The following is a 54,682-nucleotide window of genomic DNA, read 5'->3' on the forward strand; positions in this document are numbered from 1 at the left end:
TGCCCCAACCGCTGGAGGGGCGCTGCTGGAACAGGCCCAGCGAGTCGTGGTCATTGCGGTCGCCGAGGTGGCCCAGGTTCTCCAGCTTCGACTCCTGCAGGGCGGTGGCGATCGAGACGATCGCGGCGCGCTCGGGCAGGCCGGCCTTCTTCGTCGCGGCGATGATCGCCTTGACGTTGGCGGTCTGCTCGTCGTTGAGCGCGATGGTGGACTGCTCACCCTGCACGCTCGCCACCGCGACGGGCTTGGTGGCGGTGTGGGCGGGGGTGTCGGCGTGCGCGGCGATCGGACCGGCGAACACACCACCGGTGAAGGCCAGACCAGCAACACCGAGAATGCTCTTACGCAGGATCGCGTTCATGGTGAGGGCTCCATTCGGGGGTCGACGCACCCCCGTCGGGGGGACGGGGTGCGGGGGCACCGTCAGGCGCTCAGAAGACTGGGGATCCGGCTGCTCGCGTCGCGGCGCCGGGAGTGGGTGTAACGACCGGGCGGCCACCGTCATTCCCTCGGGGGCCGGGGACGCGGGGCTTGCCTTCCTCGGTCGTTCACCGGGTTACAACGCCCCGCCCCCGCCGACGATTCCGCCGTCAGCGTGCCGCCCACCACCGCCGAACCGGACACCGGGCCCAGTCGGCGCATCCCGTGCCCCGCCCAACCCCGTAACTTCGTCGATCTTGAAGTTGCGGTGCCAAGATATGTCAGATTTCGACCATTATCGGAAGTGCCACAAGTCCAAGATCGATGACGGCCCGGCCAGGAGGGGGCCCCTATGCAGAAAGCGTTAACAAGGGGCCCCTCCTGACGCGCGGGGCGGTCACGGCTCGAACTTGTAGCCCAGGCCTCGCACCGTGACGATGTAGCGCGGCGCGGACGGCTCCGGCTCGATCTTCGAGCGCAGCCGCTTCACGTGCACGTCCAGCGTCTTGGTGTCGCCCACGTAGTCGGCGCCCCAGACCCGGTCGATGAGCTGGCCCCGGGTGAGCACCCGGCCGGCGTTGCGCAGCAGCAGCTCCAGCAGCTCGAACTCCTTGAGCGGGAGCTGGACCCCGGCGCCGTCGACGGTCACCACGTGCCGTTCGATGTCCATCCGGACCGGGCCGGCGGCCAGGGTCGGCGCGCCCGTCTCGTTCGCCTCGCTGGTCTGCCGGCGCAGCACCGCCCGGATCCGGGCGACCAGCTCACGCGGGGAGTACGGCTTCGTCACGTAGTCGTCGGCCCCGATCTCCAGGCCGACCACCTTGTCGATCTCGCTGTCCCGGGCGGTGACCATGATGATCGGGACGTGCGACCGCTGGCGGAGCTGTCGGCACACCTCGGTGCCCGACATCTCCGGCAGCATCAGGTCGAGCAGCACGATGTCCGCGCCGGTCCGGTCGAACTCGGTGAGGGCGGAGGTGCCGGTCGCGGCGACGGAGACCTCGAACCCCTCCTTGCGGAGCATGTAGGACAGGGCGTCGGAGAACGACTCCTCGTCCTCGACCACCAGTACGCGGCTCAACGGGTGTTTCCTTTCCTGTGGTCAGACCTGCCGGAGCTCGGCCGGGCCGGCCTCGATCCCAGCGGAGGCGAGTGTCGCCTCCAGGTCGTCCGGGGGGCGGGCAGGCAGCCGGAGGGTGAACGTCGACCCACCACCAAGAGTGCTCGACACATCCACCCGGCCGCCATGGTTGCTGGCGATGTGTTTGACGATGGCCAGCCCCAGGCCGGTGCCGCCGGTCGAGCGCGAGCGGGCCTGGTCGGCGCGGTAGAAGCGCTCGAAGATCCGGTCGACCTCGTTCGGGGCGATGCCGATGCCCTGGTCGGCCACCGCGATCTCGACGTGCTCGTCGGCGCCCCGCACGGTCACCCGGACCGTGGTGTCCTCGGCCGAGTAGGTGACCGCGTTCTCCACCAGGTTCGCCACCGCGGTGGCGAGTTGACTGTCACTGCCGTACACGGTCAGGCCCCGCTGCCCGCCCACGACGATCTCCACCCGGCGGGCGGTGGCCGCGGTGCGGGTCCGGTCGACCACCTCGGCGAGCACCCAGTCCACGGAGACGGGTTCGGGTGCGGGCTGCGGCTCGGCGCCCTGGAGCCGGGTGAGTTCCAGCAGTTCCTGCACCAGCCGCCCGAGCCGGGTCGACTCGTGCTGGATCCGCTCGGCGAAGCGCCGTGCGGCGACCAGGTCCTCGGACAGGTCGGGCGCGCCGTCACCGGTCGGTTCGGTGGCGTCCACCAGCGCCTCGGCGAGCAGTTGCAGGGCGCCGATCGGGGTCTTCAGCTCGTGGCTGACGTTGGCCACGAAGTCCCGGCGCACCCGGGCCAGGCGGTGCGACTCGGTGACGTCGACCGCCTCGATCGAGACATAGCCGGCACCCAGCCCCATGGCCCGCAGGTGCACGCCGAGCGGGTTGTCACCGGCGCTGTCGCGACCCCGGGGCAGGTCGAGCTCGATCTCGCGACGCACGCCCGTGCGGCGGACCTGACCGGCGAGGGTACGGATCAGCGGGTGCGCCGCGATCGCGCCCGGCGCCGCCCCGGCCCGGAGCAGGCCCATCGCCCGGGCGGCCGGGTTCACCAGCACGGGCACGTCGTCGGAGTCGAGCACCACCACGCCGGCGCGCAACGAGTCGATCGTCTTGCGGCCGAGCCCGGATAGGCCCCCCTGCGCTTCGTCCGGAATCGTCGGCCTCCCTGCGTCACGACGGGAGGTCCCGCCGCCCCGCGACGCCCGGCGGCGCCGCCACTCCCCTACCGGCCCGGACAGCATCGACCCGGCGACCAGTCCGGTCACCAGCGCCACGGCCACCGCGATGGCCACCGCCCATTCCACCCGGCGATCGTAGGGTCATTGTTAACCCAGGGATCGGTCACAAAGGGACGAACCACTCTCGCTTCCGGGAATGTTCACCCACGGGTCCCGCGTCGTTCATCCGCGTTCACCCTGGTGCCGGCCGTCCGGCCTACCGTGGGGCGCGCACCTGCTCACGCCGTACCCCGTACCGGGCAACGGCCACCGACCCCAGGAAGTGACGATGCGCGACGAGTTCCGGGCCGACCTGCAGATTGTCAGCCAACTGCTGGTGGACATGGCCGAGGCGGTGCGCGCGGCCATGCGGCAGGCCACCAGAGGGCTGCTCACCGCCGACCGCGCGGCGGCCGAGACGGTGATCGCGCGGGACGCCGAGATCGACGAGCTGTACAAGCACGTGGAGGAGCGGGTCTGCGACCTGCTGGCCCGGCAGGCACCGGTCGCCTCCGACCTGCGCGCCATGATCACGGCCCTGCACGTCGCCGCCGACCTGGAGCGGATGGGCGACCTGGCCGACCACGTGGCGAAGACGGCGTTGCGCCGGCACCCCTCGCCGGCGGTGCCGGCCGAACTGCGGCCGGTCTTCACCGACATGGCCGGCATCGCCGACCGGATGGCGGAGAAGATCGGCGCGGTGCTGGCCAAGCCCGACGCCGACGTCGCCGCCGAGCTGGACCGGGACGACGACGCGATGGACGACCTGCACAAGAGCCTCTTCGGCGTGCTGCTCGGCGACGACTGGCCGTACGGGGTGGAGACCGCGATCGACGCCACCCTGCTGGGCCGCTTCTACGAGCGTTTCGCCGACCACGCGGTGAATGCCGGCGAGCACGTGGTCTACCTGATCACCGGCGCCCCGTCGGCCTGACCCACCGGGGGGAAGGAGGGGCCCCTTCTTAACAGGGGAGTGTTAAGAAGGGGCCCCTCCTCTACCGGAGGCGTTAAAAAGGGGCCCCGCCTTACATCAGCGGCCCTGGTTGGCGACGGCGGCGGCAGCCGCCTTGGCCGCCTCGGGGTCGAGGTAGGTGCCGCCCAGGACCTGGGGGCGCAGGTCGGCGTCCAGGTCGTAGCGCAGCGGGATGCCGGTCGGGATGTTCAGCTTGGCGATCGCCTCGTCGGAGATCTGGTCGAGGTGCTTGACCAGCGCGCGCAGCGAGTTGCCGTGCGCCGCCACCAGCACCGTCCGGCCGGCCAGGATGTCCGGCACGATCGAGTCGTACCAGTAGGGCAGCATCCGCTCGACGACGTCCTTGAGGCACTCGGTGCGCGGCATCAGCTCGGTCGGCAGCAGCGCGTACCGGGGGTCGCCGACCTGCGACCACTCGTCGTTGTCGTCGATCGGCGGCGGCGGCGTGTCGTACGACCGGCGCCAGAGCATGAACTGCTCCTCGCCGTACTCGTCGAGGGTCTGCTTCTTGTTCTTGCCCTGGAGGGCGCCGTAGTGGCGCTCGTTGAGCCGCCAGGACCGGCGCACCGCGATCCAGTGCCGGTCGGCGGCGTTCAGCGCCAGCTCGGCGGTGCGGATCGCCCGGCGCATCACGCTGGTGTGCACCACGTCCGGCAGCAGGCCGTGCTCGCGGAGCAGCCCGCCGCCGCGCCGCGCCTCGGTCTCGCCCTTGGCGGTCAGGTCGACGTCGACCCAGCCGGTGAAGAGGTTCTTGGCGTTCCAGTCGCTCTCGCCGTGCCGCAGCAGGACCAGCGTCCCGACGGTGGGTCCTTCGCTCGCAGTCATGCGGATCATCCTGCCGTACCGGCCGGGCGGACACGCGGGGACCTGTGGTGACGACCACCACGTGGAAATGCGGATGACCGGCACTCCGACCCGGCACTAGGTTGTAAGGCGTCCGAGATTGATCGGTCATTACCGAACGGGGGGCGTCGGGATGCGGACGGTGCGGGGTTGGCTCCGGGACACGGCGGGCGGGCTGCCGCGTTCCTTCTGGTACCTCTGGACCGGCACGCTGATCAACCGGCTCGGCTCGTTCGTCCTGATCTTCCTCGCCATCTATCTGACCCGGGAACGGGGCTTCTCGGCCGCGCAGGCCGGCCTGGTGATCGGGCTCTGGGGGGTCGGCGGCGCGGTCGGCACCACGGTCGGCGGCACCCTCACCGACCGCTGGGGCCGGCGACCCACGCTGCTCACCGCGCACCTCGGCGCGGCCACCATGATGGTCGCGCTCGGCCTGGCCCGGCCGCTCTGGGCGGTGGCGGCGGGCGCGCTGCTGCTCGGCATGTTCGCCGAGGCGGCCCGCCCGGCCTTCGGCGCGATGATGATCGACGTGGTGCCGGAGAAGGACCGGCTCCGCGCGTTCTCGCTCAACTACTGGGCGATCAACCTCGGCTTCGCCTGCGCCGCCGTGCTGGCCGGCCTCGCCGCCGAGGCCGGCTACCTGCTGCTGTTCCTGGTGGACGCGGCCACCACGCTGGTCACCGCGCTGATCATCTTCACCCGGGTCCGGGAGACCCTGAACCGGCCGGCCGCACCGGCCGACAAGGGCGCGGCGGCACCGGCCGGAGCGCTGCGCACCATCCTGCGCGACCGGGTGTTCCTCGGCTTCGTGGCGCTCAACCTGTTCGCCGCGCTGGTCTTCCTCCAGCACATCTCGATGCTGCCGATCGCCATGGTCGACTCCGGGCTCAGCCCGGCCACCTACGGCTCGGTGATCGCGCTCAACGGCGTGCTCATCGTGATCGGGCAGCTCTTCGTACCCCGGCTCATCCGTGGCCGGAGCCGGTCGCACGTGCTGGCGCTCGCCGCGCTGATCATGGGGGTCGGGTTCGGCCTCACCGCGTTCGCCGACACGATCTGGCTCTACGGCCTCACCGTGCTGATCTGGACGGTCGGCGAGATGCTCAACTCGCCCTCCAACGCCACCCTGATCGCCGAGTTGTCGCCGGCCGCACTGCGCGGCCGCTACCAGGGCGTGTTCTCGCTGTCCTGGCAGCTCGCCGGCGCCTCCGCGCCGATCCTCGGCGGCCTGCTCCGCGAGCACGGCGGCAACACCGAGCTGTGGCTGGCCTGCGCGGGGATCGGCGCCGTGACGGCGGTGGCGCACCTGGTCTCCGGCCCGGCCCGGGAGCGGCGCGCCACCCAGCTCCGCGCCGCCGGCGCCCCGATCGCGCCGGTCACCCTGGCCCGCACCCCGGCGCCCGAGGCGGCCGAGGCCGCGGCCGCGTCACCCGCCGAGCAGGTCCGGGTCGGTTCCTGAGTACGCCGACCGGCTGGGTACGGTACCGGGGGCCTATCGGTAAGGAAACCTTCCTGGAGGACGGGTGCGCGGCCTGCGGCGCTGGTGGGACGACACGGCCGGCGGACTGCCCGCCACCTTCTGGTACCTCTGGTCGGGGCTGCTGGTCAACCGGGCCGGCGCGTTCGCGCTGCTGTTCCTGTCGCTCTACCTGACCTCCGCGCGGGGCGCCTCGCCGTCGCTGGCCGGCCTGGTCGTCGGCGCGTACGGGATCGGCGGTGCCGGTGGCACGCTGCTCGGCGGCGTGCTCGCCGACCGGTGGGGCCGGCGGTCCACGTTGCTCGCCGCCCACCTCGCGGCGGCCGGGCTGATGGCGGCGCTGGCGTTCAGCCGACACCTCGCGGTGATCGCCGCGCTGGCGGCGCTGGTCGGGGTGGCGCACTCGATGCCCGGCCCGGCGTTCGTGGCGGCCATCGTGGACGTGGTGCCGGAGGCCCGCCGGTCCCGCGCGTTCAACCTCCAGTTCTGGGCGTTCAACCTGGGCATGGCCGTCGCCTCGCTACTGGCCGGGGTGCTCGCCGAGGCCAGCTTCCTGGCGCTGTTCCTGGTCGACGCCGGGGCCACCCTGACCGCGGCCGTGGTCATCGCGCTCAAGGTGCCGGAGACGCTCGACCGCCGGGCGGTGACCCCACGGGCGGTGCTGGGCCGGCGGCCCGGGCTGCACACGGCGCTGACCGATCGCACCTTCCTCGCCTTCGTCGGGCTGACCTTCCTGCTCGCCGTGCTGACCATGCAGACGTCGACGATCATGCCGCTGGCGATGCGCGCGGACGGCCTGCGCCCGACCGCGTACGGGCTGGTGGTGGCGCTCGGCGGGGCACTGATCGTGGCCGGGCAGCTCTTCGTGCCGAAGCTGATCGAGCCGTACCGGAAGTCGACGGTGCTGGCCGTCTCCACCGGGCTGATGGCGCTCGGGTTCGGCACGCTGACCGTCGCCGACGGGTTGCCGCTCTATCTCGGCGCGGCGGTGGTCTGGACGGTCGGGCAGATGCTCGCCGCCCCGCCGAACGCCCAGATCAACGCGGATCTGGCCCCGCCGGAACTGCGGGCCCGCTACCAGTCGGTGTTCTACCTGACGTTCCCGGCGGCGTCCTTCGTGGCGCCCGCGCTCGGCGGGCTCAGTCTGGAGCACCTCGGCGAGCGGCACTGGCTGGTGGTGGGTGGGCTGGGCCTGTGCGCCGCGGCCGGGCACCTGCTCGCCGGCGGGCCACGGGAACGCCGGGTCGCCGCGTTGCGGGCCGCGGCCCGGCGGCCGGAGGAGGTCCGCCGGTGAGAACGGCAGAGCGCCCACCTCGACCCCCGTCGAGATGGGCGCTCGTACCGTACGCCCGGCGGCGGCGGGCGACACTCACCCCCGTAAGCGTCGCCCGCTCGCGCCGCCGGTTACCACGGGCGGCACCGTCCCCCAACGGTGTGCTCCACCCGATCCTCGCGTCTCGCTTGCGCGGATCTGATCGATCCGCCGCTCCCCCGAACGTAAACAAGCGTGACGCGGTGCAATAAAGTTAGTTCGCCCGGATTCCGGATTCAACCCAGATCGCTGTCTTACCCGTCACAGCATCCGTGTCGGGAATCCGGCTGTCCCTGCTGCGGTCTCCGCGATGGCCAACGTCGGGTTCCCGGCGACCATTCCCGTAAACCTCAGCCGTCCTCGCGATTCGGGTTCTCGGTCCGGAAGAAGTTGCTCTGCCGGCCGTCGCGCAGCTGCTCCTGGTAGATCAGGTTCAGCCGACGCGAGTCGAACGTGCGGAACCAGTCGTCCCAGGTGACCTCGCGGATCCGGCTGCTCTCCCGGTAACCCGGCATGTTGAAGGTCAGCACCCCGGGCCGGTCGCCCCGCTCGGTGCCGGCGATGGTGGCCGGCTTCGCGCCCCGGGCCCGGGCCCAGCGCTGGATCACCTCGTGGTTGCGGGTCACCAGACTGCGACCCGGACGCTCCGGGCGATCCGCGAGTGACGTGATGAGCTGGGACGACCCGATGGACCGGCTGGACGCGGGCCCGCGCGTCGGCGCCGCCTGCGCGCGAGCGGACGCCCTGCTCGGTGCCGCCGTCGCCGTCGCCCGCACGGCCTTGGCGCGAGCCGGTGCCGCCTTCGCCCGAGCCGATGTGGCCTTCGCCCGCGCAGGCGCCGCCTTCGCCCGAGCCGGAGCGGCCTTCGCCCGCGCGGGTGCGCTCCTCGCGCGCGCGGGCGAAGCCTTGGCGCGAGTGGCCTTCGCCCGTGCGGGCGCCGCCTTGGCGCGAGCCGGGGCGGCCTTCGCCCGCGCCGGGATCGCCCTGGCCCGCGACGACGTGGCCTTCGCCCGCGCGGGGGCCGCCTTGCGCGTACCCGTCGCCTTGGCCCTGGCCCCGGTGGCCCGCGCGGCCGGCGCGGACTTGGCCGGCGGCGACGCGGCCCGCTTCGCCGCGGTGCTCTTCCGCGCCGCCGTGGTCTTCTTCGCGGCGGTGGACCGGCGGGTGGCGGACGGCCGGCCGGCCGGGCCGGTGCTCCGCCGCGCCGCGCCGCCGCGCCCCTCCGCGCGCATGGTGCGCGCGAGCGTCTTCACCAGCTCCGGCTTCCGCAGCGCGGAGGTCCCGGAGACCCCGCGCCGGCGGAGCTGGCCCCGGATGTCGTCGACCTTCATCCGGGAGATCTGGGACTCCGACACCGTCGGGGTGTTCGGGGTCTGGTTACCGGTTTGCCGCTTCGTCCGGGTCGCAGTCGTGCCGCGACCTGAGCTGTTGCGCTGAGCCATGGGACACGCTCCTCGACAGTCCGTCCTCGGCCCGCGGTGGGTCCCAGTGCTCCGCACCGCGCGGTGCGGCATACCCGTCAGGAGGGCTCCGAACCTCCGGCGGTCGAGCCGGCCGGCGCCGAGGGCTCGAAGAGGTGCGCGAACGCGGCCAGGTTGGCGGTCGACTCGCCCCGCTTCACCCGCCACTCCCACTCCCGCCGGATCGCGGTGCCGAAGCCGATCTCCAGCATGCTGTCGAACGACTCGTCGGCGTAGGTGAGCACGGAACCGAAGAGGCGGTCCAACTCGTCGGCGTCGAGCCCGGCCAGGTTGACCCGGCCGGTCAGGTAGACGTCGCCGGCCGCGTCGATGGAGAACGAGACGCCGTACATCCGCGCGTTGCGTTGGAGCAGCCAGGTCCACAGCTCCTCGCGACGCTCGTCAGGCTGGCGCATCACGAACGCCTCGATCCGCAACGCGTGCTCCCCGACGATCAGGTTGCAGATCGTCTTGAGCTTGTGCGTGCCCGGCAGGGTCACCGCGTACGACGCCTCGCCGGTGGACTCCCACTGAAGCTCGCGCTCCGCGCAGACGGCCTCGATCAGCGCGGCGACCTCACTCGTACGGCTCATCGCACCCACTCTACGGTCGCCCCACGCGGGCTGCCGGGCGGCGGTGTGTCACCAGGAACAGGCGAGCGCCGGGTCGCCGAGCCGGCCGGCCAGCCGGGCCCGATGCTCGGTGATCGCGTTGCCGTAGACCGCCAGCAGCCCGGACACGGTCCGGTGCCAGGAGAAGTCGCGGGCGTGCCGCTCGGCGCCGACGGCCAGGGCGGCCCGACGCCTCCGCTCGGGAAGCAGGCCGGCCAGTGCCCGGGCCCAGTCGACCGGGTCGTGCCCGTCGATGAGCATCCCGCTGACGCCGTCGCGGACGGCGGTGACCAGGCCGCCCACGGCGGCAGCCAGCACCGGCGTGCCGCAGGCCTGCGCCTCCAGCGCGACCAGCCCGAACGACTCGTTGTGCGAGGGCACGGCGACCAGGTCGGCGGCGCGGTAGAGGGCGGGCAGGTCCGCGCCGGTCTGCGGCGGGAGGAAGCGGATCCGGTCGGCCACGCCGAGCGAGTGGGCCAGTTCCATCAGCGCGGTGGGCCGGTCCAGCCCGCTGCCGCTCGGGCCGCCGCAGATCACCACGGTCAACTCGTCGGCGAGCGCGGGGTCCTGTTGCCGCAGCGCGGCGACGGCGCGGACCAGCACGTCCGGGGCCTTGAGCGGCTGGATCCGGCCGACGAACGCGACCACGTAGCCGCGCGCCGGCAGGCCGAGGCGGCGACGGGCGGCGCGCATCGCCGACTCCCGGTCACCGCGCGCGGGGCGGAACCGGTCCAGGTCCACGCCGGGCTCCACCACGGCGACCCGGCCGGGGTCGGCCGCGTACCGGTCGAGCAGGTCGCGGGCCTCCACCCGGGTGTTGGCGACCAGCCGGTCGGCCTCGGCGACCACCTGCTCCTCGCCGATCACCCGGGCCTTCGGCTCGGGCCGGTCGCCGGCGGCGAGCCGGGCGTTCTTGACCTTGGCCAGGGTGTGCGCGGTGTGCACCAGCGGCACGCCCCAGCGCTCCTTGGCCAGCCAGCCGACCTGGCCGGAGAGCCAGTAGTGCGAGTGGATCAGGTCGTAGTGGCCGGGCGGGCGGGCCGCCTCGGCGCGCAGCACGCCGGCGGTGAAGGCGCAGAGCTGACCGGGCAGCTCCTCCTTCGTCAGGCCCTCCAGCGGGCCGGCCGTGACGTGCCGGACGGTCACCCCGGGCGCCATCTCGACCACCGGGGGCAGGTCACCGGAGGTGGCCCGGGTGAAGATCTCCACCTCGACGTCGGCCTCGGCCAGTCGCCGGGCGACCTCCAGGATGTAGACGTTCATGCCACCCGCGTCGCCGGTGCCGGGCTGGTGCAGCGGCGAGGTGTGCACCGAGAGGGTGGCGATACGGCGCGGCCGGGGCCACGGCAGGGCACCTCGCTGACGACCGACACCGGTGTGCACATCCGCCACGTCCGCTCCCTCTGTCACGGTTGATGCCGTCCCGCACGACCGGCGCCTCTCGGGTCAACCCGCACGCCGGGTGTCATCTTCCCCATCGGGGTTCGGAAATGCCTGCGGCGGGTTCCCCGGCGTGACGGACCTCATCGCGGCGGGACGCGGGACGGCGGGGCAGAATGTCCGGATGACCTCAGTCGCCATCGTCACCGGAGCGTCCAGCGGGATCGGCGCGGCCACCGCCCGCCGGCTGGCCGCCGAGGGTTTCCACGTGCTCGCCGCGGCGCGGCGTACCGACCGGTTGGCCGCGCTGGTCGCCGAGATCGAGGCGGCCGGCGGCGCGGCCACCGCAGTGGCCTGCGACGTGACCTCGGAGGAGTCGGTCGCCGCCCTGGCCGCCGCGGCGGACGCCGCGCCCGGCCCGGTCACCCTGCTGGTGAACAACGCCGGCGGCGCGCGCGGCCTGGACCCCGTCGAGTCGGCCGACGTCGGCGACTGGCAGTGGATGTACGACGTCAACGTGCTCGGCACGCTGCGGGTCACCAAGGCGCTGCTGCCCGCGCTGGAGCGTTCCGGGGCCGGCACCGTGGTGATCGTCAGCTCGACCGCCGGGCACGTCGTCTACGAGGGCGGCGGTGGTTACACGGCGGCCAAGCACGCGCAGACCGCGATCGCCGGCACGCTCCGCCTGGAGCTGTCCGGCCGGCCGGTCCGGGTGGTCGAGATCGACCCGGGCATGGTGAAGACCGAGGAGTTCGGGCTGGTCCGCTTCGGCGGCGACGCGGACCGGGCCGAGGCGGTCTACGCCGGGGTGGCCGAACCGCTGGTCGCCGACGACGTGGCCGACTGCGTCGCCTGGTGCGCCACCCGCCCGCACCACGTCAACGTGGACCAGCTCGTGGTCCGGCCGCTGGCCCAGGCCGCCCAGCACAAGGTGCACCGGCAGAGCTGATGAAGCCCCAGGGCGTCGTCACCCGCGGCACGACGAACCCCAACCGGCTCCGGCGGGTGGACAACTGGATCGTCACGGCCTGCGGCGGCGCGCTGCGCGCCGCCGCCGACCCGCTCGTGGTGGACCTGGGTTACGGCGCCAGCCCGGTCACCCCGGTCGAGCTGCGGAGCCGGCTCGTGGCCGGGGTCCGCGCCGACGTGCGGGTGGTCGGGCTGGAGATCGATCCGGTACGCGTGGCCGCCGCCCAGCCGGCCGCCGACCCGCCCGGGTTGACGTTCGCCCGGGGCGGCTTCGAGCTGGCCGGGCTGCGTCCCGCCCTGGTCCGGGCGTGCAACGTGCTGCGCCAGTACGACGAGGGCGAGGTCGCCGACGCCTGGCGCACCATCACCGGCCGGCTGGCGCCCGGCGGACTGCTGGTCGAGGGCACCTGCGACGAGCTGGGTCGGCTCGGCGCCTGGGTGCTGGTGGACGCCGCCGGCCCGCGCACGCTCACCCTGGCCGCGAAGCTGACCACGCTGGAGAGCCCGGCCGCGCTCGCCGAGCGGCTGCCGAAGGCGCTGATCCACCGCAACGTCCCCGGTGAGCGCGTGCACGAGCTGCTCGACGCGCTGGCGCACGCCTGGCGCTCCGCCGCCGGCTACGCCCCGTTCGGCCCCCGCCAGCGCTGGCTGCACGCGGTGACGGCGCTCAAGGAGTCGGGCTGGCCGGTCCTCGACCGCCCGAGCGCCTGGCGCCACGGCTACCTGACCCTCCCCTGGCCCGCCGTAGCCCCCACCTGACCCCCGCCCTGCCCCGGCCCGGCCCACCCCGCCCAGCCCCGGCCCGGCCCACCCCGCCCAGCCCCGGCCCGGCCCGCCCCGGCCCGCCCCGGCCCGGCGATCTTGCAGTTGCGGCCCCTGACATGCGGCATTGGCGAGGATTGTCGGGGCCGAAAGTGCAAGATCGACGCGTTGCGGGGGCGGGGGCGGGGTGGGGTGGGGTGGGGGTCAGATGGTGCAGTTGACCAGGACGGGTTCGGGGTGGAGGGGAACGCCGAAGCGGGCGTGCACGCCGTCGCGGATCTCCCGGGCCAGGGTCACCAGGGCGGCGGTGCTGGCGGTGCCGGACCGGTTGGTGAGCGCGAGCGTGTGCTTGGTGGAGATGGCCACGCCCTCCGGGCCGGCGTAGCCCTTGCCGAAGCCGGCCTTGTCGATCAGCCAGGCCGCGCTGACCTTCACCACGTCGCCGGCGCCCGGCCAGTGCGGCGGCTCGCCGAGGTCGGCGGCGCGCTCCCGGAGCAGCTCGTACGCCTCGCGGTCGAGCACCGGGTTGGTGAAGAACGAGCCCACCGACCAGGTGTCCGGGTCGGCCGCGTCGAGCACCATGCCCTTGCCGGCGCGCAGCTTGCGCACGGTGGCCCGGGCGTCGGCGAGCGGCACCCGGTCACCGACCTCGACGCCGAGCGCGCGGGCCAGTTCGGCGTAGCGGACCGGGCCGGAGAGCGGCGAGCGGGTGAGCCGGAAGTCGACCGAGAGCACCACCCAGCGGTCGCTGTACTTGAAGACGCTGCCCCGGTAGGCGAACCCGCAGTCCGCGGCCGGGATCCGGACCACCTCGCGGTGCGTGCGGTCGTACGCCTCGACCGCGACGATCGTCTCGGCGACCTCCTGGCCGTACGCGCCGACGTTCTGGATCGGCGTCGCGCCGGCCGAGCCGGGGATGCCGGAGAGACATTCCAGCCCCGCCCAGCCGCGTTCGACGGTGGCGGCGACCAGCTCGTCCCACGGCTCGCCGGCGGCCACCCGTACCGTCAGGGTGTCGCCGTCGGTGGCGACGACCTCGAAGCCCCGCGAGCGGACGAGCACGACGGTGCCCGGGAAGCCCTGGTCACCGATCACCACGTTGCTGCCGCCGGCCAGCACCAGCACGGCCTGTTCGCGGGCCTCCGCCTCCTGCACCTTGCGGACGATCCCGGCGGCGTCGTCGGCGATCTCCAGCCGGCCGGCCGGGCCGCCGAGGCGTAGGGTGGTGTAGCGCGCCAGGGTGCCCGGGTCGGTCGGTCCGGTGGCGGTCGTCGGTTCGGCGTAGACGTCTGACACGCCTTTCACCCTAGGCTGAGGGCTAGCCGCGGCACCCACTGGTGGCCCGGTCACCCCCGGGAGGATGGCGATGAGCAGACTGCACCACACGAAGGACTTCTGGATCGGCGCGTTGCGGACGGAGGGTCCGGCGTTCGCCGCGGCCGTGACGGAGGCGCCTCCGGAGACACCGGTGCTGTCCTGTCCCGGCTGGACGGTCACCGACCTGGCCCATCACCTGACCCGGACCTACGTCTGGGTGGGCACCGTGCTGACCGCCGGCGCCACCACCCGCCCGGAGCGGCACGACCCGGAGCCGCCGGCCGGTCTCACCCCGGCCCAGTGGTACGCGCAGGAGTACGAGCGGCTCACCGCGCTCCTGGACGGCCTGGACCCGGAGACGCCGGCCTGGAACTTCGCCCCGCAGCCGAAGAAGGCCGGTTTCTGGCCGCGCCGGGTGGCGCACGAGACCGCGGTGCACCGCTGGGACGCTCAGCTCGCCATCGGCGCGGGCGACCCGATCGAGTCCAAGCTCGCGGCCGACGGGGTGAGCGAGGTGCTGGACACCTGGCTGCCCGCGGGCCGGCGGGTCAACTCCGGCCCGTGGCACGGGGTGGTCCAGTTGACCGCGACCGACGCCGCCCAGGAGTGGTATCTGCGGCTGCGGGGCGAGGGGGTGGCGTTGCTGGACACCGCGACGATCCTGGACCACGACGACCACCGGGCCCGGGCGCAGGTGACCGGTACGGCCAGCGACCTGCTGCTGTCGTTGATGGGCCGGATCAGCTTCGACGCGCTGGGTGTGGCCGGTGACCGGAGCCTGCTGAACGGGCTGCGGGTGGGCTGACACAGCACCCGATACCGGGCGGAGAGGGGCGTTGATCGCCCCTCTCCGCTTTTTTCGGACGCTCTGAGAGCGCTCTCTTGACACGGTCCCGGGCCACCCAGCAGGCTGTCGAGAGAGCGCTCTCTAAGTACCGGAACCGCCTTCCACCACCCGTTACGACCCCGAGAGGTCAGGACAGCATGCTCACCTTCACGCGCCGTCGACTCGCGGCGGTGGCCCTGGTCGCCGCCACCGCACTGCTCGGCACCACCGGCTGCGGCGGCGGCGACGACGAGGCCGCCGCCGACGGGCCGGTCACGCTCACCGTCGACGTCTTCGGTCAGTTCGGTTACGCGGATCTCTACCAGGAGTACATGGCCAGCCACCCCGGCGTGAAGATCGTCGAGCGGGGCACCGGCAGCAACCTCGACGAGTACTCGCCGAAGCTCACCCAGTGGCTCGCCGCCGGCAAGGGCGCCGGCGACGTGGTCGCCATCGAGGAGGGGCTGCTGGTCGAGTACAAGGCCAACCCGCAGAACTTCGTCAACCTGCTCGACCACGGCGCGGCCGACCTCAAGGGCAACTTCCTCGACTGGAAGTGGAACCAGGGCCTCACCGCCGACGGCAAGCAGCTCATCGGCCTCGGCACCGATGTCGGTGGCATGGCGATGTGCTACCGCAAGGACCTGTTCGCCAAGGCCGGCCTGCCCACCGACCGGGAGGCCGTGTCCAAGCTCTGGCCCACCTGGACCGACTACGTCAAGGTCGGCGAGCAGTTCACCGCGAAGAAGACCGGCGCCGCGTTCCTGGACGCCGCGACCAACACGTTCAACACCATCCTGCTCCAGACCGCCGGCAACACCAGCGGCTACAGCTACTACGACACCGACAACAACCTGGTCGTGGGCAGCAACCCGGCGGTACGGCAGGCGTACGACACCACCATGGACATCATCGACTCCGGCCTCTCCGGCAAGTACGGCTCCTGGTCCGAGGAGTGGGTCTCCGCGTTCAAGCAGTCGAAGTTCGCGACCATCGCCTGCCCGGCCTGGATGACCGGGGTGATCGAGGGCAACGCCGGCCCCGGCGCCAAGGGCAAGTGGGACATCGCCCAGATCCCCGGCGACGGCGGAAACTGGGGCGGCTCCTTCCTCGCCGTGCCGAAGCAGAGCAAGCACCAGGCCGAGGCGATCGAGCTGGCCAAGTTCCTGACCAGTGCCAAGGGCCAGATCGGCGCGTTCAAGCTCAAGGGCCCGCTGCCCTCGTCCCCGCAGGCGCTGGCCGACCCGGCGATCGTCGACTCGAAGAACGCCTACTTCTCCGAGGCCCCGGTCGGCAAGATCTTCGCCGAGGGCGCCAAGAACCTGAAGCCGGTCTACATGGGCCCGAAGAACCAGGCCGTCCGCACCGAGGTGGAGAACGCCGTACGCACCGTGGAGCTGGGCAAGCGCTCCCCGCAGCAGGGCTGGACCGACGCGGTGTCCAACGCCGAGAAGGCCGCCGCCAAGTAACCCGAGCAGCGCGTGCGGGCGGGCCCGGCGACGGGCGCCGCCCGCACGGCGGAAAGGAGTTCTCAGGTCATGGCCGTCCAGCTCGACGCCCGCCCGCCGGTCGCACCGGCCCCCCGGCACAGCCGCCCCGTCCCGGGCGCCCGGCTCAGCCGGTTCGACACGAAGTACTCGCCCTACCTCTACATCGCCCCGTTCTTCCTGCTGTTCGGCGTCTTCGGGGCCTACCCGCTGGCGTACACGTTCTGGGTGTCGCTGCACGACTGGGACCTGCTCGGCGCCGAGCACCCGTTCATCGGCCTCGACAACTACAGCCAACTGCTCGCCGACCCGGACTTCTGGCACTCCGTGGTCAACACCCTCGGCATCTTCGTCATCTCCACGATTCCGCAGCTCCTGGCCGCGCTCTGGCTGGCCAACCTGCTCAACCGCCAGCTGCGCGCCCGCACCACCTGGCGGATGGCCGTGCTGGTCCCGAACGTCACCTCCACCGCCGCCGTGGCGATCGTGTTCGCGGTGCTGTTCGGCCGCGACTTCGGCATGATCAACTGGCTGCTCGACCACGTCGGGGTGAGCGCGATCGACTGGAAGGCGAACAGGTTCGCCGCCTGGACGGCCATCTCCACCATGGTCGACTGGCGGTGGACCGGCTACAACGCGCTGATCTTCCTGGCCGCCATGCAGGCCATCCCCCGCGACCTGTACGAGTCGGCGTCGATCGACGGCGCCGGCCGGTCCCGGCAGTTCTGGTCCATCACCGTGCCGCTGCTCAAGCCGACGATCATCTTCGCGGTCATCATCTCCACCATCGGCGGCCTCCAGCTCTTCACCGAGCCACGGATGTTCAACTCCGGCACCAACGCGATCCGGGGCGGACCACTGCGCGAGTCGCAGACGGTGACCATGTACATGTTCGAGAACGCGTTCGCGCCGCACTACAACTTCGGCTACGGCTCGGCCATCGCCTGGCTGCTCTTCGCACTGATCGCGGTGGTCGCGGCGATAAACGTCCTGCTCCTGCGCCGGCTCGGCGGCGGCGCCCACAAGGAGGTCTCCCGATGACCCGCGTCTGGTCCGCCAGCCGGCTCACCTACCTGGCCCTGGCCATCTCCGCGCTGCTGTCGGTCTTCCCGATCTACTGGATGTTCGTGGTGGCCAGCCGCACCAGCGACGCCATGGGTCAGGTCCCGCCGCCGCTCACCCCCGGCGGCAACCTGGGCGCCAACATCGCCCGGCTGTTCGACAACACCGACGCCTACTTCCTCACCGGGCTGATCAACTCGGCGATCGTGGCCGTCACCGTGACGTTCTCGGTGGTCTTCTTCTCCACCCTCGCCGGGTTCGCGTTCGCCAAACTGCGCTTCCGCGGCCGCAACGGGCTGCTGCTGGCGATCGTCGCCACCATGATGGTCCCCACCCAGCTCGGCGTCATCCCGCTCTACCTGCTGATGACGAAGCTGAACTGGAACGACCGGCTGCCCGCCGTGATCGTGCCGGCGCTGGTCACCGGTTTCGGCGTGTTCATGATGCGCCAGTACGCCGGCCAGGCGGTCAGCACCGAACTGATCGAGGCGGCCCGGATGGACGGCTGCAACACCGCCCGGATCTACTGGAACGTGGTGCTGCCCGCGCTGCGCCCGGCCGCCGCCGTGCTCGGCCTGCTCACGTTCATGACCACCTGGAACGACTTCCTCTGGCCGTACGCGGTGCTCAACGATCCGGAGAACCCGACCGTGCAGCTCTCGCTGCGGGCCCTCTCCGACGGGTACTACCAGGACATGTCCCAGGTGTTCACCGGAACGGCCATCGCCACGCTGCCGCTGCTGCTGGTGTTCGTCCTGTTCGGCCGCCAGATCATCGGCGGGATCATGGAAGGTGCGGTGAAGGCATGACGGATCTCCGTTTCCCCGAGGGCTTCGTCTGGGGGGCGGCCACCGCCGCGTACCAGATCGAGGGCGCCGCCCGCGAGGACGGTCGCGGCCCGTCGGTCTGGGACACCTTCAGCCGTACGCCGGGTGCGGTGTTCCAGGGCCACAGCGGCGACGTCGCCTGCGACCACTACCACCGGTACGCCGAGGACGTCGCGCTGATGGCCGAACTGGGGTTGCGGGCCTACCGGTTCTCGGTGGCCTGGCCCCGGATCCGGCCGGACGGCACCGGCCCGGTCGAGCCGCGCGGGCTGGACTTCTACGACCGGCTGACCGACGCGCTGCTGGAGCACGGCATCGACCCGATCGTCACGCTCTACCACTGGGACCTGCCGCAGGCGCTGGAGGACCGGGGCGGCTGGACCGTCCGGGACACCGCCGAACACTTCGCCGACTACGCGGTGGCGGTGCACCGCTGCCTCGGCGACCGGGTCCGCACCTGGACCACGCTCAACGAGCCGTGGTGCTCGGCCTACCTCGGCTACGGCAACGGGGTGCACGCGCCCGGCCGGCGCGACGCCGGGGACGCGTTCCGGGCCGTACACCATCTGCTGCTCGGCCACGGCCTCGCGGCGCGGGCGCTGCGCGCGGCCGGCGCGGAGACGCTGGGGATCACGCTCAACCTGGCCGACGTGCAGCCGGCGGACGCCGGCAGCGCCGCGGACGCCGAGGCGGTGCGCCTGGTCGACGGCCTGCACAACCGGATCTTCCTGGACCCGCTGACCGGCGCCGGCTACCCGGCGGACGTGCTGGCGCACGTCGAGCGGATGGTGGCGACCGACTTCGTCCGGGACGGCGACGAGAAGGTCATCGCCGCGCCGCTGGACCTGCTCGGGCTGAACTACTACTCGCCCACCTACGTCGCCGGGCGGGCGGACGGCGCGGGCGGCAGCGCCTACCCGGGCACCGAGGGCGCGGTCGAGTTCCTGCCGGCGACCGAGCCGGTCACCGACATGGGCTGGACGATCGAGCCGGCCGGGCTGACCCGGCTGCTGGAGCGGGTGGCCGCCGACCACCCCGGCCTGCCGTTGTTCATCACCGAGAACGGCGGCGCCTTCCCGGACGCCGGCCGGGACTCCACGGGCCGGGTGGCCGACGCCGACCGGACCGCCTACCTCGACGGCCACCTGCGCGCCGCGCACGAGGCCATCGCCCGCGGGGTCGACCTACGTGGTTATCTCGTATGGTCGTTGCTGGACAACTTCGAATGGGCCGAGGGATACCGGAAGCGGTTCGGGATCGTCCACGTCGACTACCTGACCCAGCGGCGCACGCCCAAGCAGAGCGCCCGCTGGTACCAGGAGGTGATCGCCCGGAACGGGCTGTGACGAGGTGGTGGTTACGGGGATGACGACGGCACATCGACCGACCCTGGAGGCGGTGGCCCGGCGGGCCGGCGTCTCCCGGGCCACGGTCTCCCGGGTGGTCAACGGCTCGACCACGGTCGCCGAGTCGATCCAGCAGGCGGTCCGCCGGGCGGTCGAGGAACTCGGGTACGTCCCGAACCTCGCCGCCCGTAGCCTGGTCACCCAGCGCACCGACTCGGTCGCGCTGGTCCTGCCCGAGGCGGCCACCCGGGTCTTCTCCGACGACCAGGTGTTCCCCGGCATCATCCGCGGCGCCGCCCAGGAACTGGAGGCGGCCGACAAGCAGCTCGTGCTGATGCTGGCCGGCTCCCCGGCCGGGCACGAACGGGTCGAGCGGTACACCACCGGACGGCACGTCGACGGCGTGCTCTTCGCCTCGCTGCACGGCGAGGACCCGCTGCCCGGCCGGCTGGCCCGGCTCGGCATCCCGGTGGTGTGCAGCGGCCGGCCGCTGGACGGCGCCGAGGTGCCGTACGTCGACGTCGACCACACCGGCGGCGTGACCACGGCGGTGCAGCACCTGATCGCCGCCGGGCGGCGGCGCATCGCCACCATCGCCGGGCCGCAGGACATGGTGGCCGGCATCGAGCGGCTGATCGGCTACCGCACCGCGCTCACCGGCGCCGGGCTGCCGGAACTGGTCGCGTACGGCGACTTCACCCGGGAGTCCGGCACCGCCGCGATCCGCGAACTGCTCGCCGCCGACCCGGAGCTGGACGCGGTGTTCGCCGCCTCCGACCTGATGGCGCACGCCGCCCTGCGGGCGCTGCGCGAGGCCGGGCGGCGGGTGCCCGAGGACGTCGCGGTGATCGGGTTCGACGACATCGAGACCGCCGCCTACACCGAGCCGCCGCTGACCACCGTGCGGCAGCCGATAGTGGAACTGGGCCGGGCGATGACCCGCCAACTGCTGCGGATCACCGCCGGCGAGCACGTCGAGCAGGCCCTGATGCTCCCCACCGAGCTCGTCCTCCGCGATTCGGCGTAAGGCGGGGCCCCCGCTTAACGCATTCTGCATAGGCGGGGGCCCCGCTTAACCGCTCGCGCGGCCGGCACCGGAGTGGCTAGGGTCGCGCCGATGAGTGAAGCCGAGATCCGTCGCGCCCGCCCCGACGACGCGCCCGCCGTGGTGGCGCTGCGCGCGGTGGTCTTTCCCTACCTGGTCCGGGGCGTCGAGTCGACCCGCCGGATGATCGGCCAGCCGCCGCCCGGCGAGGACTGGGCGGCCTGGGTCGCCGAGGCGGACGGGCAGGTGGTCGGCTGGGTGTCGGCGTACCGCAACACGCAGACCTCGACGCCCGGGGTGGGCGAGCTCGCCACCCTGCACGTCCACCCCGACCATCGCGGTCGGGGCGTCGGCACCGCGCTGCTCGACACCGCGCTCGACCACCTGCGCACGCTCGGGTCGACGCGGGTCCTCACCCATGCCCGCACCGAGTCGCTGCCGTTCGCGCAGCGGCACGGCTTCACGCCCAGCCGCGAGCTGCGCTACTCCGCGCTCGACCTGGACCCGGCCCCGCCGATGCCGGAGCCGCCCCCGGGCGTACGGCTGCTGCCGATCGCCGGGCTCGACCCGCACCGGGTCTACCGGGTGGACTCCGAGTCGGCCCGGGACGAGCCGGGCGACGTGCCGGTCGACGCCCTCGGCTACGACCTCTGGCTGCACGAGTGCTGGGAGAACCTGGGGCTGGACCGGGACGCCAGCACCGTCGCCGAGATCGACGGCGAGCTGGTCTCGCTGAGCCTGGTGAAGCGGGACGGCGACCGGATGTGGTCGGACTTCACCGGCACGCTCGCCGCCCACCGGGGGCGGGGGTTGGGGCGGCTGACCAAGCAGGCCGCGCTGCACCTCGCGGCGGCGCGTGGGGTACGCACCGCGTACACCTCGAACGACGAGGCGAACGCGCCGATGCTGGCGATCAACGCGGCCCTCGGCTACCGGCCGGTGGACAGCCAGTGGTCGTGCCGGCGCACGCTCAGCTGAGCCGCCCGGCGGCGACCCGCACCGCCGTCGCGTAGGTGTCCGCGCCGAACAGCACCAGCCGCGCCTCGACCAGGTGCGTCGGGGTGGCGGCGTGCAGCACGGTCAACGCCTGCGCCACCGCGTCCTCGACCGGCCAGCCGTAGATCCCGGCCGAGATCAGCGGGAACGCGATCCGGGGCGCGCCCAGCTCGTCGGCGATCCGCAGGCTGGTGGCGTAGCAGTCGCGCAGCAGCGCGGACCGGTCCTCGCGGGGCGAGAAGACCGGCCCGACGGTGTGCACCACCCAGCGCGCCGGCAGGTCGCCGGCCGTGGTGGCGACCGCCTGCCCGGTCGGCAGCCCCCGCCCGTAGCGGGAGGCGCGCAGCGCCCGGCACTCCGCCAGGATCGCCGGGCCGCCCCGGCGGTGGATCGCGCCGTCCACTCCCCCGCCGCCGAGCAGCGACGAGTTCGCCGCGTTGACGATCGCGTCGACCTGCTGGGCGGTGATGTCGCCCTCGATCAGCACGGTGTCCATCTCATCGCTCCTCGACGTGCTGGCCCAGCGACCGGCGGGCCAGCAGGGCGGCCCCGGCGACGGCGGCCGGCATGACCAGCACCGCGCCGAGCGGGATCAGGAAGCACAGGAAGACCGCCACCCCGAACCCGAGGGCGGTCGGCCGGTCGGCCCGCAGCCGGGCCCGCCGGTCCGGCAGCCGCATCCCGCGCCGGTAGAACGGCGCGCCGACCAGTTCCAGGGCCAGGAACCAGCCACCCACTGCGGCACCGACCACCGGCACCACCGTCTGGCCCACCAGCGGGATGAAACCGGCCGCGAAGAGGGGTACGCCGATCAGCGCGGAGATGGCCACCAGGCGCAACGAGTCGACGATGCTGCGCCGCAGCGAGGCCCAGAACGGCACGTCCACCTTGCCCGGGGTGCCGCCGAGGCGGTCCTCGACCCGCTCGGAGATGGCCTCGTAGAACGGGTCGCCGACGGCGAGCGTCACGGCGGTGAAGGTGAGCACCCCGACCAGCGCGGCCACCCCGACGACGGCCAGCCCGGCGGCGACCCGCAGCAGGCCGCGCGGGGTCGTCGACCAGTCGTCGGCGAACGGGGTGAGCCAGGCGGCCAGGTCGTCCACGAAGTAGATCAGCGTGGCGAACAGCGCCAGGTAGAGCGCGCCGGAGATCAGCGCCGGCACCACGCCGAGCAGCATCAGTTTCGGGCTGCGGACGTACATGCCGAAGCCGCGCAGCAGCAGGCCGGCGCCGCCGAGGAAGCGGCCGACCGCGCCGGTGACGGGCGCGACGGTACGGGAGGCGTTCACGACGGCACAGCCTAGTGGGCCCACGCACGCACAATGGGGGGGTGCGTGCGTCGCGGCTGATCTCGTTGGTGCTTCTGCTCCAGTCCCGGGAGACGATGACCGCCGGCGAACTGGCCCGCGAGCTGGAGGTGTCCGAGCGCACCGTCTACCGGGACGTGCTGGCGCTCTCCGCCGCCGGGGTGCCGGTCTACGCCGACCGGGGCCGGGCCGGCGGCTACCGGCTGCTCGGCGGCTACCGGACCCGGCTGACCGGGTTGAGCCGCGACGAGGCGGAGGCGCTGTTCCTGGCCGGGTTGCCGGGACCGGCCGGCGACATGGGACTGGCCGACGCGGTGGCCGCCGCCGAGTTGAAGGTGCTGGCCGCGCTGCCGCCGAGCCTGCGGGACGCGCCGGCGCGTACCGGCCAGCGGTTCCACCTGGACGTGCCGGGCTGGTTCCGGGAGTCCGCGCCACCACCTCTGCTGGCCGAGCTGGCCCGGGCGGTGTGGCGGGACCGGATGGTGGAGCTGCGTTACCGGCGCGGCGATCGGGAGGTGGGTCGCACCGTCGCGCCGTACGGGTTGGTGCTGAAGAACGGGGTCTGGTATCTGGTCGGCCGGGTCGGTGAGGCGTGGCGGACGTACCGGGTGGACCGGGTGGTCGACGTCGAGGAGGGCGCGGACGGGTTCGACCGGGACGAGCGCTTCGACCTCGGGGCGTACTGGCGGGAGCAGGCCGGCGCGTTCCTGCGCGAGCTGTTGCGGGAGCGGGTCACCGTGCGGCTCGGCCCGGTCGGCCTGCGGCTGCTGCGGCACGCGGTGGACGCGGCGTTCGTCTACACCGAGGCGGTCGCCGCCGCCGGCCGACCCGACGGGCAGGGCCGGCTGGTGCTCCGGCTGCCCGTCGAGTCGGTCGACGTGGCGTACGCCCAGCTGCTGGCGCTCGGCCCCGAGGCGGAGGTGCTGGACCCGCCGGAGCTACGGGCGCGGTTCGCCGAGGCGGCCCGCCGCGCGGCGGCGCTCTACGCCGACGACACCGGTCGGCGTTGACCGATGTCCCGCCGCCCGACACCGGTCAGCGGTAACCGGAGTCGTCGGCCGGCTTGCCCGGCGCGACCACCTCGTCGTGGTAGCGGGCCCAGTGCGGGCGGGTGCCGTCGAGGTCGGTGAAGCCGTACTCCTGGGCCAGGCCGCCGCTGTCCAACGACTGGCCGTTCCAGCGGTGCCGGTCCGGGTCGGCGGCCAGCGCGACCACCGCTCGCCCGACGAACGCCGGCGTCTCGGACATGACGAAGTGCGGGTCGGTCCTCGCGCCGTCGCGCCAGTTCGCCTCGGTGACGCCGAAGTGCTCCAGCATCGCCTCGGAGCGCAGCCAGCCGGGGGTGAGCGCGACGGCGGTGCCGCCGTGCGGGGCCAGCTCGTGCGCCTGGGTGAAGCCGAGCCGGTTCACCGAGACCTTCGCCAGGTCGTAGAAGACGGACAGCCGGTAGGTCGCGTCGTTGTACGCCTTGGTGCCGTCGCCGATCTCGACGACCAGCCCGCCCGGCCTGCGGATCAGCAGCGGCAGCGCGAAGTGGCTGGTGATGATGTGGGTGTCGACGGCCAGCCGCAGCGTCCGGAAGCCGGCGTCGAGCGGCTGTTCCCAGACCGGCTTCTCCCAGGTGATCAGCGGGTCGGCGCCCCAGATGTCGTTGACCAGCACGTCGAGGCGGCCCTGCTCGGCGTCGATCCGCTCGACCAGCGCGCGTACCTGCTCGGGGTCGAGGTGGTCGACGGCGACCGCGATGCCGGTGCCGCCGGCGGCGGTGACCAGTTCGGCGGTCTCCTCGATGGTCTCCGGCCGGCCCATCTCGGAGCGGCGGTCCCGGGTGGTGCGGCCGGTGGCGTAGACGGTGGCGCCGGCGGCGCCGAGCTGGACGGCGATCTGCCGGCCGGCGCCGCGGGTCGCGCCCGCGACGAGGGCGACAGTTCCGGTCAGTGGTGGGTTCATGGGCTCCACCGTGTCACCGATACCTGACAACCGAAGTCTGGTTTCCCGAGGGAGTCGGATCCGCGATCATGGCGGCATGCACCTGCTGCTCTCCGGCATCGTCGGCTCGGTCGCTTACGGGCTGGCCGGGCCCGGCTCGGACACCGACCGGCTCGGCGTCTTCGCCGCGCCGACCGTCGCGTTCCACGGCCTGCGCCCGCCCCGGGAGTCGGTGGTCACCACCGACCCGGACGTCACGCGGCACGAGGCGCGGAAGTACGCGCTCCTGGCGCTGAGCGGCAACCCGACCGCCACCGAGCTGATGTGGCTGCCGGAGGACTGCTACGAGACACGCACCGCGTTCGGCGAGCGGCTGATCGACATCCGATCGGCGTTCCTCAGCGCGCCCCGGGTCCGCGACGCCTACCTCGGGTACGCGGCGCAGCAGTTCCGCAGGCTCGCCGCCGCGCCGGCGGACACCGGCGGCCGGCGGCGCTCGGCGAAGCACGCCCGACACCTGGCCCGGCTGCTGCACCAGGGCCGGGTGCTCCACGCGACCGGGGTGCTGGAGATCCGGCTGGCCGACCCGGAGTGGTTCCGCGCGTTCGGCGAGCGGGTGGCCGCCGGCGCGCTGGACGAGGCGCAGGCGCTGGTGGCGGACGCCGAGGCGGAGTTCGACCGGACCCGCTCGCCGCTGCCGGAGCGCCCGGACGAGGCGACAGTGGAACGGTGGCTGCTCGACGTCCGGGCGGCGTACCTGCCGCGCTGACTCAGTCCGCGAGCCGGACCCGTACCCGGCGGTTGGCCCGGCCCTTGCTCTCCACCTTGACCACCTGGACCTTGCCGATCTGGGCGGTGGACGCGACGTGGGTGCCGCCGTCGGCCTGCACGTCCAGCCCGACGATGTCGACGATCCGCACCTCCTGCTCGCTCGGCGGGATCAGGTTGGACTGGGTGCGGATGATGTCCGGCAGGGCCAGCGCCTCCGCGCGCGGCAGCACCCGGACGGCGACCGAGCGGTCGGCGGCCACCTCGGCGTTGACCAGTTCCTCGATGCGGGCCTTGAAGTCGGGCGGCACCTCGGGAAGGTTGAAGTCCATCCGCGCTTCCCCGACATCCATATTTCCACCCGTGACGAGCGCCCCGAAGTCCCGGAACACCACGCCGCAGAGCACGTGCAGCCCGGAGTGGGTGCGCATCAGCATGGTCCGGCGAGCGTCCTCGACCGCGCCGGTGACCTCGGTGCCGACCGGCGGCAGCGGGTCGCCGTCGACCGGGATCAACCAGAGGTCGTCGGCCTTGCGGGTGCCCGCGATCCGGGTCTGCACGCCCTGCCAGAGCAGCACGCCGTGGTCCGGCGGCTGCCCGCCGCCGCCCGGGTAGAACGCGGACCGGTCCAGCACGATGCCCTGCTCGGGGTCGGCCGCCAGCACCCGGCAGGTCCACTCACGCAGCGTGGGGTCGGCGAGGTCGAGGCGGTGCGTACGGCCGTGGTGTGTGACGCCCATGTCGGGCGACGTTACCCGTTCAGGAACGTCGAGATGCGCCCTCGCAGGTCGGCGCGTTCGGTCCAGAGGACGCCGGGCCTGTCGTACACGTGCAGGGTGGCCGCCGGCAGCGCGGCCGCAAGCTGCTCGGCGACGGCGACCGGGTGCAGGTCGTCGTCGGCGCAGGCGATCACCAGGGCCGGGGCGGTGACCGCGGCGAGCGCGGCGGCGTCGTCCAGGGCGGCCTGCTCGGGCAGGCCGGCCAGGCCGGGCGCGAGCCCGTCGCGCAGCAGCTGGTCGAGCCGCTGCCGCAGGTAGGCCCAGCCGGCCGGGGTGTTGCGGACCGACGGCGGCAGTTCCAGCGACACCGCCTCGGCGAGCGCGTGCGCGTCGCCGTCGGCCACCGCGTCGAGCAGGCCGGTGAGGCGGGCCCGGGCCACCTCGCCGCGCGGCGTGTCCAGCACGGCGGGCAGGAAGAAGACGAGCTTCTCGAAGCGTTCCGGGCTCTCGGCCAGCAGCCGGCACAGCGCGCCCGCGCCGAGGCTGGCGCCGAACGCCCGGGTGGCGCCGCCCAGGTCGGCGACCGCGCGCAGGTCACGGGCGAGGTCGAGGTAGGTCCACGGGCCGGGTGGGGAGTCGGACCGGCCGTGCCCGCGGAACTGGAAGAAGATGCGGCGGCCGGTGACGCCGCTGCCGAACGGCCGGGTGGTGGCGATGCCGTTGCCGAGCCCGTGCGCGAACACGGTGACCGGGTCACCGACCCCGGTGACCAGGCGTTCCAGGCTCACGCCGTGCGGGGTGGCGACCAGCTCCGTCTCCGGCTCGGGCAGCGCCGGCCGGCCGGTCCGCGGCCCGCCGGGACCGGGCCCCCAGGTGCGGGGACCGCCGTCCGGCGGCGGGGGCCAGCGGAAACCTCTCACCAGGACCCTCGACCGTCGTGCAGGTCCCGCAGGCCGGGCCGCACGTCGAGCAGGTAGATGAGACCGGCGGCGATGCCGACCAGTCCGAACAGGCTGATCGGGCCGAAGCCGAGCAGGGTCAGCAGCATGCAGACCGCCAGGATGGCGACCCAGCCCCCCTTGGGGAGGGTGCCGATCGCGGCGAACCCGTCGCCGCGCTGGGTGACCGCGTGCACCAGGGCCACGCCCTGGATGACCAGGGCGAAGACGAGCAGGATCAGCTGAATCACGGAGCGTACTTCGAACGCGAAGATCGGCGCGGCGTAGGCCATGTCGGCAAGCTTATGCCGAGACCCCGGAAACGTCCGACAGGACGCTGTCCGGGGTCTCGGTGGAGAGTCCTGTCACTCGGCGGCCGGGCGGGTCCGCTTCGTGGTCTTCGGCAGCTTGGCCGACGGCGTGGCGGCGGCCTTGGTGGCGGTCGCCTTGGTGGCCCGGGTCCGCTTCACGGCGGCCGGCTTGGCGGCCACCGCCTCGGCCACCTCGGCCGGGCTGGGCGCCTCGGTCTTCGGGGCCACGGTCGTCGGGGCGGTCTGCTCGGTGGCCTCGATGTCGGCGTTCACCGTGTCGGCGGCCTCCAGCACGCCGGCGCCGACGACCCGCTCACCGCGGGCGACCAGCTCGGCGTACGCGGCCAGGGCGCGCTCCTGCGCCGCGTAGGCGCCGGACACCACGGCGGCGGCGTTGCGGGTGGCGGTCTCGCGGAGCCGGTCCAGGTTGGCCGCCTGGCGGAGCTGGTCGAGGTCGGTCGTCCGCAGCGTGTCGGTGGCCTTCTGGCGCAGCTCGTAGCCGGTGCCGACGGCCTTGCCGCCGAGGTCGGTGACGACCCGGGTGCCGAGACCGCTGACCACGGTGGGCAGCTTGCGGAGCTGCTCCAGGGCCAGCTCACCGGCGCCGGCGGCGGCGTAGAGGGGGGCGGGGATGCGGTTGGTCTTCGGCTGGGTCATGACTGCTCCTCTTCGGCCGCTCCGGCGGCCTTCCGGGCCGCCCGGCGGGCGGTCGTGCGTTCACGGGCGGCGGTGGTCGGTGCGGGCGCGGCGCCCGCCTCGGTGACGGCGACCGACTCGAGGACCGCCTCGGTCGGGGTGCCGTCGGGCGTCACGGGGCCGGTCGCGGCCGGCGCGACGGTGGCCGGGGCCTCGGCCGCGGCGGCCGGCTCGGCCTGCTCGGCCGGAGTGGCGGTGGCGGTGCCGGTCGCCTCGGCGAGGCGCGCGTTCTCGCGGCGGAACGTCTCGTAGATCTGGGTGAGCGACTGCTTCTGGGCCATGGTCAGCTCGCCGTCGACCGCGATGGCCGCGAGCACGCCCTGGCCCTCCTTGTCGTCCAGCAGCCCGGCCCGCAGGTACATGGCCGGGGTGGAGACGCGCAGCGCGCTGGCGAGCTGTTGGAGCACCTCGGCGCTCGGCTTGCGCAGCCCGCGTTCGATCTGGCTCAGGTAGGGATTGCTGACGCCCGCCTGCTCGGCGAGCTGACGCAGCGAGATCTTCGCGTTGCGTCGCAGGTCGCGAATGAACCCGCCGACATCGGGAAGGTCCTTGCTGGTGGCCATGGTTCCACCGTAACGCGGCCTGCTAGCTGCTGCAAGCAAAGCGCTAGCCAGAGTTAGCGAGGTCACCACAAGCCGGTTGCGGGCCCGGCGTCCGGTTCCGTACCGTCCCACCGTGACCAAGATCGAGATCAACGGCGCCTCGCTCGCGTACGACGAGGCCGGCGCCGGTAGCGTCGTGGTGCTGTTGCACGCCGGCATCGCGGACCGGCGGATGTGGCACGCGCAGGTGCCGGCGCTCGCCGCCCGGCACCGGGTGATCGTCCCGGACCTGCGCGGCTACGGCGACTCGGAGCTGCCGACCACCCCGTTCACCCACCACGACGACGTGCTCGGGCTGCTCGACGCGCTCGGCGTCGAGCGGGCCGCGCTGGTCGGCTGCTCGTTCGGCGGGCGGGTCGCGGTGGACACCGCGCTGGCCCACCCGGATCGGGTGAGCGCGCTGGCGCTGTTCGGCGCCCCGGTCTCCGGAAACGAGTGGTCCGAGGAGACCGAGCAGCTCTGGGAGGACCTGGTCGGCGACGTGGACCCGGAGGACTTCGCGGCCACCGCCGCCGGCGAGGTGCGCTTCTGGGTGGTCGGGCCGACCCGGCAGCCGGCCGACGTCGACCCGGAGCTGATCCGGTTCGCCGAGGAGATGGACCGCCGGGCACTCGCGGCCGAGCAGGCGCTGAGCGCGATCGAGGTGGGCGAGCTGGACCCACCGGCGATCGACCGGCTGCACGAGCTGCGGATGCCGGTGCTCACCGCCGCCGGCGCCGACGACCTGCCCGACATCCGCCGCCTGGCCGACCGCATCGCCGCCGAGGCCCCGCAGGGCCGACGCCTCCCCGACATCCCCGCCGCCGCCCACCTGCTCCCCCTGGAGCGCCCCACCGAGGTGAACGCGGCCCTGCTCGACTTCCTCCCCTGACGCCCACCCCCCTCGTCGATCTTGCACTTACCGCCCCGGCGAACCGGCCGTAACGGGCGGATCGGGGGCCGAAAGTGCAAGATCGACGGCGGTGTCACCAGAGGGGGCGGACCGCCCCGACCGGGAGGCCGCCGCCGAGGAGCGGCAGTTCGGCGTACTCGGTGAGGATCGGGGCGCGCACCTCCAGGCGGGACAGGGCGGAGGCCAGGACCGGCATCCGGGCGCGGGTCGCGCCGTCGTCGATCTTCAGAGCGACCGCGCCGACGTCCGGGACCGCCGCCGCCATCACACCCTCCGCGCCGATCTTGGCCAGGAGCCCGGGTACGCCGCGCATCAGCCGGGTGTCGTCGGCCAGGGTGCCGCCGACCATCTCCGGGTACGCCCGCATCGCGTCCGCCACGGTCCGCTCGGCGGTGCCCGGCTCGGCGGTGACCAGCCGCAGGAAGGCGCGCGCCAGCCCGGTCAACGAGACGGCGTGCACCGGCGCGCCGCAGCCGTCCACCCCGATCGCCGTCGCCCGCTCGCCGGTGAACTCCTCGACGGTCGCGGTCAGTCGCTGCTGGAGCGGATGCTCCGGCCGCCAGTAGCCGTCCAGCGGCCAGCCGGCGGCCAGGCAGGTGAGCAGCATGCCGGCGTGCTTGCCCGAGCAGTTCATCAGGACCCGGGACGGGCCACCGCCGGCCCGCAGCACCGCCTCCCGGGCCGCCTCGCCGAACGGCAGGTCCGCCGGGCAGTGCAGCGCGTCCTCGCCCAGCCCGGCGCCGCGCAGCACCGCGACCACCCGCTCGACGTGGAACTCCTCGCCCGCGTGGCTCGCGGCGACCAGCGCCACGTCGGCCGGGTCGGTCAGCGGCAGCCCGGCCCGGAGCATGCCGATCGCCTGCATCGGCTTGTTCGACGAGCGGGGAAAGATCGGCGAGGCGACGTCACCCGCCCCGGCGACAGGCGAGCCGGCGGCGTCGAGCACCACCACGGAGCCCCGGTGGAGGCCCTCCACGAACCCGGACCGGACCACCTCGGCGAGCGGCACGCCGCCCTCGTACGTCTTTCCCACGAGATGGACGGTACCGACGGGATGCTGCGGGTCCGCAGCGGGGTGACCTGCGACGTCGACCTCGGCCGTACAAGGGTGGATGCGCGCGCGCCGCTTACACGCCGAGCAGCGTACGGGCCTGGGCGGTGGTCAGCGGCGGGCGCTGGGCGAGCTGGGCGAAGCCGACCGCCCGCGCGACGAGCTGCATGTTGGACTCCACCGGGCGGCCCTTGGCGTAGGTGACCGTGTCCTCCATGCCCACCCGCAGGTGACCGCCGGCCGACAGCGAGGCCAGCATCACCGGGATGGTGCTGCGCCCGATGCCGGTGGCCGAGAACGTGGTGCCCTCCGGCAGGTCCCGCAGCATCTGCTGGGCGGCCACCAGGGTGGCCGTGGTGCCCGGCATGCCACCCGGCACGCCCATCACGAAGTCGACGTGCACGTGCCCGCCGTGCGGCAGCCCGTACTTGCCGAGCAGCCGCTGCAACGCGGTGAGGTGGCCCAGCTCGAAGATCTCGTACTCGGGGACGACGCCCCGTTCCTGCATCCGGGTGTGCAGGTCGACGATGAACTCCCAGCGGTTGAGGAACACGTCGTCGCCGAAGTTGACAGTGCCCATGGTGCAGGAGGCCATGTCCGGCGCGGCGTCGACGACGGCCAGCCGGTGTGCCTCCGGGTCGGTCACCGCGCCGCCGGAGGAGAGCTGCACGATCAGGTCGGTGCTCTCCCGCAGCGCCGTCACGGTCTCCCGCAGCCGGCCCTGGTCGAGCGTGGGCCGCGCCTCGTCGTCGCGGATGTGGACGTGGATCACGGCCGCGCCGAGCGCCTCGCACTCCTTGGCGGTCAGCAGCAGTTCGTCGAGCGTCACCGGCAGCGCCGGCACCTCCGCCTTGGCCGACTCCGCGCCGGTGGGGGCAACCGTGATCAACGTCCCTGTCGTCATGCCCCGGATCCTAGACCGCTCCCCGACCGCAAGTCTTCCCGCGTGAGGGGTGTTAAGCGGGGGCCCTTCCTCTACCGGAGGCGTTAATAAGGGGCCCTTCCTTACACATCGATGGCGGCGGCGCTGTCGCCCACCATCAGGCGCGCGTCGTCGGGGGTGTTGCGCTTGACGACGGCGAGCGCGATCTGACCCAGCTCGTAGTGGTGCACCGCGGTGCCGACGAACCCGACGGTCCGGCCGTCCAGCGTCACCGGCGTGCCGGCGGCCGGCGGCTGGTCGCTCGCGACGCCGTCCAGGTGCAGCAGCGCGAGCCGGCGCGGCGGCCGGCCCAGGTTGTGCACCCGGGCCACCGTCTCCTGCCCCCGGTAGCAGCCCTTGTCCAGGTGCACGGCCGGGGCGATCAGGTCCACCTCGGCGGGGATCGTCCGGTGGTCGGTGTCCACGCCCACCCGGGCCCGGCGGGCCGCCACCCGGATCGCCTCGTACGCCCACAGCCCGGCCACCGGCACACCCGCGCCGCGCAGCCGGTCCACCACAGCGGCCATCGCCGGGCGGGGCACCAGCAGGTCGACGCCGAGCGCCACCCGCCGGGCCCAGCCGCCGGTCGGCAACGGCTTGACGTCGTACCGCACGGAGGGCCGCGCGGGCACCTCGCCGGAGCGGAACTTCGGGCCCGGCACCCCGACCAGGTCGGGTGCGGCCAGCTCGGCGACGCCGAGCGTGGCGACCGCGTCGGTGGCCTCCGGGCCGACCAGGGACAGCAGCGCGTGCTCGGCGGTGGCGTCGCGCGGGTCGACCTTGCTGAAGAACCGCATCCGCTCCAGGTACGACAGCAGCCCGCCGGTCATCCCCGGCTCGGTGTCCAGCCAGGTGGTCTCGCCGTCCTCGGCGACCAGGGCGTGCTGCTCGACGTGGCCGTTCGGGGAGAGCACCAGCAACTCGGTGCCCTGCCACGGGGCCAGGCCGGACAGGTGCTGGCTGGTCAGGGTGTGCAGCCAGCCGATCCGCTCCTCGCCCGGCACCGCGACGACGCCCCGGTGCGACCGGTCGACCAGACCCACGCCGGTGGCCAGGACGCGCTGCTCGCGCATCGGGTCGCCGTAGTGCGCGGCCACCGGAGCCACGCCGGCCGCCCGGTGGGCCGCCTCGGGCTGGTCCCGGGTCTGCTCGTCGATGGCGTCGGTGATCACCGCGCCGGCAATGTCGATCATGTGGGTTCCCCGTTCTGTGCGCACCGACCGCAGACCCCGAAGAGCGCCACGTGCCCGATGTCGACCTGGAAGCCGCGCTGCGCGGCCAGCTGGTCGGCGAGCGGCCGGAGCATCTCCGGGGAGATCTCGTCGATCGCCCCGCACTCCCGGCACACCAGGTGCACGTGCTGGTGCTCGCCGGCCGCGTGGTAGGTCGGCGAGCCGTGCGAGAGGTGGGTGTGGGTGACCAGGCCGAGCCGTTCCAGCAGCTCCAGCGTGCGGTAGATGGTGGTGATGTTGACCCCGGCCGCGACCTCACGGACCGCCGTGTGGACCTGCTCCGGGGTGGCGTGCCCCAACTCCAGGACGGCCCGCAGGACCAGCTGCCGCTGCGCCGTCAGCCGCAGCCCGCGCGAGCGGAGCAGTTCCGCGAGGGAGGATTCGGACACCCTCCGATCATAGTTCGGCCGTCGCGCCGCTCCGGTCAGCCGGCCACCCGGATCAGGCGGGCGGAGAGGTGCGGGCTGAGCGGGTGACCCATCGCGGCCATCTCCTGCGCGTAGAGCAGGGCGCCCTCGACGATGCCGAACAGGCGGGCGCCGGCCGTGACCTCCTTCGCCGTCGCGGTGCGGACGACCGCGTCGGTGGAGAACTCGATCTGGGTGCCCTTGCGCTTGCCGATGTGCAGCTCCATCACGCCGGTCGGCACGCTCATCAGCGCCTCGATCTCGTCGGTGACCCGCTCGCCGTCCAGCACCGGACGCCACCAGCCGACCTCGCGACCGGCCGGGCGGACCGGTCGGCTCTGCTCGTCGAGGATCCAGGCCCGCGACTCGTAGAGCAGGAACGGCCGGCCGTCGTGGCTGATCCGGATCTCCTGGGCGAAGTCGAAGTCCTCGATCGTCGGGAAGCCGCCCCGACCCCGGCCGCGCCACACCCCGATGTACGGCAGCAGCCCGTCCAGGCTGGGGTGCAGCTTCGGGCCGACGCGCAGGTCGTGGCTCTCCTCGTACGGGTACTCCTCGACCGGGGGCGCGTTCAGCCACGGCGGCTGAAGCGGATTCTCACTCACCGGGCCACCTTCGTTCGCGCCTGCGGGGCTCGCAAACCCGGCTCACTCCTCACGCTCACCATCTACCTCTTGCTATCCGGACCGCGACATAGACCAGGCCACCGGCGAGCGCGCCGAGGCCGGCGACCAGCAGGCTGACGAACCCGATCTCGGTAACCATCCGGGCCATCCTATGCTGGGCGGCATGACGCGCACTCTCGTCGTCAAGGCCACCGCCGGGGCGGACGCCCCGGAACGCTGCGCCCAGGCGTTCACCGTCGCCGCCACCGCGGCCGCGGCCGGGGTGGACGTGTCGCTCTGGCTGACCGGCGAGTCGACCTGGTTCGCGTTGCCCGGTCGGGCGGAGTCGTTCGAGCTGCCGCACTCGGCGCCGCTGGGCGAGCTGCTGCACGTGATCCTCACCACCGGCCGGGTGACCGCCTGCACCCAGTGCGCCGCCCGCCGGGACATCGGCCCGGACGACGTGCTGCCGGGCGTCCGGATCGCCGGGGCGGCGGTCTTCGTCGAGGAGGCGATGGCCGAGGGCGTGCAGGCCCTGGTCTACTGAACCGGCCCGCCGGGTTGTCCATTCTGACCGGTGCGCCGATCCTGACCCGTTATGCCCCATTCGCGCCTACCATTCGAATGTGAGTGAGGCGATCGAACGATTCTTCGCGTCCCTGCCGGCGCGCGCCCCCGCCCTGTTGCGCAGCCCGATCGGCGGCACCCTCCAGATCGACCTGACCGACGGCAACCACACCGAACATTGGTACGTGACGCTGGCGCCCGGCTCGGCCCGGGTCAGCCGGCAGGAGGAACACCCGGCGGACGCCGTCCTCACCATCGGCACCCCGCTCTTCGAAGGCCTGGTCACCGGCCGGGAGGCCGCGCTGTCGGTGGTGCTGCGCAACGAGGCCACGTTCGGCGGGCACGTCGTGCTGTTCCTGGCGCTCCGCCGCTTCCTGCCCGACCCGCCCGACGTCCGGGACCCCCGGGAGACCGCCCGCGAACACGTCCGGCGGTCGGCGTGAAGGAACGGGTCAGCATCCTCGACGGCAACACGTTCCTGGTCAGCGACCGACGCGGCAACATCGAACCGTCGTACGACTTCCCCACCGGGCTGTTCTCCTTCGACACCCGGTTCATCTCGACCTGGATCCTCTCCCTCGACGGCCAACTGCTGCACGCGCTCTCCATCGACGACTCGCTCTCCTACAAGACCCGGTTCTTCATGGTCCCCGGCGAACCGACGCACTACCTGGACGCGGACGTGTCGGTGATCCGCAGCCGCTCCATCGGCGGCAGCTTCGACGAGGAACTGACCCTGCTCAACCACTCCGAGCAGGAGAAGGAGTTCCGTCTCCGGCTCGACATCGGCTCCGACTTCGCCGACCTCTTCGAGATCAAGCACCAGCGGGAGAAGAAGGGCAGCACCACGCCGACGGTGGAGGAGAACGGCCTGCGGCTCACCTACCGCCGGCAGGGATTCCACCGGGAGGCCATGATCAGCAGTACCGCCCCGGCCGAGGTCGACCGGGACGGGATGACGTTCCGGATCCGCATCGCGGCGCACGGCGAGTGGACCACCCGGCTGCACGTCGCCACCGTGATCTACGGGGCGCGGGGCGAGGACATCCGGGCCACCCTGCCACTCGGCGGCCACCGCTCGGTGGCGGCCATCGAGGCCGAGCAGAACGCGCTCATCGAACGCGCGCCCACGCTGGGCTGCGACTGTGAGCCGCTGGCCGGGGCGTACCGGCGCAGCCTCACCGACCTGGCCGCCCTCCGGTACGAGTCGATCACGCTCGGCGTGCGGCTGGTCGCCGCCGGCCTGCCCTGGTTCATGACGCTGTTCGGCCGGGACAGCATCTTCACCTCGCTGCAGATCCTGCCCTTCCTGCCCGAGATGATCCAGCCGACCATCCTCATGCTGGCCGGGTTGCAGGGCGTGCGGATCGACGACTTCCGGGACGAGGAGCCCGGCAAGATCCTGCACGAACTGCGGTACGGCGAGACCGCCGGCTTCCAGGAGCAGCCGCACTCCCCGTACTACGGCGCGGCCGACACCACCGCGCTCTTCGTGATCCTGCTCGACGAGTACGAGCGGTGGACCGGGGACACGAAGCTGGTGCGCCAACTGGAACAGGAGACCCGGGCGGCGCTGGCCTGGCTCGACACGTACGGGGACCTGCTCGGCACGGGCTACGTCTGGTACATGACCCGCAACCCGGAGAGCGGACTGCCCAACCAGTGCTGGAAGGACTCCCCGGACGCCATCTCCTACTCCGACGGCCGGCTGCCGCCGTTCCCCCGCGCCACCTGCGAACTACAGGGGTACGCCTACGACGCCAAGCGGCGCGGCGCCCGGATGGCCCGCGAGCTGTGGGGCGACCCGGCGTACGCGGACCGGCTGGAACGCGAGGCGGCGGCGCTCAAGGAGCGGTTCAACCGCGACTTCTGGATCCCGGAACGGGAGTACTACGCGCTGGCCCTCGACCCGCAGGGCCGGCACGTGGACGCGCTCACCTCCAACATCGGCCACCTGCTGTGGAGCGGCATCGTCGACGAAGCCCGCGCGCCGGCGGTCGCCGCGCACCTGCTCGGCCCGCGCCTCTTCTCCGGCTGGGGCGTCCGCACGCTCGCCGACGACCAGGGCCGCTACAACCCGATCGGCTACCACGTCGGCACGGTGTGGCCGTTCGACAACTCGATCATCGCCTGGGGCCTGTGGAAGTACGGCTTCCGGGACGAGGCGGGCCAGATCTGCGACGCGATGCTCAGCGCGTCCCGCTACTTCAACGGGCGGCTCCCCGAGGCGTTCGCCGGCTACGAACGCGGCCTCACCGACTACCCGGTGCAGTATCCGACCGCGTGCAGCCCGCAGGCCTGGTCCGCCGGCACCCCCCTGCTGCTGCTCCGGGTGATGCTGGGGCTGGAGCCGCAGGGCGAGCACCTGATCATCGATCCGGCGGTGCCGCCGGGGATGGGCCGGGTGGAACTGCTCGACATCCCCGGCCGGTGGGGACGGGTGGACGCGTTGGGCCGCAGCCGCGCCCCGCACGACGACGAGAACCACCGGCACTGAGCCCGGCCGGGGTTCAGGACGGGCAGGAGGTGGTCACCGCCACCCGGACCCGCTCGTCGACCCGCTCCGCCAGCACCGCCGGATCACCCGGTCGGGCGTACCGGTCGACGGAGTCCACCACCGGCGCGGCGCCGGCGCCGAACGCGGCGGCCAGCCGCTGGTCCGCCGGCGCGGCCGCCTCGGCGCGGGCGGTCCGGGCGGTGCCACCGCCGGGGCAGGGCGCGGTCAGCACCTGGACCGCCCCGGTCGCGCCGCCCCAGCGGCCCAACGCGCGGGCCAGCGCGGCGGACTCCCCGGCGGCGTCGGCGGCCGGGGCGCGGTAGCCCGCGCCGACCGGACGGCAGCCGGTGGCGGCGGTCAGCAGCACCCGCCCGGGCCCACCGGGCCGGCCCTCGACCGCCACGAAGTCGCCGGCGTCGGCGCGCAGCAGCGGCTCGCCGTCGAACGACGAGACGCCCGCCCGCCATTCCGACGGCAACCGGTCGGCCACCCGACGCAGCACGTCGCGGGCGTCGCCGCCGGCGGTCGCCACCTCGATGCCGCGCTCCAGGGCCGTGCCCCGTTCCAGCGGGGTCACCCGGCAGTCCCGCTCCAGCCGGTCGGGCAGGAGCGCCGGCACCCCCGCCGCACCGACCGCGGCACTCAGCTCGCCGATCGCCCGGTCCACCACCGGGCCGGCCTGGTCCAGGGAGCGCTGCTCCTTGACGGTGGGCGGATCGTTGCGTACGGACCACCAGGTCAACCCGGCGAGCAGCACCGCCCACACCACCGCGGCGACCACCAACCAGCGCTGCCGGCGCCGGCCGGAACCGACCTGGTCGGGACGGGTGGGCGGGGCGTAGCCCGGCTGGACGGCACTCACCGGGTCATGGTGTCACGCGTCGGCGAACCGCCCGCCCGCGGCTGGGCACCCCGGTCAGGCCGGGACGGACCGCCGGGACAGCAGCCACAACAGGTAGAAGGGGCGCTGACGCAGCTCGCCGCGACGGTCGCCACCGCGGCGCCGGCGGCCTGCAGGTAGCGACGGGCGTAGCCGGCGACGTCGTCAGGCACCTCGGTCCCCTCTCGGCGCGGCGGAAGGCCGGCGCCCAGCGTGCCACCCCCGGGCAAGGAGAGCCGTGGACGCCCGTGGCCCGCCACCCCGGACGGGGGCGGCGGGCCACGATCTCAGCGTGTGGGTCAGGCGGCGCGGGCGTTAAGAAGGGGCCCTTCCTCTACCGGAAGCGTTAACAGGGGGCCCCTCCTTACACCTTCACGGTGACGGTGACCTCGTTGATGCCGCGGGCGGCCGTGACGGCGGTGTCGCCGTTGCCGTGGCGGGAGAGCGCCCGCAGCGTCCACGAGCCCGGCGCGGCGAAGAACCGGAACTGACCGGCCGGGGACGTCACCACCTCGGCGGTGAACTCACCCGTCGAGTCGAGCAGCCGGACGTACGCGCCCGGCACGGCCTCGCCGGACTCGGCCAGCACCTGACCGGTGATCACGGTTTCCTTCTCCAGGTCCAGGCTCGCCGGCAGGGGGGCGGCCTGGTCCGGCGCGGCGCAGCCGGCAGCGGTCGGAGCGGTCATGGTCACGCCTCCCCGGGCTCGTCGCCGAGGGCCACCGGCACACCGACCAGCGAGCCGTACTCGGTCCAGGATCCGTCGTAGTTCTTCACGTTCCGGTGCCCGAGCAGCTCCTGGAGCACGAACCAGGTGTGCGACGAGCGCTCGCCGATCCGGCAGTAGGCGATGGTCTCCTTGCCGTCGTCCAGCCCGGCGGCGGCGTAGATCTTGCGCAGCTCGTCGTCGGACTTGAACGTGCCGTCCTCGTTGGCCGCCTTGGACCATGGCACGCTGATCGCGGTCGGCACGTGCCCGGCCCGCTGCGCCTGCTCCTGCGGGAGGTGGGCCGGGGCGAGCAGCCGGCCGGCGTACTCGTCGGGGCTGCGCACGTCGACCAGGTTCTTGGTGCCGATCGCGTCGACCACCTCGTCGCGGAACGCGCGGATCGAGGTGTCCGGCGCCTGCGCGACATACTGCGTGGCCGGGCGGGTCACCGCGTCCTGCACGAGCGGGCGGGCGTCCAGCTCCCACTTCTTGCGGCCGCCGTCGAGCAGCTTGACGTCGCGGTGGCCGTAGAGCTTGAAGTACCAGTACGCGTACGCGGCGAACCAGTTGTTGTTGCCGCCGTAGAGGATGACGGTGTCGTCGTTGGCGATGCCCCGCTCGGAGAGCAACGCGGCGAACTGCTCCTGGTTGACGAAGTCCCGGCGGATCTGGTCCTGCAGGTCGGTCTTCCAGTCGAGCTTGATCGCGCCGGCGATGTGGCCGGTGTCGTAGGCCGAGGTGTCCTCGTCGACCTCGACGAAGACGACGCCCGGGGCGTCGAGGTTCTTCTCGGCCCACTCGGCCGAGACGAGTGCGGTGTCGCGACTCATCAGATCACTCCCTGGTGAGGATGGGTGGTGAGCCTGCGCGCGGAGATCGAAGTCGGTGGTTGTCGCACCACGCGCGGGACCCAGAGCTAGGAACGGATCACGGGTACGTGCGACGGCGCCGCTGCCGGGCGTTGAGGGGGGTGTTGTGGACCCTTGGTGCCGATGGCCGCTCAGGCGGCCGGAGACAGCCCCGCCGTCAGATGACGGGGCGACACAGGCAGGTGGCCACGCGGCACAGGTCGACCGCGCGCCGTTTGGTGAGGTGGGTCCCCATGGGCAGGGACACTACCAGCCGGACCGGCAGGTGGCACCGGCCCGACCAGCATGCGAGATCGAGGAGCGACAGCCGGCTGAGTTGATGCAGGCCGGCTCTCAGCCGGCGGAGTTGATCGGGACGTTCTTGGCGTCCGCGTCGACCACCAGGCCCTCCGGCGTCGGCTGGACCTTGCGGAGGTTGAGCTGGAACGGCAGCTCCGGCAGCGGCACGTCGATCGAGATGCTCTTGGCGTAGTTGGCCAGCAGCGTCCGGGCCAGCGCCACGTTCGGCAGGCCCTCGGCGGTGAGGTCGTTGAACCGCAGCGCCACCTTGCCGTCGGCCACTGTCACGTCGGCGATGCCGTTGACGGTCAGCTTGACGCCCAGGATGTCCACCGGCGCGGTCACCGCCAGCTTGCCGTCCCGCTCGCCGAGCGTCAGGCCGGGCCGCTTGATCAGCTTGGCCAGGCTGTCGTAGGTGACGGTGCCCCGCCCGTCGACGGTCTGGGCCACCACGTCGCCCTGACCGGAGCGGAGCGTGTCCAGCGACGCGGTCACGTTGCGGGCGTCCACGTCCAGCCGGGGCACGTCGACCGCGCCGCCCTGCACATTGCCCTTCACGTCGGTCAGCTGGATCGAGATGCGCTCGTACTTCCCGGCCAACACCTGGTTGAGGAACGGAAATCCACCCACCTCGACCGTGGGCGCGGCGGACTGCGCGTCCTGCTTGCTGAGCTCCTGCCGCACCTGGTCGGCGATGGCCCGCTCGGCGACCCCGGCCGCCACCCGGTCGGCGACGACCAGTAGCCCGCCCAGTACCAGCAGCAGGACGACGAAACCGATCAGCACCTTCCGGCCCCGGCGACGGGGCCGGCCCTCCGCCGGGTACGCCTCTGCCACGCCGCCTCCAAGCCTCGCCGCCGTCACCGCGTCTCGCGGCGCAACCGTACTTACCCGGGGCGAGACTTCTCCAACCGGGCGCTCAGAGGAAGAGCACGCACATGGCGTACGCGGCGGGAGCGGCGAGCGCGAAGCCGCCCAGCGGCCCCTGCATGTGCCGGGCCACCCACATGGTGGGCGGCTCGCCGGCCATCAGCCGGCCCGCCTCGGCGTACCCCACCGCGAGGTCGGCCAGCACGGCGGTGGCCGCGGTGACCACCCCGACCAGCGCGGCGCTCGTCGGGGTGAAGCCGACCAGGTAACTGCCGAGCACGGCGCTGGTCAGCGTGCCGAGCATGGCGCCCGCGACGACGCCGGCCGCGCCACGGGGCACCTGCGGGGCGAGTCGGGGCCACGGCGCCACCGCGTCGGTCAGCCGCGCCACCAGCAGGGCCACCCCGGCGGCGGTGAGGCAGACGGTGATCGCCTGGGTGCCCTTGGGGATCCGGCTGAGCACGATCAGCGAGGCGAACGCGACCACCCCGACCACGATGAGCAGGGTGCCGCCCAGCGAGTCGGTGACCCGGACCCGGTCCACCCGGCGGACGAGCTGCCCGAGCACGCCGAGCACGAGGCCGGCGACCGCGGCGTAGCCGAGCGGGGCCAGGCCGGCGATGTCCGACTGCACGGCGGCGACGTCGGCGATCGCCGCGGTGCCGGCGCTGACCAGCGCGACGACCAGCAGCGCGGGCGGCCGCATGGCCATGGTCCAGGCGAGCACGTAGAGCAGTTGGACGCCGAAGATGATGGCGGCGAACGGCAGCCGGTGCCCCGGCCCCGCGGTCTGCGCCCCGAGCACCAGGCCGACGCCGAGCAGCGCGGCGAAGCCGGCGACGGTCAGCGCCAGCGGCCGGCGGAACTCCACCGGCGGCACCTCTTCCTCGGGCGCGGCCTCCGAGGCGTCGTCGGGGCGGCGGCCGGGGCCGCCCTTGCGAAGCCGGCGCGGGCCCTTCCGCGCGCGCGGCTCCGCCTCCTCCCCGTCCGGCCCGGTGCGCGGGGCGGGCGGGTAGCCACGGGCGGGGCCGGACGGCCCGGAGGACGGGTCGTCGGCCCACGGTTCACGACCGGCGTCGCGCGAGGTGGAGGGAAACACGCCCCGATCGTGCCAGACCCGGGCGGCTCGGCGGAGGTCACGGTTTCGGCAACGTTAAAACCTGAGCCGCGATCGAGGGCAGAAAGGGCAAACAGGAAAAGGCGTGAAGGTGACGGCCGGACCATCGGTTAGGCTCACCCCGTTACCCCGCCCGTCAGCGACGCCGGGACCCACGCAAGTTCACAGCGCCGCCCCACCCGGGTGTGCCGCTGGTCGCGCGCGGCCGAAGGGCCGCCGGGACGGAGGTGATCGTGGAGCTCCTGCTGCTCGTGACCGCACGTGCTGGTGAGCCGTCGGCGGTGCTGCCGGCACTCGACCTGCTGCCGCACTCGGTGCGCACCGCACCCCGTGACGTGCGCACCCTGGTTTCCGGTCCGACCCCGGACGCCGTCCTGGTGGACGCCCGCTCCGAGTTGAGCGAGGCGCGGGCCACCTGCCGGATGCTGCACGCCACCGGGCTCGGCGTGCCGCTGGTCGCGGTGGTCACCGAGGCCGGTCTGATCGCGTTGAACGCCGACTGGGGCGTGGACGACGTCATCCTCGCCGCGGCCGGCCCGGCCGAGGTGGAGGCCCGGCTGCGGCTGGCGGTCGGCCGGCTGAGCAACGCGGTGGCCGGCGCCGGCGGCTCGATCCGGGCCGGCGAGCTGAACATCGACCCGGACACCTACGCCGCGAAGCTGAAGGGTCGGCCGCTCGACCTGACCTACAAGGAGTTCGAGCTGCTGAAGTTCCTCGCCCAGCACCCGGGGCGGGTGTTCACCCGGGACCAGTTGCTGCGTGAGGTCTGGGGCTACGACTACTTCGGCGGCACCCGCACGGTCGACGTGCACGTCCGGCGGCTGCGCGCCAAGCTCGGCTCGGAGTACGAGTCGATGATCGGCACGGTCCGCCAGGTCGGCTACAAGTTCGTGGTGCCGCCGTCGCGCTCGCTGCCGGAGTCGGAGCCGGCCCCGCTGCCGGTCTGACCGCCACCCCCACTGGGGGGCACTTTTCCCATATGCCCTATTTGCGCGCCAAGCCGCCCCATATCCTGACTGCCGGATTCGTCAGGCTGAGGGGGGCCAACGGTGCGCGCGGTGACCACGGGGGCGGCGAACGGCCGGTACCACTGATGCCCGGCTCGACGCTGAAGGCGGTGGCGGTCGTCACCGCGGTGCTCGCCGGGCTGCTGGCCTCCGCGTACGCGCTGGGCCGCAGCCTGGTCGCCGAGCCGCACCCGTCGACGGCGGGCGCGTCCACCTCGGCCTACGGCCCGCGCTACGCCGACCAGCCGCCCAGCGGCGACCCCGGCACGCCGAGCCCGGACCCGGCCCCGGACGCGGCCGACGGCACCGGCCCGTACGGCGCGCACGTCAGCACCGGCTCCGCCCGGGTCGCACTGACCTTCGACGACGGCCCCGACCCCCGGTGGACGCCCCAGGTGCTCGCCCTGCTGAGCCAGTACGGCGTGAAGGCCACGTTCTGCGTCGTCGGCGAGAACGCCGAGAGCTACCCGGACCTGGTCCGGTCGATCGCGGCCGAGGGGCACACCCTGTGCAACCACTCCTGGAAGCACGACGTCAACCTCGGCAGACGCACCCCGGAGACGATCCGGACGGACCTGGTGCGCACCAACGACGCCATCCTGGCCGCCGTCCCGAACGCCCACGTCGCCTACTACCGCCAGCCGGGCGGGGTCTGGACACCGCAGGTGATGTCGGCCTGCGCGCGGCTGGGTCTCACCCCGCTGCACTGGAGCGTCGACCCGTCGGACTGGAAGACGCCGGGCGCCACCGCCATCGAGACCACGGTCCGTACCCAGACCGGGCCGGGCTCGATCGTGCTGATGCACGACGCGGGTGGGGACCGCTCCGGCACGGTCACCGCGTTGCAGCGGCTGCTGCCCGAGTTGCTGGCCCGGTTCGAGCTGGAGCCACTGCCCACCGGCGCCGCGTGACGCGCACCACCACCCGCCTCGTCGCTCCACCGTCAACGGCGGCCTGCCGGCCGCTACCGTGACTCAGATGAGCAGCACCGAGCCGACGAGTGGTGGCGGACCCGACACGGCGGCCCCGGGCGACCGGGTGGACTCCGCCGGCCGGCTGACGGCGCCCGAGGTCGCCGAGGTGCTGGCGCTGGCCCGGGCCGCCGGCGACGCCGACGGCGCCGACCCGCTCGACGAGCACGTGCTGCTGCGGATGCGCGACCCCGAGGCGCCGGCCGTGCACCTCACCGCCCGCGCGGCCGACGGGACCCTGACCGGGTACGCGCACCTCGACACCACCGCCCCTGCCGAGGGGGTCGGCGTGGAACTGGCGGTACATCCGGGCCACCGGCGGCGGGGCACCGGGCGGGCGCTGGCCCGGGGTGTGCTCGCCGCCACGCCGGGGCCGCTGCGCGCCTGGGCGCACGGCGACCACCCGTCGGCCGCCGCGCTCGCGGTCGACCTGGGCTTCACCCGCGCCCGGGTGCTCTTCCAGCTGCGCCGGCCGCTGACCGAGGCGGTGCCCGCACCGGCCCTGCCCGAGGGCGTCGAGCTGCGGGCGTTCCGGCCCGGCGAGGACGACGAGGCCTGGCTGGCGGTCAACAACGCCGCGTTCGCCCAGCACCCCGAGCAGGGCCGGTGGACCCTCGACGACCTGCGCGTACGGTTCGCCGAGCCGTGGTTCGACAGGGCCGGCTTCCTGCTCGCGGTGGACGCCGCCACCGGTCGGCTGCTCGGTTTCCACTGGACCAAGGTGCACGAGCGGCAGGGGTCGGCCCGGATCGGCGAGGTCTACGTGCTCGGTGTCGACCCGTCCGTCCACCGCGGCGGGCTCGGCCGGGCGCTCACCGCCGCCGGCCTGGCCCACCTGCGCGACCGGCGCGGGCTGGACCGGGTGATGCTCTACGTCGACGAGAGCAACACCGGGGCGGTCGCGCTCTACGAGCGGCTCGGCTTCGCCCGCTGGTCCGCGCACGTCAACTACCAGCGCGACTGAGCGCCGGCGGGGCAGAAATCGCCCTCGGCGGCGCCGACGGGTCGCCAGTTCACGAAATGGACAGGCCCACCTCAGCGTACGGCCACCTGGTCGGACGGACGTGTTCATCCCGCGTTCACTTCCGACCGGCAAACCGTCCACCTGGCCCTCCTAACTTTCACGTCAAGCCGGTCAGCGCCGGCCCCCGGCAACCCCGGGCGACCTGACCAAAGACGTGAAGGGAAACCCCTCAAGTGAAGCTCCAGCGGCACGGCGCCATCGCCTGTCTCGCTCTTACCGCGGTTCTCGGTCTCAGCGCCTGCGGCTCGGACAACAACGAGCCGGCCGGCGGTTCCGCCTCGGGCTCCGCCGCCGCCGTCGACTGCGGCAAGGGCACGCTGAACGCGCAGGGCTCCTCCGCGCAGAAGAACGCCATGGCCGAGTGGATCAAGGCCTACCAGCAGAAGTGCTCCGGCACCACGATCAACTACGAGCCGAGCGGCTCCGGCGCCGGCATCCAGGCGTTCATCGCCGGCACCGCCGACTTCGCCGGCTCCGACTCCGCGCTCAAGCCGGAGGAGCAGCCGCAGGCCGACGCCAAGTGCGCCGGTGGCCAGGCCCTCAACCTGCCGATGGTGATCGGCCCGGTCGCGGTCGTCTACAACGTCGGCGGCGCGGACAACCTCCAGTTCAGCCCGGCCACCCTGGCGAAGATCTTCGCCGGCAAGGTGACCAAGTGGGACGACGCGGCGATCAAGGCCGACAACCCGGACGCCAAGCTGCCGTCGGCCGCGATCCAGGCGGTGCACCGCTCCGACGAGTCGGGCACCACCGACAACTTCACCAAGTACCTCTCCAAGACCGCCGAGGCGGACTGGACCTTCGGCAACGCCAAGGCGTGGAAGGCTCCGGGCGGCGTCGGCGCGGCCAAGTCCGACGGTGTGGCCAGCAAGGTCAAGAGCACCGAGGGCACCATCAGCTACGTCGAGCTGTCGTACGCCGAGAACTCGGGCCTGAAGATGGCGAAGATCAAGAACGGCGCCGGCGAGTTCGTCGAGCTGACCGGCGACTCGGCCGGCAAGACCATCGCCGGGGCCACGTTCGAGGGCCAGGGCAACGACCTCAAGATGTCGATCGACTACAACACCAAGGAGGCCGGGGCCTACCCGATCGTCCTGGCGACCTACGAGATCGTCTGCAGCAAGGGCCTCGCCGCCGACAAGCTGCCGCTGGTCAAGGGCCTGCTCGGCCACGCCGCCAGCGCCGAGGGCCAGCAGGAGCTGGCCGAGCTGGGCTACGCCCCGCTGCCGGACGCCGTCCGCACCAAGGTCGAGGCCGCCGTCAAGAGCCTCGCCTGACGCCCTGAACGACACCTCCTCAACGCGAAGCGAGCGAGCAGATGGGTGACACCCCTCAGCGCTCGGCGCACGCCGGCACCGGCGGGACCGGAGTGGCCACGAGCCACGAGCAGCCCGCCGGTGCCTCGGCGCGTGCGGCCGAGCGCTTCGGCAACCCCGGCCGCCCCGGCGGCGACCTCGGCGGGGGCGGCGGCCTGCCCCGCGCCCGCGCCTTCGGCGCGGAACGGGCGTTCCGCGGCCTGACCATGGCCGCCGGCACCACCGTGCTGGTGATCATCGCGGCCATCGCGATCTTCCTGATCGCCAAGGCCGTGCCGGCGCTGCGGGCCAACACCGAGTCGTTCTGGACCTTCGAAGGCTGGTTCCCCAACGACGACCCGCCGAAGTTCGGCATCGGCGCGCTCGCCTTCGGCACGGTCCTCAGCTCGCTGCTGGCGCTGTTCATGGCGGTGCCGGTCGCCCTGGGCATCGCCCTCTACCTGACGCACTACGCCCCGCGCCGGCTCGGCAACGGCCTGGGCTTCCTGATCGACCTGCTGGCCGCCGTACCGAGCGTGGTCTTCGGCCTCTGGGGCCGCGACTACTTCGCCGGCCCGGTCGCCGACCTCTCCGCCTGGCTGCACACCTACTTCGGCTGGATCCCGATCTTCGGCGACGGCCCGTACGGCAGCTCGATCCTGCTCGGCTCCGTGGTGTTGGCGATCATGGTGCTGCCGATCGTCACCTCGCTCTCCCGCGAGGTGTTCCGGCAGACCCCGACCGCCAACGAGGAGGCCGCGCTCGCGCTCGGCGCCACCCGCTGGGAGATGATCCGCACCGCGGTCCTGCCGTACGGCCGGCCCGGCGTCATCGCCGCGGTGATGCTGGGCCTGGGCCGGGCGCTCGGCGAGACCATCGCGCTCGCGCTGACCCTCGGCTCGACGTACGCCATCTCGTTCAACATCCTGGCCAGCGGCGGCAACTCGATCGCCGCCAACATCGCCAACCGGTTCGCCGAGGCGAACGACACCGGCCGGGGCGCGCTGATCGCCTCCGGTCTGGTGCTCTTCGCCATCACGCTGATCGTCAACATCACCGCGCGGGCGATCATCTACCGGCGGCGCGAGTTCACGGAGTCCGCGGCATGACCTCCACCCTCACCCCCCGCCGCCCGCGCCCGCCGGCCCAGCCGGCCACGCTGCGCGCCCGGCGGCTTCCCGCGTACGCCGCGCCCGCCATCGCCGTCGCGGCGCTGCTGCTCGCGACCGGCCTCGTGTACGGCGCCGGCATCGGCGGTCCGGTCCTGGTCGTGGTGCTCGGCGCGCTGCTCTACCTGGTCGGCCTCTTCGTCGCCACAAACGCGGTGGAGGGCCGACGGTCCGCCCGCAACCGGACCTGGAGCGCACTGATCCACTCCGCCTTCGTGCTGGCCGTGCTGCCGCTGGCCTCGGTGGTCTGGACACTCGTCAGCAAGGGTTCCGAGCGGCTGGACGGCAACTTCTTCGGCACCTCGATGAACAACATCGGGGCGCGGGACGCCAACGGCGGCGCCTACCACGCGATCGTCGGCACGCTGGAGCAGGTCGGCATCGCCGCGCTGATCACCGTGCCGCTCGGCGTGCTCTGCGCGATCTACGTGGTCGAGTACGGCCGGGGCCGGTTCGCGTTCACCATCCGCTTCTTCGTGGACGTGATGACCGGCATCCCGTCCATCGTCACCGGCCTGTTCGTGCTGGCCTTCTGGGTGCTGATCGTCTCACCCTGGTTCAACGACGGCCGGCCGAGCTTCTCCGGCTTCGCCGCCGCGCTGGCGTTGAGCGTGCTCATGCTGCCCACCGTGGTGCGGTCCACCGAGGAGATGCTCCGGCTGGTGCCGGCGCCGCTGCGCGAGGGCGCGTACGCGCTCGGCGTACCGAAGTGGAAGACCATCCTGCGGGTCGTGCTGCCGACCGCGCTGCCCGGCATCGTCACCGGCATCATGCTCGCCATCGCGCGGGCCGCCGGTGAGACGGCGCCGGTGCTGCTCGTCGCCGGCGGCGGCGCGGCGATCAACGTCAACCCGTTCGAGAACAACCAGTCGTCGCTGGCGCTCTTCGTCTACCAGCAGGCCGGCGAGGCGTCGAAGTACTCGCCGGCGCGGGCCTGGACGGCGGCACTGACCCTGGTCGCGCTCGTCCTCGTCCTGACCGTCGCGGCCAAGCTGCTGGCCCGTCGAAACCAGCTCGGCCGATGAATCCCGGAGGTACCGCCACCATGGCCAAGCGTGTCGAAGCCGCAAACGTGACCGCCTACTACGGCGGTTTCAAGGCGATCGAGAACATCAACCTGACCGTCGAGCCGAAGACCGTGACCGCCCTGATCGGCCCGTCCGGCTGCGGCAAGTCGACGTTCCTGCGGTCGATCAACCGGATGCACGAGGTGCTGCCCGGCGCCCGGGTCGAGGGCAACCTGACCATCGACGGGCAGGACATCTACGACCGGGACGTCGACGTCACCGCGGTCCGCCGGATGATCGGCATGGTCTTCCAGCGGCCCAACCCGTTCCCCACCATGAGCATCTTCGAGAACGTGGTGGCCGGGCTGCGGCTCAACGGCGTGCGGCGCAAGTCGATCCTGGAGGAGTCGGCCGAGAAGGCGCTCCGCTCGGCGAACCTGTGGGACGAGGTGAAGGACCGGCTGGGCAAGCCCGGAGCCGGCCTCTCGGGCGGTCAGCAGCAGCGGCTCTGCATCGCCCGCACCATCGCGGTCGAGCCGCAGGTGGTGCTGATGGACGAGCCGTGCTCGGCGCTGGACCCGATCTCGACGCTGGCGATCGAGGACCTGATGTTCCAGCTCAAGGACAAGTTCACCATCATCATCGTCACGCACAACATGCAGCAGGCCGCGCGGGTGTCCGACCGTACCGCCTTCTTCTCGATCGAGAAGACCGGCGACCCGGGCCGGCTGATCGAGTACGACAACACCCAGAAAATCTTCAGCAACCCCGCCCAGAAGAAGACCGAGGACTACATCACCGGCCGCTTCGGCTGAGGCGTCAGCGCAACACGAAGCGCGGCGCGGCGGAGTCGAGGCCCTCGATGCGGGGCAGGATCGGCGTACCCGGGTCTCGGTCCGCCGCGGCGCGGGCCACGCCCGGGAGGTCGCCGGCGGCGGCGATCTCGGCGAGCGTGACCATGGTCGGCGGCAGCATGGTCAGCTCGCCCGCCTCCGCCCGGGCCAGCGCGTCCGCCGGCCGCATCCACAGCGTGTGGTCGGCCTCGCCGGAGACGTCACGGGTCCGCTGCCCCGCAGGCAGCAGGGCGACGAAGAAGTACGTGTCGAAGCGGCGCGGCTCGAACTCCGGTGTGATCCACCTGGTCCAGGGCAGCAGCAGGTCCGACCGGAGCGTGAGCCCGCGCCCGGCCAGCAGGTCGGCGAAGCCGGTACGTCGGCCCACCAGGTCCTGCCGGGCGGTCTCCCAGTCGTCGCCGCTCACGTCGCCGACCACGGTGTCGCCGTCCGGGCCGGCGAGCAGCACGCCCGCCTCCTCGAAGACCTCGCGCGCGGCGGCGCAGACCACCGCCTGCGCGTCCGCCGGATCGAGCCGGAACCGCTCACCCCAGGCCGCCGGCTCCGGCCCGGCCCAGCCCAGGTGCGCCTCCGAGTCGGACCGGTCCACCCCGCCGCCGGGAAAGGCGTACATGCCGCCGAACGTCATCGCCGCCACCCGCCGGATCAGGTAGACCTCGAAGTCGTCGCCGGCCGGGCGCAACAGCAGCACGGTGGCGGCGACCCGGGCCGCCGCGGGCACGCCGCCTTCGGCGTGGAACCGGCGGGCGTGCTCCACCAGGGCGGGGGGTGCGGCGAAGCCGTCGATCGTCATGCGCCGAGCCTAGTTCCCGCCCCGGCGGCTCGACCGCGTCGGTTCCCGGCAATGCCGTCGCGCTGCGTGACGGTTCGCCCCCACGCCCGTCCCACCTCTCACCGCCTTTGCTCTGCAGCCAATCGCGCATCAGCAACCAACAGTTGCCGCTGCGTCGGCGGCTGCAGAGCAAAGGCGGCCGTGGGTCGCACTCGTCCCAGGGCTCAGGGGAGCAGTTATGTCCGATAGAGGATTTTCGCGCCTATCGTCCACGGTCAAGCCCGCCATCGCTGGCTACGCTCCGCAAGCTTGACACTCCGTGATCGACGTTAACCGGCCGACGCTCCGCGCCACGCGCCGAACGAGACGTCCCGACGGGTGGATCATCTCGCCGACCGGACGACCGACCGGGATAGCGTTCCAGGCATGACGCGTTGGGGAATCCTGGCCACCGGAAACATCGCCGCCGCCTTCGCCGCCGACCTGCGGCTGGCGCCGGGCGCGGAACTGGTGGCGGTCGGGTCGCGTACCCGGGAGAGCGCGGAGGAGTTCGCGCGCCGGCACGACGCGCCCCGGGCGTACGCCTCCTGGGCGGAACTGGCCGCGGACCCCGACCTGGACGCGATCTACGTGGCGACGCCGCACGCCGCGCACCACGAGGCGGCGCTGACCTGCCTGGCCGGCGGCAAGGCCGTGCTGGTGGAGAAGCCCTGCACCCTGGACCTGCCCACCACCACCGCGCTGGTCGAGACGGCGCGCGCCCGCGGGCTCTTCCTCATGGAGGCCATGTGGATGCGGACGAACCCGCTGATCCTGCGGGTACTGGAGCTGATCTCCGACGGGGCGATCGGTGAGGTCACCCACGTCCGGGCCGACTTCGGGGCGGCCGGGCCGTTCCCGCCCGAGCACCGGATGCGCAATCCCGCGCTGGGCGGCGGCGCGCTGCTCGACCTCGGCGTCTATCCGCTGAGCGTGGCCCACCTGGTGCTCGGCGCGCCGCAGCACGTGCAGGCGTGGGCGAAGCTGAGCCCGGAAGGTGTGGACGAGAACACCGGCATGGTCCTCGGCTGGGACTCCGGCGCGGTGGCGACGCTGAGCTGCGGCATGGTCGGCGCCACCGCGATCACCGCGTCGATCACCGGCACCACCGGCCGGATCGACCTGCCCGAGCCGTTCTTCCGGCCCGGGTCCGCGGTGCTGCACCGGCTCGGCGCCGAGCCGGAGACCATCCCGGCGGACCTGACCGGCGGCGGCTACCAGTACGAGGCGATCGAGGTGGGGCGCTGCCTGGCTGCCGGGCTGACCGAGAGCCCGTTGGTGCCGCACGCCGCCACCCTGGAGATCATGACGCTGATCGACGACATCAAGGCCCGGATCGGCGTCTCCTACGCGTGAGGGGTTCCCGCCACGGCGGGAACCCCTCGACGTGGCCGCGCTCAGAACAAGGGCCGGACCAACAGGTACGCGAGGCAGGCGATGGCCGCCGCCGCCGGGAACGTGATGATCCAGGCGATCACGATGTTGCCGGCCACGTTCCAGCGGACCGCGGAGAGCCGCTTGGTCGCGCCCACGCCCATGATCGCCGAGGTGATCGTGTGGGTGGTGGAGATCGGCGCCTTGAGCACCAGGGCGTTGAAGTAGAGCACCGCGCTGGCCACGGTCTCGGCCGCGAAGCCCTCCGCCGGGCCGAGGTCGATGATCTTCCGGCCCAGCGTCCGGATGATCCGCCAGCCGCCCGCGTACGTGCCGAGCGCCAGCATCGTCGCGGAGGTCCAGAACACCCAGCTCGGGATGTGCGTCTTGCTGTCCTGGAAACCGCCGGTGTAGAGCGCCAGCACGATGATGCCCATGGTCTTGGCGGCGTCCTGCATGCCGTGGCCGACGGACATCGCGGCGGCGGACACGGTCTGCGCCCAGCGGAAGCCGCGGCTCAGCTTGCCCGGCTGCCCCTTCCGGAACAGCCACATGATCGCCAGCATCACCAGGAAGCCGAGGACCAGGCCGACCACCGGGGAGAGCACCATCGGGAGGAGGACCTTCTCCACGATGTTGCCCCACTGGACGATGCCGTCGGCGGCGAACAGGGTCGCGCCGACCAGCCCGCCGAAGAGAGCGTGCGAGGAGGAGGAGGGCAGGCCGAAGTACCAGGTGATCAGGTTCCAGGCGATCGCGCCGAGCACACCGGCGAAGACCACGCCGAGGCTCTCCACCCCGGTCGGGAGCGTGACCAGTCCGTCGCCGACGGTCTTGGCGACCCCGGCGCCGAAGTGCGCACCGACGAAGTTGCCGACGGCGGCCAGGCCGAGCGCGATCCGGGGGGTCAACGCCCGGGTCGAGATGCTGGTGGCGATCGCGTTGGCCGCGTCATGGAAGCCGTTCGTGTAGTCGAACGCCATGGCGACCGCGATCACCGCCAGCACGGCGATGAGTTCGGGGCTCACTGGATCAGGACTCCTTGACCGCGATGGTCTCGACGGTGTTGGCGACGTGCTCGAAGGCGTCGCAGGCGGCCTCCAGCTCGTCGGCCACCTCCTTCATCTTGAGCACGGTGAGCGCGTCGTACTCACCGGAGAAGAGGCGGACGAGCAGCATCCGGTACGCCTGGTCGCCGTCGTTCTCCAGTCGGTTGCACTCGATCCAGTAGTCCTCGAGGTCCTTCATCGACTTCAGCCGGGGCATCGCCTCGGCGGTGAGCTTGGCCTGCAGGTCGAGCACGTTGACCAGCTCGTGCAGCTCGCGCGGCAGCGACGGGAGCTTGGTCAGGCCGTACAGGTAGAGCAGGTTGCCGACCGCCTCCAGGTGGTCCATCACGTCGTCGAGCAGCGAGCCCAGCCGGTAGATGTCCTCCCGGTCGAACGGCGTGATGAAGGTGGAGTTGATCTTCTTGTAGAGATCGTGGGTGATCTGGTCGCTGTCGTGCTCGATGTCGGTCAGCCGCTCGCTGATCGACTGCACGTCGGAACCGGGCAGGGCCAACTCGTTGAGCAGGTCGGTCCCCTTCACCAGGTTCTGCGCGGCCCTGGTGAAGAGCTCGTAGAAGGCGCCCTCGGTGGGACGGAAGGAAAACTTCACAGCACGGACCTCGTCGTGTCGGTGGAAGGGGGGCCGTCGCCTCCGGAAGGCGCCTGCTCTGGGCATGCTAGGGACCCGGTGGAACCGGGCATCGACCGGCCCACCCCTGGTCAGGCCCGATTCACCGCTCGTTCACCTGTTGTTCACCTGAGGGCTCGCCACCCTGGTCGCGCAACCGGGCACGCTCCCGTTCTACGTCGAAATCGGGAGCCGGATACCCCAGATCCACGTCGTCGAACGTCTCCCGCAGCAGGTGGGCCACCGCCCAGTCGCGGAACCACTTGCGGTCCGCCGGCACCACGAACCAGGGCGCGGCGTCCGTGCCGCACCGCTGGAGAGCCTCGGCGTACGCGGCCTGGTATTCGTCCCAGCGGGCCCGGGTGTCCAGATCGCTCGGGTTGTACTTCCAGTGCTTCGTCGGGTCGGTGAGCCGTTCCGTCAGCCGCTCGCCCTGCTCGGCGTAAGAGATGTGCAGCATGACCTTCACCACGGTCACCGCCTGCTCGGCCAGCTCCCGCTCGAAGTCGTTGATGATCTCGTAGCGGGACCGCCAGGTGGTCTCGTCCACCAACTCCTCCACCCGGGCGATGAGCACGTCCTCGTAGTGCGAGCGGTTGAACACCCCGACATAGCCGGGAGGCGGCAGCGCCCGCCGGATCCGCCACAGGAAGTCGTGCCGCAACTCCTGCTTCGTCGGCGGGCCGAAGGAGCGGATGTGCAGCCCGAGCGGGTTCATCGCGCCGGCCACCCGCTTGACCGTGCCGTCCTTGCCGCCGCAGTCCATCGCCTGGAGCACCAGCAGCACCCGGCGCGGTCGTCCCCCCGCCAGGCCCGCGCCGGCCCGGGTGGGCGCGCTGGTGGCACCGCCCGGGCCGGCGGCGACCTGTGCGGCGGCGTACAGCATCTCCTGCTGCCGGCCCAGTTCCGCGCCGATCAGCTCGACCTGGCCACGGGCCCACTCCTTGCGCGCCGACCCGCGCCCGGCCGCCTTCGGCAGCCCCGGCATCGCGCGGGGGTCCACCGCCCCCAGGTCCACCGGCCCCGGCCCCACCCGCAACAACTCCCGCATCGACCCGTCCTCGGGCCTGACCACGCCACTCATCCCCCGATCCTCACCCCACAACCCCGATCATGGGTACGGAGCATCCGCTACACCCGATACATGCGCTTTGTTAATAGGGGTCCGGTTCCCAACCCGGCCAGCCGCACTCGCCGCAGGCGGTCCCCGCGCGGGGAGACGCGGAGATCTCGGCGATCATGGAGTTGTGGCACCTCACGAAGCTTCCCAAAGCCACAAATTGGGCGCCACAACTCCATGATCGGCGGGGCGGGGCGGGGCGGGCCGCGAGGGGCGCGGGGTGGGGCGGGGCGGGGGCGGGGAGGGTGGGAGGGTGGGAGGGTGGACGAGCTGGCGGAGGAGTTCGAGGCGGAGCGGGGGCATCTCCTGGCGGTGGCGCAGCGGATGCTGGGCAGCCGGAGCGAGGCCGAGGACGCCGTGCAGGAGACCTGGCTGCGGTGTGCCGGCGCGCTCGCCGACCCGGCCGACCGCGCCCGCATCCGCGACCTGCGCGGCTGGCTGACCACCACCTGCTCCCGGCTCTGCCTGGACGTGCTCCGCTCGGCCCGGGTGCGTCGGGAGGCGTACCCCGGTCAGTGGCTTCCGGAGCCGGTGGTGACCGGTCTGCCGACGGCGGACGGGTTCGCCCCCGACCCGGCGGAGCGGGCGGTCCGCGCCGACCAGCTCGGCACCGCCCTGCTGGTGGTGCTGGAGCGGCTGACGCCGGAGCAGCGGGTGGCGTTCGTGCTGCACGACGTGTTCGCGGTGCCGTTCGGCGACGTCGCCGAGGTGCTCGGCGGGACGCCGGAGGCGGCCCGGCAGCTCGCGTCCCGGGCCCGCCGGGCGGTGCACGGGCCGGACGCGCC

Annotated in this window: 58 protein-coding genes and 2 pseudogenes (1 of these 60 cut by a window edge); 28 read left to right on the forward strand and 32 right to left on the reverse strand. The window is 72.9% G+C overall.

Annotated elements, in window-relative coordinates; all coding sequences use genetic code 11:
- From GA0070213_RS24705 to GA0070213_RS24715, 3 genes and pseudogenes are all read right to left on the reverse strand, one after another.
- Nucleotides 1-361, reverse strand: a pseudogene (locus tag GA0070213_RS24705) (hypothetical protein); the annotation flags it as partial.
- Between the two features lie 456 nt (nucleotides 362-817).
- Nucleotides 818-1,501, reverse strand: coding sequence for a response regulator transcription factor (locus GA0070213_RS24710; protein WP_091069660.1), 684 nt, complete (start codon nucleotides 1,499-1,501; stop codon nucleotides 818-820).
- 21 nt (nucleotides 1,502-1,522) lie between these two features.
- Complete coding sequence (locus tag GA0070213_RS24715; protein WP_425412862.1) at nucleotides 1,523-2,815, reverse strand: sensor histidine kinase; 1,293 nt, start codon at nucleotides 2,813-2,815, stop codon at nucleotides 1,523-1,525.
- A 202-nt stretch (nucleotides 2,816-3,017) separates the two neighbouring features.
- Between GA0070213_RS24715 and phoU the strand changes: the two genes are divergently transcribed.
- On the forward strand, nucleotides 3,018-3,662 hold the full coding sequence (gene phoU, locus GA0070213_RS24720) for a phosphate signaling complex protein PhoU (RefSeq protein WP_091070064.1): 645 nt from the start codon (nucleotides 3,018-3,020) through the stop codon (nucleotides 3,660-3,662).
- A 96-nt stretch (nucleotides 3,663-3,758) separates the two neighbouring features.
- Here the strand turns inward: phoU and GA0070213_RS24725 are convergent, their stop codons facing one another.
- Complete coding sequence (locus GA0070213_RS24725) at nucleotides 3,759-4,526, reverse strand: phosphoglyceromutase (RefSeq protein WP_091069663.1); 768 nt, start codon at nucleotides 4,524-4,526, stop codon at nucleotides 3,759-3,761.
- A 151-nt stretch (nucleotides 4,527-4,677) separates the two neighbouring features.
- Here GA0070213_RS24725 and GA0070213_RS24730 point away from each other — a divergent pair, with 151 nt between their 5' ends.
- On the forward strand, nucleotides 4,678-6,003 hold the full coding sequence (locus GA0070213_RS24730; protein WP_091069665.1) for an MDR family MFS transporter: 1,326 nt from the start codon (nucleotides 4,678-4,680) through the stop codon (nucleotides 6,001-6,003).
- A 64-nt stretch (nucleotides 6,004-6,067) separates the two neighbouring features.
- Entirely contained in the window at nucleotides 6,068-7,315 is a 1,248-nt protein-coding gene (locus GA0070213_RS24735) for an MFS transporter (RefSeq protein WP_091069668.1), read from the forward strand.
- A 368-nt stretch (nucleotides 7,316-7,683) separates the two neighbouring features.
- Here the strand turns inward: GA0070213_RS24735 and GA0070213_RS32815 are convergent.
- Nucleotides 7,684-8,043 (reverse strand): annotated as a pseudogene (locus tag GA0070213_RS32815) (hypothetical protein); the annotation flags it as partial.
- Here GA0070213_RS32815 and GA0070213_RS32820 point away from each other — a divergent pair.
- The gene (locus tag GA0070213_RS32820) at nucleotides 8,003-8,770 is read left to right on the forward strand and encodes a hypothetical protein (protein WP_245716539.1); all 768 of its coding nucleotides are present in this window, start codon (nucleotides 8,003-8,005) and stop codon (nucleotides 8,768-8,770) included. The pseudogene GA0070213_RS32815 and the gene GA0070213_RS32820 overlap by 41 nt on opposite strands.
- Before the next feature lie 82 nt (nucleotides 8,771-8,852).
- Here the strand turns inward: GA0070213_RS32820 and GA0070213_RS24745 are convergent, their stop codons facing one another.
- Together GA0070213_RS24745 and mshA are read right to left on the reverse strand one after the other, a co-directional pair.
- Nucleotides 8,853-9,386: a type III secretion system chaperone family protein gene (locus tag GA0070213_RS24745; RefSeq protein WP_091069673.1), complete on the reverse strand. Its 534-nt coding sequence runs from the start codon at nucleotides 9,384-9,386 to the stop codon at nucleotides 8,853-8,855.
- Nucleotides 9,387-9,434: 48 nt separating this feature from the next.
- Nucleotides 9,435-10,796 carry a D-inositol-3-phosphate glycosyltransferase gene (gene mshA, locus GA0070213_RS24750; protein ID WP_091069676.1) on the reverse strand — a complete coding sequence of 454 codons (1,362 nt, stop codon included), beginning with the start codon at nucleotides 10,794-10,796 and terminating at the stop codon, nucleotides 9,435-9,437.
- 172 nt (nucleotides 10,797-10,968) lie between these two features.
- Between mshA and GA0070213_RS24755 the strand changes: the two genes are divergently transcribed.
- A complete protein-coding gene (locus tag GA0070213_RS24755) occupies nucleotides 10,969-11,733 on the forward strand; it encodes an SDR family NAD(P)-dependent oxidoreductase (protein WP_091069677.1) in 765 nt (254 codons plus the stop codon).
- Complete coding sequence (locus tag GA0070213_RS24760) at nucleotides 11,733-12,512, forward strand: class I SAM-dependent methyltransferase (protein WP_175441478.1); 780 nt, start codon at nucleotides 11,733-11,735, stop codon at nucleotides 12,510-12,512. Before GA0070213_RS24755 ends, GA0070213_RS24760 begins: the two co-directional genes overlap by 1 nt.
- 207 nt (nucleotides 12,513-12,719) lie before the next feature.
- Here the strand turns inward: GA0070213_RS24760 and GA0070213_RS24765 are convergent, their stop codons facing one another.
- Nucleotides 12,720-13,811, reverse strand: a complete 1,092-nt coding sequence (locus tag GA0070213_RS24765) for a UDP-N-acetylmuramate dehydrogenase (protein ID WP_091069679.1) — start codon at nucleotides 13,809-13,811, stop codon at nucleotides 12,720-12,722.
- Nucleotides 13,812-13,881: 70 nt separating this feature from the next.
- On the opposite strand from GA0070213_RS24765, the gene GA0070213_RS24770 reads away from it, so the two are divergent.
- The 7 genes from GA0070213_RS24770 to GA0070213_RS24800 all read left to right on the forward strand — a co-directional run bounded on the left by GA0070213_RS24770 (nucleotide 13,882) and on the right by GA0070213_RS24800 (nucleotide 21,403).
- Nucleotides 13,882-14,637 (forward strand): maleylpyruvate isomerase family mycothiol-dependent enzyme, encoded by a 756-nt coding sequence (locus tag GA0070213_RS24770; protein WP_091069681.1) that lies wholly within the window; start codon nucleotides 13,882-13,884, stop codon nucleotides 14,635-14,637.
- A gap of 179 nt (nucleotides 14,638-14,816) precedes the next feature.
- Nucleotides 14,817-16,127, forward strand: a complete 1,311-nt coding sequence (locus GA0070213_RS24775; RefSeq protein WP_091069684.1) for an ABC transporter substrate-binding protein — start codon at nucleotides 14,817-14,819, stop codon at nucleotides 16,125-16,127.
- Between the two features lie 69 nt (nucleotides 16,128-16,196).
- The gene (locus GA0070213_RS24780) at nucleotides 16,197-17,186 is read left to right on the forward strand and encodes a carbohydrate ABC transporter permease (protein ID WP_091069686.1); all 990 of its coding nucleotides are present in this window, start codon (nucleotides 16,197-16,199) and stop codon (nucleotides 17,184-17,186) included.
- Nucleotides 17,183-18,016, forward strand: a complete 834-nt coding sequence (locus GA0070213_RS24785; RefSeq protein ID WP_091069689.1) for a carbohydrate ABC transporter permease — start codon at nucleotides 17,183-17,185, stop codon at nucleotides 18,014-18,016. The genes GA0070213_RS24780 and GA0070213_RS24785 overlap by 4 nt, the downstream gene beginning before the upstream one ends.
- Entirely contained in the window at nucleotides 18,013-19,380 is a 1,368-nt protein-coding gene (locus tag GA0070213_RS24790) for a GH1 family beta-glucosidase (protein ID WP_091069691.1), read from the forward strand. The genes GA0070213_RS24785 and GA0070213_RS24790 overlap by 4 nt, the downstream gene beginning before the upstream one ends.
- Nucleotides 19,381-19,399: 19 nt before the next feature.
- Nucleotides 19,400-20,407: a LacI family DNA-binding transcriptional regulator gene (locus GA0070213_RS24795; RefSeq protein ID WP_091069694.1), complete on the forward strand. Its 1,008-nt coding sequence runs from the start codon at nucleotides 19,400-19,402 to the stop codon at nucleotides 20,405-20,407.
- Nucleotides 20,408-20,497: 90 nt separating this feature from the next.
- A complete protein-coding gene (locus tag GA0070213_RS24800) occupies nucleotides 20,498-21,403 on the forward strand; it encodes a GNAT family N-acetyltransferase (RefSeq protein WP_091069696.1) in 906 nt (301 codons plus the stop codon).
- Here the strand turns inward: GA0070213_RS24800 and GA0070213_RS24805 are convergent.
- Nucleotides 21,396-21,917 carry an O-acetyl-ADP-ribose deacetylase gene (locus GA0070213_RS24805; RefSeq protein ID WP_091069698.1) on the reverse strand — a complete coding sequence of 174 codons (522 nt, stop codon included), beginning with the start codon at nucleotides 21,915-21,917 and terminating at the stop codon, nucleotides 21,396-21,398. The two genes, GA0070213_RS24800 and GA0070213_RS24805, sit on opposite strands and share 8 nt — an antisense overlap.
- Nucleotide 21,918: 1 nt before the next feature.
- Nucleotides 21,919-22,710 (reverse strand): EI24 domain-containing protein, encoded by a 792-nt coding sequence (locus tag GA0070213_RS24810; protein ID WP_091069701.1) that lies wholly within the window; start codon nucleotides 22,708-22,710, stop codon nucleotides 21,919-21,921.
- A gap of 41 nt (nucleotides 22,711-22,751) precedes the next feature.
- On the opposite strand from GA0070213_RS24810, the gene GA0070213_RS24815 reads away from it, so the two are divergent.
- On the forward strand, nucleotides 22,752-23,738 hold the full coding sequence (locus GA0070213_RS24815; RefSeq protein ID WP_091069704.1) for a helix-turn-helix transcriptional regulator: 987 nt from the start codon (nucleotides 22,752-22,754) through the stop codon (nucleotides 23,736-23,738).
- A gap of 25 nt (nucleotides 23,739-23,763) precedes the next feature.
- Here GA0070213_RS24815 and GA0070213_RS24820 read toward each other — a convergent pair whose 3' ends face one another.
- Nucleotides 23,764-24,678 (reverse strand): SDR family oxidoreductase, encoded by a 915-nt coding sequence (locus GA0070213_RS24820; protein WP_091069708.1) that lies wholly within the window; start codon nucleotides 24,676-24,678, stop codon nucleotides 23,764-23,766.
- A 76-nt stretch (nucleotides 24,679-24,754) separates the two neighbouring features.
- Between GA0070213_RS24820 and GA0070213_RS24825 the strand changes: the two genes are divergently transcribed.
- A complete protein-coding gene (locus GA0070213_RS24825) occupies nucleotides 24,755-25,426 on the forward strand; it encodes a nucleotidyltransferase domain-containing protein (RefSeq protein WP_091069710.1) in 672 nt (223 codons plus the stop codon).
- Nucleotide 25,427: 1 nt separating this feature from the next.
- On the opposite strand, the gene GA0070213_RS24830 is transcribed toward GA0070213_RS24825, so the two are convergent.
- From GA0070213_RS24830 to GA0070213_RS24850, 5 genes are all read right to left on the reverse strand, one after another.
- Nucleotides 25,428-26,165, reverse strand: a complete 738-nt coding sequence (locus GA0070213_RS24830; RefSeq protein ID WP_091069713.1) for an alanyl-tRNA editing protein — start codon at nucleotides 26,163-26,165, stop codon at nucleotides 25,428-25,430.
- A gap of 11 nt (nucleotides 26,166-26,176) precedes the next feature.
- Nucleotides 26,177-27,064: an alpha/beta fold hydrolase gene (locus tag GA0070213_RS24835; RefSeq protein ID WP_091069715.1), complete on the reverse strand. Its 888-nt coding sequence runs from the start codon at nucleotides 27,062-27,064 to the stop codon at nucleotides 26,177-26,179.
- Nucleotides 27,061-27,375 (reverse strand): DUF2516 family protein, encoded by a 315-nt coding sequence (locus tag GA0070213_RS24840; protein ID WP_091069718.1) that lies wholly within the window; start codon nucleotides 27,373-27,375, stop codon nucleotides 27,061-27,063. The genes GA0070213_RS24835 and GA0070213_RS24840 overlap by 4 nt, the downstream gene beginning before the upstream one ends.
- A gap of 72 nt (nucleotides 27,376-27,447) precedes the next feature.
- Nucleotides 27,448-28,050, reverse strand: a complete 603-nt coding sequence (locus GA0070213_RS24845; RefSeq protein WP_091069720.1) for a hypothetical protein — start codon at nucleotides 28,048-28,050, stop codon at nucleotides 27,448-27,450.
- Complete coding sequence (locus GA0070213_RS24850; RefSeq protein WP_091069723.1) at nucleotides 28,047-28,652, reverse strand: helix-turn-helix domain-containing protein; 606 nt, start codon at nucleotides 28,650-28,652, stop codon at nucleotides 28,047-28,049. The genes GA0070213_RS24845 and GA0070213_RS24850 overlap by 4 nt, the downstream gene beginning before the upstream one ends.
- A gap of 112 nt (nucleotides 28,653-28,764) precedes the next feature.
- Between GA0070213_RS24850 and GA0070213_RS24855 the strand changes: the two genes are divergently transcribed.
- Nucleotides 28,765-29,562 (forward strand): alpha/beta fold hydrolase, encoded by a 798-nt coding sequence (locus tag GA0070213_RS24855; RefSeq protein ID WP_091069725.1) that lies wholly within the window; start codon nucleotides 28,765-28,767, stop codon nucleotides 29,560-29,562.
- A gap of 94 nt (nucleotides 29,563-29,656) precedes the next feature.
- Here GA0070213_RS24855 and GA0070213_RS24860 read toward each other — a convergent pair whose 3' ends face one another.
- The 6 genes from GA0070213_RS24860 to mtfM all read right to left on the reverse strand — a co-directional run bounded on the left by GA0070213_RS24860 (nucleotide 29,657) and on the right by mtfM (nucleotide 33,960).
- Nucleotides 29,657-30,616 carry an asparaginase gene (locus GA0070213_RS24860; RefSeq protein ID WP_091069726.1) on the reverse strand — a complete coding sequence of 320 codons (960 nt, stop codon included), beginning with the start codon at nucleotides 30,614-30,616 and terminating at the stop codon, nucleotides 29,657-29,659.
- A 94-nt stretch (nucleotides 30,617-30,710) separates the two neighbouring features.
- Nucleotides 30,711-31,538 carry a beta-keto acid cleavage family enzyme gene (locus tag GA0070213_RS24865; protein ID WP_091069729.1) on the reverse strand — a complete coding sequence of 276 codons (828 nt, stop codon included), beginning with the start codon at nucleotides 31,536-31,538 and terminating at the stop codon, nucleotides 30,711-30,713.
- A 101-nt stretch (nucleotides 31,539-31,639) separates the two neighbouring features.
- Entirely contained in the window at nucleotides 31,640-32,749 is a 1,110-nt protein-coding gene (gene ygfZ / locus GA0070213_RS24870) for a CAF17-like 4Fe-4S cluster assembly/insertion protein YgfZ (RefSeq protein ID WP_091069732.1), read from the reverse strand.
- On the reverse strand, nucleotides 32,746-33,177 hold the full coding sequence (locus GA0070213_RS24875; RefSeq protein WP_091069735.1) for a Fur family transcriptional regulator: 432 nt from the start codon (nucleotides 33,175-33,177) through the stop codon (nucleotides 32,746-32,748). The genes ygfZ and GA0070213_RS24875 overlap by 4 nt, the downstream gene beginning before the upstream one ends.
- Before the next feature lie 35 nt (nucleotides 33,178-33,212).
- On the reverse strand, nucleotides 33,213-33,800 hold the full coding sequence (locus GA0070213_RS24880; RefSeq protein WP_091069737.1) for a heme-binding beta-barrel domain-containing protein: 588 nt from the start codon (nucleotides 33,798-33,800) through the stop codon (nucleotides 33,213-33,215).
- Nucleotides 33,801-33,855: 55 nt separating this feature from the next.
- The gene (gene mtfM / locus GA0070213_RS32590) at nucleotides 33,856-33,960 is read right to left on the reverse strand and encodes a small membrane protein MtfM (RefSeq protein ID WP_013475110.1); all 105 of its coding nucleotides are present in this window, start codon (nucleotides 33,958-33,960) and stop codon (nucleotides 33,856-33,858) included.
- Between the two features lie 12 nt (nucleotides 33,961-33,972).
- On the opposite strand from mtfM, the gene GA0070213_RS24885 reads away from it, so the two are divergent.
- The 3 genes from GA0070213_RS24885 (at nucleotide 33,973) to GA0070213_RS24895 (ending at nucleotide 36,864) form a co-directional block, all read left to right on the forward strand.
- A complete protein-coding gene (locus tag GA0070213_RS24885; protein ID WP_091069740.1) occupies nucleotides 33,973-34,347 on the forward strand; it encodes a DsrE family protein in 375 nt (124 codons plus the stop codon).
- A 79-nt stretch (nucleotides 34,348-34,426) separates the two neighbouring features.
- The gene (locus GA0070213_RS24890) at nucleotides 34,427-34,810 is read left to right on the forward strand and encodes an SCP2 sterol-binding domain-containing protein (protein ID WP_091069742.1); all 384 of its coding nucleotides are present in this window, start codon (nucleotides 34,427-34,429) and stop codon (nucleotides 34,808-34,810) included.
- Complete coding sequence (locus GA0070213_RS24895; RefSeq protein ID WP_091069743.1) at nucleotides 34,807-36,864, forward strand: amylo-alpha-1,6-glucosidase; 2,058 nt, start codon at nucleotides 34,807-34,809, stop codon at nucleotides 36,862-36,864. The genes GA0070213_RS24890 and GA0070213_RS24895 overlap by 4 nt, the downstream gene beginning before the upstream one ends.
- Before the next feature lie 13 nt (nucleotides 36,865-36,877).
- Here GA0070213_RS24895 and GA0070213_RS24900 read toward each other — a convergent pair whose 3' ends face one another.
- From GA0070213_RS24900 to GA0070213_RS24920, 6 genes are all read right to left on the reverse strand, one after another.
- Nucleotides 36,878-37,726, reverse strand: a complete 849-nt coding sequence (locus tag GA0070213_RS24900; protein ID WP_091069746.1) for a hypothetical protein — start codon at nucleotides 37,724-37,726, stop codon at nucleotides 36,878-36,880.
- Between the two features lie 382 nt (nucleotides 37,727-38,108).
- On the reverse strand, nucleotides 38,109-38,432 hold the full coding sequence (locus GA0070213_RS24905) for a DUF1416 domain-containing protein (protein WP_091069748.1): 324 nt from the start codon (nucleotides 38,430-38,432) through the stop codon (nucleotides 38,109-38,111).
- A 2-nt stretch (nucleotides 38,433-38,434) separates the two neighbouring features.
- On the reverse strand, nucleotides 38,435-39,283 hold the full coding sequence (locus tag GA0070213_RS24910; protein WP_091069751.1) for a sulfurtransferase: 849 nt from the start codon (nucleotides 39,281-39,283) through the stop codon (nucleotides 38,435-38,437).
- Nucleotides 39,284-39,479: 196 nt separating this feature from the next.
- Nucleotides 39,480-39,557 carry an Ms5788A family Cys-rich leader peptide gene (locus GA0070213_RS32680; protein WP_310503780.1) on the reverse strand — a complete coding sequence of 26 codons (78 nt, stop codon included), beginning with the start codon at nucleotides 39,555-39,557 and terminating at the stop codon, nucleotides 39,480-39,482.
- Between the two features lie 98 nt (nucleotides 39,558-39,655).
- Nucleotides 39,656-40,438 carry an LmeA family phospholipid-binding protein gene (locus GA0070213_RS24915; protein WP_091069754.1) on the reverse strand — a complete coding sequence of 261 codons (783 nt, stop codon included), beginning with the start codon at nucleotides 40,436-40,438 and terminating at the stop codon, nucleotides 39,656-39,658.
- 82 nt (nucleotides 40,439-40,520) lie between these two features.
- Nucleotides 40,521-41,570: a hypothetical protein gene (locus GA0070213_RS24920; RefSeq protein WP_091069757.1), complete on the reverse strand. Its 1,050-nt coding sequence runs from the start codon at nucleotides 41,568-41,570 to the stop codon at nucleotides 40,521-40,523.
- Nucleotides 41,571-41,815: 245 nt separating this feature from the next.
- Between GA0070213_RS24920 and GA0070213_RS24925 the strand changes: the two genes are divergently transcribed.
- From GA0070213_RS24925 to pstB, 7 genes are all read left to right on the forward strand, one after another.
- Nucleotides 41,816-42,535 (forward strand): winged helix-turn-helix transcriptional regulator, encoded by a 720-nt coding sequence (locus tag GA0070213_RS24925; protein WP_217628656.1) that lies wholly within the window; start codon nucleotides 41,816-41,818, stop codon nucleotides 42,533-42,535.
- A gap of 146 nt (nucleotides 42,536-42,681) precedes the next feature.
- On the forward strand, nucleotides 42,682-43,506 hold the full coding sequence (locus tag GA0070213_RS24930) for a polysaccharide deacetylase family protein (protein WP_091069760.1): 825 nt from the start codon (nucleotides 42,682-42,684) through the stop codon (nucleotides 43,504-43,506).
- Nucleotides 43,507-43,573: 67 nt separating this feature from the next.
- Complete coding sequence (gene mshD / locus GA0070213_RS24935; protein WP_091069762.1) at nucleotides 43,574-44,530, forward strand: mycothiol synthase; 957 nt, start codon at nucleotides 43,574-43,576, stop codon at nucleotides 44,528-44,530.
- Between the two features lie 233 nt (nucleotides 44,531-44,763).
- Nucleotides 44,764-45,867: a phosphate ABC transporter substrate-binding protein PstS gene (gene pstS, locus GA0070213_RS24940; protein WP_091069765.1), complete on the forward strand. Its 1,104-nt coding sequence runs from the start codon at nucleotides 44,764-44,766 to the stop codon at nucleotides 45,865-45,867.
- Between the two features lie 41 nt (nucleotides 45,868-45,908).
- Nucleotides 45,909-46,994: a phosphate ABC transporter permease subunit PstC gene (pstC, locus tag GA0070213_RS24945; RefSeq protein WP_091069767.1), complete on the forward strand. Its 1,086-nt coding sequence runs from the start codon at nucleotides 45,909-45,911 to the stop codon at nucleotides 46,992-46,994.
- Entirely contained in the window at nucleotides 46,991-48,079 is a 1,089-nt protein-coding gene (gene pstA, locus GA0070213_RS24950) for a phosphate ABC transporter permease PstA (RefSeq protein ID WP_091069769.1), read from the forward strand. The genes pstC and pstA overlap by 4 nt, the downstream gene beginning before the upstream one ends.
- 20 nt (nucleotides 48,080-48,099) lie before the next feature.
- Nucleotides 48,100-48,876: a phosphate ABC transporter ATP-binding protein PstB gene (pstB, locus tag GA0070213_RS24955; RefSeq protein ID WP_091069772.1), complete on the forward strand. Its 777-nt coding sequence runs from the start codon at nucleotides 48,100-48,102 to the stop codon at nucleotides 48,874-48,876.
- Between the two features lie 4 nt (nucleotides 48,877-48,880).
- On the opposite strand, the gene GA0070213_RS24960 is transcribed toward pstB, so the two are convergent.
- Nucleotides 48,881-49,708, reverse strand: a complete 828-nt coding sequence (locus tag GA0070213_RS24960; protein ID WP_091069775.1) for an NUDIX hydrolase — start codon at nucleotides 49,706-49,708, stop codon at nucleotides 48,881-48,883.
- Between the two features lie 405 nt (nucleotides 49,709-50,113).
- Between GA0070213_RS24960 and GA0070213_RS24965 the strand changes: the two genes are divergently transcribed.
- Entirely contained in the window at nucleotides 50,114-51,082 is a 969-nt protein-coding gene (locus tag GA0070213_RS24965) for a Gfo/Idh/MocA family protein (protein ID WP_091069778.1), read from the forward strand.
- Nucleotides 51,083-51,123: 41 nt separating this feature from the next.
- On the opposite strand, the gene GA0070213_RS24970 is transcribed toward GA0070213_RS24965, so the two are convergent.
- From GA0070213_RS24970 to GA0070213_RS24980, 3 genes are all read right to left on the reverse strand, one after another.
- Entirely contained in the window at nucleotides 51,124-52,128 is a 1,005-nt protein-coding gene (locus GA0070213_RS24970) for an inorganic phosphate transporter (protein WP_091069779.1), read from the reverse strand.
- Between the two features lie 4 nt (nucleotides 52,129-52,132).
- Nucleotides 52,133-52,759, reverse strand: coding sequence for a DUF47 domain-containing protein (locus GA0070213_RS24975; RefSeq protein ID WP_091069780.1), 627 nt, complete (start codon nucleotides 52,757-52,759; stop codon nucleotides 52,133-52,135).
- A 121-nt stretch (nucleotides 52,760-52,880) separates the two neighbouring features.
- Entirely contained in the window at nucleotides 52,881-53,861 is a 981-nt protein-coding gene (locus tag GA0070213_RS24980) for a PPK2 family polyphosphate kinase (RefSeq protein WP_091069781.1), read from the reverse strand.
- Between the two features lie 297 nt (nucleotides 53,862-54,158).
- Here GA0070213_RS24980 and sigJ point away from each other — a divergent pair, with 297 nt between their 5' ends.
- Nucleotides 54,159-54,682, forward strand: partial view of an RNA polymerase sigma factor SigJ gene (gene sigJ, locus GA0070213_RS24985; RefSeq protein ID WP_091069784.1) — the 5' portion only. 430 nt of this gene lie beyond the right edge of the window; only the first 524 of its 954 coding nucleotides appear in the window; the start codon lies at nucleotides 54,159-54,161; its stop codon lies beyond the right edge, outside the window.

The organism is Micromonospora humi (assembly GCF_900090105.1).
GTDB lineage: Bacteria > Actinomycetota > Actinomycetes > Mycobacteriales > Micromonosporaceae > Micromonospora > Micromonospora humi.

Bases quoted from the DNA above. Each gene is read 5' to 3' on its own strand.
- phoU (WP_091070064.1), top strand. From the start codon at position 3,018: ATGCGCGACGAGTTCCGGGCCGACCTGCAGATTGTCAGCCAACTGCTG.
- GA0070213_RS24725 (WP_091069663.1), bottom strand. From the start codon at position 4,526: ATGACTGCGAGCGAAGGACCCACCGTCGGGACGCTGGTCCTGCTGCGG.
- GA0070213_RS24730 (WP_091069665.1), top strand. From the start codon at position 4,678: ATGCGGACGGTGCGGGGTTGGCTCCGGGACACGGCGGGCGGGCTGCCG.
- GA0070213_RS32820 (WP_245716539.1), top strand. From the start codon at position 8,003: ATGAGCTGGGACGACCCGATGGACCGGCTGGACGCGGGCCCGCGCGTC.
- GA0070213_RS24745 (WP_091069673.1), bottom strand. From the start codon at position 9,386: ATGAGCCGTACGAGTGAGGTCGCCGCGCTGATCGAGGCCGTCTGCGCG.
- GA0070213_RS24755 (WP_091069677.1), top strand. From the start codon at position 10,969: ATGACCTCAGTCGCCATCGTCACCGGAGCGTCCAGCGGGATCGGCGCG.
- GA0070213_RS24760 (WP_175441478.1), top strand. From the start codon at position 11,733: ATGAAGCCCCAGGGCGTCGTCACCCGCGGCACGACGAACCCCAACCGG.
- GA0070213_RS24770 (WP_091069681.1), top strand. From the start codon at position 13,882: ATGAGCAGACTGCACCACACGAAGGACTTCTGGATCGGCGCGTTGCGG.
- GA0070213_RS24775 (WP_091069684.1), top strand. From the start codon at position 14,817: ATGCTCACCTTCACGCGCCGTCGACTCGCGGCGGTGGCCCTGGTCGCC.
- GA0070213_RS24780 (WP_091069686.1), top strand. From the start codon at position 16,197: ATGGCCGTCCAGCTCGACGCCCGCCCGCCGGTCGCACCGGCCCCCCGG.
- GA0070213_RS24785 (WP_091069689.1), top strand. From the start codon at position 17,183: ATGACCCGCGTCTGGTCCGCCAGCCGGCTCACCTACCTGGCCCTGGCC.
- GA0070213_RS24790 (WP_091069691.1), top strand. From the start codon at position 18,013: ATGACGGATCTCCGTTTCCCCGAGGGCTTCGTCTGGGGGGCGGCCACC.
- GA0070213_RS24795 (WP_091069694.1), top strand. From the start codon at position 19,400: ATGACGACGGCACATCGACCGACCCTGGAGGCGGTGGCCCGGCGGGCC.
- GA0070213_RS24800 (WP_091069696.1), top strand. From the start codon at position 20,498: ATGAGTGAAGCCGAGATCCGTCGCGCCCGCCCCGACGACGCGCCCGCC.
- GA0070213_RS24805 (WP_091069698.1), bottom strand. From the start codon at position 21,917: ATGGACACCGTGCTGATCGAGGGCGACATCACCGCCCAGCAGGTCGAC.
- GA0070213_RS24820 (WP_091069708.1), bottom strand. From the start codon at position 24,678: ATGAACCCACCACTGACCGGAACTGTCGCCCTCGTCGCGGGCGCGACC.
- GA0070213_RS24825 (WP_091069710.1), top strand. From the start codon at position 24,755: ATGCACCTGCTGCTCTCCGGCATCGTCGGCTCGGTCGCTTACGGGCTG.
- GA0070213_RS24830 (WP_091069713.1), bottom strand. From the start codon at position 26,165: ATGGGCGTCACACACCACGGCCGTACGCACCGCCTCGACCTCGCCGAC.
- GA0070213_RS24840 (WP_091069718.1), bottom strand. From the start codon at position 27,375: ATGGCCTACGCCGCGCCGATCTTCGCGTTCGAAGTACGCTCCGTGATT.
- GA0070213_RS24845 (WP_091069720.1), bottom strand. From the start codon at position 28,050: ATGACCCAGCCGAAGACCAACCGCATCCCCGCCCCCCTCTACGCCGCC.
- GA0070213_RS24850 (WP_091069723.1), bottom strand. From the start codon at position 28,652: ATGGCCACCAGCAAGGACCTTCCCGATGTCGGCGGGTTCATTCGCGAC.
- GA0070213_RS24865 (WP_091069729.1), bottom strand. From the start codon at position 31,538: ATGACGACAGGGACGTTGATCACGGTTGCCCCCACCGGCGCGGAGTCG.
- ygfZ (WP_091069732.1), bottom strand. From the start codon at position 32,749: ATGATCGACATTGCCGGCGCGGTGATCACCGACGCCATCGACGAGCAG.
- mtfM (WP_013475110.1), bottom strand. From the start codon at position 33,960: ATGGTTACCGAGATCGGGTTCGTCAGCCTGCTGGTCGCCGGCCTCGGC.
- GA0070213_RS24885 (WP_091069740.1), top strand. From the start codon at position 33,973: ATGCTGGGCGGCATGACGCGCACTCTCGTCGTCAAGGCCACCGCCGGG.
- GA0070213_RS24905 (WP_091069748.1), bottom strand. From the start codon at position 38,432: ATGACCGCTCCGACCGCTGCCGGCTGCGCCGCGCCGGACCAGGCCGCC.
- GA0070213_RS24910 (WP_091069751.1), bottom strand. From the start codon at position 39,283: ATGAGTCGCGACACCGCACTCGTCTCGGCCGAGTGGGCCGAGAAGAAC.
- GA0070213_RS32680 (WP_310503780.1), bottom strand. From the start codon at position 39,557: ATGGGGACCCACCTCACCAAACGGCGCGCGGTCGACCTGTGCCGCGTG.
- GA0070213_RS24930 (WP_091069760.1), top strand. From the start codon at position 42,682: ATGCCCGGCTCGACGCTGAAGGCGGTGGCGGTCGTCACCGCGGTGCTC.
- mshD (WP_091069762.1), top strand. From the start codon at position 43,574: ATGAGCAGCACCGAGCCGACGAGTGGTGGCGGACCCGACACGGCGGCC.
- pstC (WP_091069767.1), top strand. From the start codon at position 45,909: ATGGGTGACACCCCTCAGCGCTCGGCGCACGCCGGCACCGGCGGGACC.
- pstA (WP_091069769.1), top strand. From the start codon at position 46,991: ATGACCTCCACCCTCACCCCCCGCCGCCCGCGCCCGCCGGCCCAGCCG.
- pstB (WP_091069772.1), top strand. From the start codon at position 48,100: ATGGCCAAGCGTGTCGAAGCCGCAAACGTGACCGCCTACTACGGCGGT.
- GA0070213_RS24960 (WP_091069775.1), bottom strand. From the start codon at position 49,708: ATGACGATCGACGGCTTCGCCGCACCCCCCGCCCTGGTGGAGCACGCC.
- GA0070213_RS24965 (WP_091069778.1), top strand. From the start codon at position 50,114: ATGACGCGTTGGGGAATCCTGGCCACCGGAAACATCGCCGCCGCCTTC.
- GA0070213_RS24980 (WP_091069781.1), bottom strand. From the start codon at position 53,861: ATGAGTGGCGTGGTCAGGCCCGAGGACGGGTCGATGCGGGAGTTGTTG.